At 45.4% G+C, this 57,671-nt stretch carries 49 protein-coding genes, 5 tRNA genes, 3 rRNA genes and 1 riboswitch (2 of these 58 running past the window's edge); of the genes, 13 read left to right on the forward strand and 44 right to left on the reverse strand.

Features of this window, described 5'->3' with window-relative positions; translation table 11 throughout:
- Together J4N42_RS13965 and ubiK are read left to right on the forward strand one after the other, a co-directional pair.
- A protein-coding gene (locus J4N42_RS13965; RefSeq protein ID WP_252028807.1) for a multidrug efflux RND transporter permease subunit crosses the window boundary here: on the forward strand, nt 1–269 show its end. It extends 2,854 nt beyond the left edge of the window; only the last 269 of its 3,123 coding nucleotides appear in the window; its start codon lies off the left edge, out of view; the stop codon is at nt 267–269.
- A 193-nt stretch (nt 270–462) separates the two neighbouring features.
- On the forward strand, nt 463–714 hold the full coding sequence (gene ubiK / locus J4N42_RS13970; protein WP_112417885.1) for a ubiquinone biosynthesis accessory factor UbiK: 252 nt from the start codon (nt 463–465) through the stop codon (nt 712–714).
- A gap of 307 nt (nt 715–1,021) precedes the next feature.
- Here ubiK and ilvC read toward each other — a convergent pair whose 3' ends face one another.
- Nucleotides 1,022–2,506, reverse strand: coding sequence for a ketol-acid reductoisomerase (gene ilvC, locus J4N42_RS13975; RefSeq protein ID WP_252028808.1), 1,485 nt, complete (start codon nt 2,504–2,506; stop codon nt 1,022–1,024).
- 142 nt (nt 2,507–2,648) lie between these two features.
- Here ilvC and ilvY point away from each other — a divergent pair, with 142 nt between their 5' ends.
- Nucleotides 2,649–3,539 (forward strand): HTH-type transcriptional activator IlvY, encoded by an 891-nt coding sequence (gene ilvY, locus J4N42_RS13980; protein WP_252028809.1) that lies wholly within the window; start codon nt 2,649–2,651, stop codon nt 3,537–3,539.
- A 217-nt stretch (nt 3,540–3,756) separates the two neighbouring features.
- Here ilvY and hemN read toward each other — a convergent pair whose 3' ends face one another.
- The 5 genes from hemN to J4N42_RS14005 all read right to left on the reverse strand — a co-directional run bounded on the left by hemN (nt 3,757) and on the right by J4N42_RS14005 (nt 8,482).
- Nucleotides 3,757–5,145, reverse strand: a complete 1,389-nt coding sequence (gene hemN, locus J4N42_RS13985; RefSeq protein ID WP_252028810.1) for an oxygen-independent coproporphyrinogen III oxidase — start codon at nt 5,143–5,145, stop codon at nt 3,757–3,759.
- 228 nt (nt 5,146–5,373) lie between these two features.
- Entirely contained in the window at nt 5,374–5,862 is a 489-nt protein-coding gene (locus J4N42_RS13990; protein WP_252028811.1) for a DUF2489 domain-containing protein, read from the reverse strand.
- Nucleotides 5,863–5,871: 9 nt separating this feature from the next.
- Nucleotides 5,872–6,438 carry a Der GTPase-activating protein YihI gene (gene yihI / locus J4N42_RS13995; RefSeq protein WP_252028812.1) on the reverse strand — a complete coding sequence of 189 codons (567 nt, stop codon included), beginning with the start codon at nt 6,436–6,438 and terminating at the stop codon, nt 5,872–5,874.
- Nucleotides 6,438–7,076 (reverse strand): class I SAM-dependent methyltransferase, encoded by a 639-nt coding sequence (locus J4N42_RS14000; protein ID WP_252028813.1) that lies wholly within the window; start codon nt 7,074–7,076, stop codon nt 6,438–6,440. Before J4N42_RS14000 ends, yihI begins: the two co-directional genes overlap by 1 nt.
- A gap of 788 nt (nt 7,077–7,864) precedes the next feature.
- On the reverse strand, nt 7,865–8,482 hold the full coding sequence (locus J4N42_RS14005) for a c-type cytochrome (protein ID WP_252028814.1): 618 nt from the start codon (nt 8,480–8,482) through the stop codon (nt 7,865–7,867).
- A 148-nt stretch (nt 8,483–8,630) separates the two neighbouring features.
- Between J4N42_RS14005 and yihA the strand changes: the two genes are divergently transcribed.
- A complete protein-coding gene (yihA, locus tag J4N42_RS14010; RefSeq protein WP_252028815.1) occupies nt 8,631–9,311 on the forward strand; it encodes a ribosome biogenesis GTP-binding protein YihA/YsxC in 681 nt (226 codons plus the stop codon).
- 442 nt (nt 9,312–9,753) lie between these two features.
- On the opposite strand, the gene spfP is transcribed toward yihA, so the two are convergent.
- From spfP to hemB, 4 genes are all read right to left on the reverse strand, one after another.
- Nucleotides 9,754–9,801, reverse strand: a complete 48-nt coding sequence (spfP, locus tag J4N42_RS22675) for a small protein SpfP (RefSeq protein ID WP_438356636.1) — start codon at nt 9,799–9,801, stop codon at nt 9,754–9,756.
- 193 nt (nt 9,802–9,994) lie between these two features.
- On the reverse strand, nt 9,995–12,790 hold the full coding sequence (polA, locus tag J4N42_RS14015) for a DNA polymerase I (protein WP_252028817.1): 2,796 nt from the start codon (nt 12,788–12,790) through the stop codon (nt 9,995–9,997).
- A gap of 615 nt (nt 12,791–13,405) precedes the next feature.
- Nucleotides 13,406–13,846 carry a GNAT family N-acetyltransferase gene (locus J4N42_RS14020; protein ID WP_252028818.1) on the reverse strand — a complete coding sequence of 147 codons (441 nt, stop codon included), beginning with the start codon at nt 13,844–13,846 and terminating at the stop codon, nt 13,406–13,408.
- Nucleotides 13,847–13,909: 63 nt separating this feature from the next.
- A complete protein-coding gene (gene hemB, locus J4N42_RS14025; protein ID WP_252028819.1) occupies nt 13,910–14,953 on the reverse strand; it encodes a porphobilinogen synthase in 1,044 nt (347 codons plus the stop codon).
- 155 nt (nt 14,954–15,108) lie between these two features.
- Here hemB and J4N42_RS14030 point away from each other — a divergent pair, with 155 nt between their 5' ends.
- Nucleotides 15,109–15,870, forward strand: coding sequence for a TatD family hydrolase (locus J4N42_RS14030; RefSeq protein ID WP_252028821.1), 762 nt, complete (start codon nt 15,109–15,111; stop codon nt 15,868–15,870).
- 125 nt (nt 15,871–15,995) lie between these two features.
- On the opposite strand, the gene tatC is transcribed toward J4N42_RS14030, so the two are convergent.
- The 7 genes from tatC to rmuC form a co-directional block, all read right to left on the reverse strand.
- Nucleotides 15,996–16,751 carry a Sec-independent protein translocase subunit TatC gene (tatC, locus tag J4N42_RS14035; RefSeq protein ID WP_252028822.1) on the reverse strand — a complete coding sequence of 252 codons (756 nt, stop codon included), beginning with the start codon at nt 16,749–16,751 and terminating at the stop codon, nt 15,996–15,998.
- Nucleotides 16,752–16,827: 76 nt separating this feature from the next.
- Nucleotides 16,828–17,271, reverse strand: a complete 444-nt coding sequence (tatB, locus tag J4N42_RS14040; protein WP_252028823.1) for a Sec-independent protein translocase protein TatB — start codon at nt 17,269–17,271, stop codon at nt 16,828–16,830.
- A gap of 3 nt (nt 17,272–17,274) precedes the next feature.
- The gene (tatA, locus tag J4N42_RS14045) at nt 17,275–17,535 is read right to left on the reverse strand and encodes a Sec-independent protein translocase subunit TatA (protein WP_252028825.1); all 261 of its coding nucleotides are present in this window, start codon (nt 17,533–17,535) and stop codon (nt 17,275–17,277) included.
- Between the two features lie 51 nt (nt 17,536–17,586).
- Nucleotides 17,587–19,221 carry a ubiquinone biosynthesis regulatory protein kinase UbiB gene (ubiB, locus tag J4N42_RS14050; protein ID WP_252028827.1) on the reverse strand — a complete coding sequence of 545 codons (1,635 nt, stop codon included), beginning with the start codon at nt 19,219–19,221 and terminating at the stop codon, nt 17,587–17,589.
- The gene (locus tag J4N42_RS14055) at nt 19,218–19,823 is read right to left on the reverse strand and encodes a ubiquinone biosynthesis accessory factor UbiJ (RefSeq protein ID WP_252028829.1); all 606 of its coding nucleotides are present in this window, start codon (nt 19,821–19,823) and stop codon (nt 19,218–19,220) included. Before J4N42_RS14055 ends, ubiB begins: the two co-directional genes overlap by 4 nt.
- An 8-nt stretch (nt 19,824–19,831) precedes the next feature.
- Nucleotides 19,832–20,614 carry a bifunctional demethylmenaquinone methyltransferase/2-methoxy-6-polyprenyl-1,4-benzoquinol methylase UbiE gene (gene ubiE / locus J4N42_RS14060; RefSeq protein ID WP_252028831.1) on the reverse strand — a complete coding sequence of 261 codons (783 nt, stop codon included), beginning with the start codon at nt 20,612–20,614 and terminating at the stop codon, nt 19,832–19,834.
- Nucleotides 20,615–20,728: 114 nt separating this feature from the next.
- A complete protein-coding gene (gene rmuC, locus J4N42_RS14065; protein WP_252028832.1) occupies nt 20,729–22,276 on the reverse strand; it encodes a DNA recombination protein RmuC in 1,548 nt (515 codons plus the stop codon).
- 136 nt (nt 22,277–22,412) lie between these two features.
- Between rmuC and J4N42_RS14070 the strand changes: the two genes are divergently transcribed.
- Entirely contained in the window at nt 22,413–23,321 is a 909-nt protein-coding gene (locus tag J4N42_RS14070) for a DMT family transporter (protein WP_252028833.1), read from the forward strand.
- Nucleotides 23,322–23,325: 4 nt separating this feature from the next.
- On the opposite strand, the gene J4N42_RS14075 is transcribed toward J4N42_RS14070, so the two are convergent.
- The gene (locus J4N42_RS14075; RefSeq protein ID WP_252028835.1) at nt 23,326–24,150 is read right to left on the reverse strand and encodes an HDOD domain-containing protein; all 825 of its coding nucleotides are present in this window, start codon (nt 24,148–24,150) and stop codon (nt 23,326–23,328) included.
- A 230-nt stretch (nt 24,151–24,380) separates the two neighbouring features.
- On the opposite strand from J4N42_RS14075, the gene J4N42_RS14080 reads away from it, so the two are divergent.
- Nucleotides 24,381–26,807 (forward strand): putative bifunctional diguanylate cyclase/phosphodiesterase, encoded by a 2,427-nt coding sequence (locus J4N42_RS14080; protein WP_457525035.1) that lies wholly within the window; start codon nt 24,381–24,383, stop codon nt 26,805–26,807.
- A gap of 295 nt (nt 26,808–27,102) precedes the next feature.
- The gene (locus tag J4N42_RS14085; RefSeq protein ID WP_252028838.1) at nt 27,103–27,735 is read left to right on the forward strand and encodes an alternative oxidase; all 633 of its coding nucleotides are present in this window, start codon (nt 27,103–27,105) and stop codon (nt 27,733–27,735) included.
- A gap of 63 nt (nt 27,736–27,798) precedes the next feature.
- Here the strand turns inward: J4N42_RS14085 and J4N42_RS14090 are convergent, their stop codons facing one another.
- The 3 genes from J4N42_RS14090 to ftnA all read right to left on the reverse strand — a co-directional run bounded on the left by J4N42_RS14090 (nt 27,799) and on the right by ftnA (nt 30,019).
- Nucleotides 27,799–28,986, reverse strand: coding sequence for a BaiN/RdsA family NAD(P)/FAD-dependent oxidoreductase (locus J4N42_RS14090; protein ID WP_252028840.1), 1,188 nt, complete (start codon nt 28,984–28,986; stop codon nt 27,799–27,801).
- A 109-nt stretch (nt 28,987–29,095) separates the two neighbouring features.
- Nucleotides 29,096–29,419 carry a universal stress protein UspB gene (gene uspB / locus J4N42_RS14095; RefSeq protein WP_252028841.1) on the reverse strand — a complete coding sequence of 108 codons (324 nt, stop codon included), beginning with the start codon at nt 29,417–29,419 and terminating at the stop codon, nt 29,096–29,098.
- 72 nt (nt 29,420–29,491) lie between these two features.
- Nucleotides 29,492–30,019 (reverse strand): non-heme ferritin, encoded by a 528-nt coding sequence (gene ftnA, locus J4N42_RS14100; protein ID WP_252028843.1) that lies wholly within the window; start codon nt 30,017–30,019, stop codon nt 29,492–29,494.
- A gap of 156 nt (nt 30,020–30,175) precedes the next feature.
- Between ftnA and uspA the strand changes: the two genes are divergently transcribed.
- Both uspA and J4N42_RS14110 read left to right on the forward strand, forming a co-directional pair.
- Entirely contained in the window at nt 30,176–30,601 is a 426-nt protein-coding gene (gene uspA, locus J4N42_RS14105; protein WP_252028844.1) for a universal stress protein UspA, read from the forward strand.
- Nucleotides 30,602–30,656: 55 nt separating this feature from the next.
- On the forward strand, nt 30,657–31,535 hold the full coding sequence (locus J4N42_RS14110; RefSeq protein WP_252028845.1) for a carboxylate/amino acid/amine transporter: 879 nt from the start codon (nt 30,657–30,659) through the stop codon (nt 31,533–31,535).
- Between the two features lie 73 nt (nt 31,536–31,608).
- On the opposite strand, the gene J4N42_RS14115 is transcribed toward J4N42_RS14110, so the two are convergent.
- From J4N42_RS14115 to J4N42_RS14125, 3 genes are all read right to left on the reverse strand, one after another.
- Nucleotides 31,609–32,127, reverse strand: a complete 519-nt coding sequence (locus tag J4N42_RS14115; RefSeq protein ID WP_252028847.1) for a hypothetical protein — start codon at nt 32,125–32,127, stop codon at nt 31,609–31,611.
- 100 nt (nt 32,128–32,227) lie between these two features.
- Nucleotides 32,228–33,007, reverse strand: coding sequence for a class I SAM-dependent methyltransferase (locus J4N42_RS14120; RefSeq protein WP_252028849.1), 780 nt, complete (start codon nt 33,005–33,007; stop codon nt 32,228–32,230).
- A 139-nt stretch (nt 33,008–33,146) separates the two neighbouring features.
- A complete protein-coding gene (locus J4N42_RS14125; protein ID WP_252028850.1) occupies nt 33,147–36,293 on the reverse strand; it encodes an EAL domain-containing protein in 3,147 nt (1,048 codons plus the stop codon).
- A gap of 105 nt (nt 36,294–36,398) precedes the next feature.
- Between J4N42_RS14125 and asnC the strand changes: the two genes are divergently transcribed.
- Entirely contained in the window at nt 36,399–36,863 is a 465-nt protein-coding gene (gene asnC / locus J4N42_RS14130; protein ID WP_252028852.1) for a transcriptional regulator AsnC, read from the forward strand.
- Nucleotides 36,864–36,922: 59 nt separating this feature from the next.
- On the opposite strand, the gene tsrA is transcribed toward asnC, so the two are convergent.
- Nucleotides 36,923–37,204 (reverse strand): H-NS-like global regulator TsrA, encoded by a 282-nt coding sequence (tsrA, locus tag J4N42_RS14135; RefSeq protein WP_252028854.1) that lies wholly within the window; start codon nt 37,202–37,204, stop codon nt 36,923–36,925.
- 87 nt (nt 37,205–37,291) lie between these two features.
- Nucleotides 37,292–38,470, reverse strand: a complete 1,179-nt coding sequence (locus J4N42_RS14140; protein WP_252030850.1) for a multidrug effflux MFS transporter — start codon at nt 38,468–38,470, stop codon at nt 37,292–37,294.
- A gap of 125 nt (nt 38,471–38,595) precedes the next feature.
- Between J4N42_RS14140 and J4N42_RS14145 the strand changes: the two genes are divergently transcribed.
- Together J4N42_RS14145 and J4N42_RS14150 are read left to right on the forward strand one after the other, a co-directional pair.
- Entirely contained in the window at nt 38,596–39,537 is a 942-nt protein-coding gene (locus tag J4N42_RS14145) for a LysR family transcriptional regulator (protein ID WP_252028855.1), read from the forward strand.
- A gap of 98 nt (nt 39,538–39,635) precedes the next feature.
- Nucleotides 39,636–41,429 carry an aminopeptidase P family protein gene (locus J4N42_RS14150; protein ID WP_252028857.1) on the forward strand — a complete coding sequence of 598 codons (1,794 nt, stop codon included), beginning with the start codon at nt 39,636–39,638 and terminating at the stop codon, nt 41,427–41,429.
- Nucleotides 41,430–41,514: 85 nt separating this feature from the next.
- On the opposite strand, the gene thiH is transcribed toward J4N42_RS14150, so the two are convergent.
- From thiH to J4N42_RS14240, 18 genes are all read right to left on the reverse strand, one after another.
- The gene (gene thiH / locus J4N42_RS14155) at nt 41,515–42,627 is read right to left on the reverse strand and encodes a 2-iminoacetate synthase ThiH (protein ID WP_252028858.1); all 1,113 of its coding nucleotides are present in this window, start codon (nt 42,625–42,627) and stop codon (nt 41,515–41,517) included.
- Nucleotides 42,628–42,639: 12 nt separating this feature from the next.
- Nucleotides 42,640–43,401: a thiazole synthase gene (locus tag J4N42_RS14160; protein ID WP_252028859.1), complete on the reverse strand. Its 762-nt coding sequence runs from the start codon at nt 43,399–43,401 to the stop codon at nt 42,640–42,642.
- A gap of 2 nt (nt 43,402–43,403) precedes the next feature.
- Nucleotides 43,404–43,613, reverse strand: coding sequence for a sulfur carrier protein ThiS (gene thiS, locus J4N42_RS14165; RefSeq protein ID WP_252028861.1), 210 nt, complete (start codon nt 43,611–43,613; stop codon nt 43,404–43,406).
- 19 nt (nt 43,614–43,632) lie between these two features.
- The gene (locus J4N42_RS14170) at nt 43,633–44,397 is read right to left on the reverse strand and encodes a HesA/MoeB/ThiF family protein (protein WP_252028863.1); all 765 of its coding nucleotides are present in this window, start codon (nt 44,395–44,397) and stop codon (nt 43,633–43,635) included.
- On the reverse strand, nt 44,384–45,682 hold the full coding sequence (locus J4N42_RS14175; RefSeq protein ID WP_252028864.1) for a thiamine phosphate synthase: 1,299 nt from the start codon (nt 45,680–45,682) through the stop codon (nt 44,384–44,386). Before J4N42_RS14175 ends, J4N42_RS14170 begins: the two co-directional genes overlap by 14 nt.
- Entirely contained in the window at nt 45,679–47,634 is a 1,956-nt protein-coding gene (gene thiC, locus J4N42_RS14180) for a phosphomethylpyrimidine synthase ThiC (RefSeq protein ID WP_252028865.1), read from the reverse strand. Before thiC ends, J4N42_RS14175 begins: the two co-directional genes overlap by 4 nt.
- A gap of 119 nt (nt 47,635–47,753) precedes the next feature.
- Nucleotides 47,754–47,852: riboswitch (TPP riboswitch) on the reverse strand.
- 64 nt (nt 47,853–47,916) lie between these two features.
- On the reverse strand, nt 47,917–48,300 hold the full coding sequence (crcB, locus tag J4N42_RS14185) for a fluoride efflux transporter CrcB (RefSeq protein ID WP_252028866.1): 384 nt from the start codon (nt 48,298–48,300) through the stop codon (nt 47,917–47,919).
- 120 nt (nt 48,301–48,420) lie between these two features.
- On the reverse strand, nt 48,421–49,803 hold the full coding sequence (locus J4N42_RS14190) for a multicopper oxidase family protein (RefSeq protein WP_252028867.1): 1,383 nt from the start codon (nt 49,801–49,803) through the stop codon (nt 48,421–48,423).
- Nucleotides 49,804–50,200: 397 nt separating this feature from the next.
- A tRNA-Asp gene (locus J4N42_RS14195) sits at nt 50,201–50,277 on the reverse strand.
- A gap of 41 nt (nt 50,278–50,318) precedes the next feature.
- Nucleotides 50,319–50,434 (reverse strand): 5S ribosomal RNA (gene rrf, locus J4N42_RS14200).
- A gap of 89 nt (nt 50,435–50,523) precedes the next feature.
- Nucleotides 50,524–53,412 (reverse strand): 23S ribosomal RNA (locus tag J4N42_RS14205).
- A gap of 305 nt (nt 53,413–53,717) precedes the next feature.
- Nucleotides 53,718–53,793: transfer RNA gene (locus tag J4N42_RS14210), tRNA-Val, on the reverse strand.
- Between the two features lie 38 nt (nt 53,794–53,831).
- Nucleotides 53,832–53,907 (reverse strand) — tRNA-Ala (locus J4N42_RS14215).
- Between the two features lie 29 nt (nt 53,908–53,936).
- A tRNA-Lys gene (locus J4N42_RS14220) sits at nt 53,937–54,012 on the reverse strand.
- Between the two features lie 2 nt (nt 54,013–54,014).
- Nucleotides 54,015–54,090: transfer RNA gene (locus J4N42_RS14225), tRNA-Glu, on the reverse strand.
- 92 nt (nt 54,091–54,182) lie between these two features.
- A 16S ribosomal RNA gene (locus J4N42_RS14230) occupies nt 54,183–55,735 on the reverse strand.
- The 16S, 23S and 5S rRNA genes sit together here with 5 tRNA genes alongside, the layout of an rRNA operon.
- A gap of 478 nt (nt 55,736–56,213) precedes the next feature.
- Nucleotides 56,214–56,738, reverse strand: coding sequence for a menaquinone-dependent protoporphyrinogen IX dehydrogenase (gene hemG, locus J4N42_RS14235; RefSeq protein ID WP_252028868.1), 525 nt, complete (start codon nt 56,736–56,738; stop codon nt 56,214–56,216).
- Between the two features lie 12 nt (nt 56,739–56,750).
- On the reverse strand, nt 56,751–57,671 hold the 3' portion of the coding sequence (locus tag J4N42_RS14240) for a TrkH family potassium uptake protein (RefSeq protein ID WP_252028869.1). The gene runs 537 nt beyond the window's last position; only the last 921 of its 1,458 coding nucleotides appear in the window; its start codon lies off the right edge, out of view; the stop codon is at nt 56,751–56,753.

Here is a 57,671-nt window from a genome sequence, read left to right on the forward strand (position 1 = left end):
TGACGACTGCAGCAATGATTGCAGGTCTTATCCCGCTTATGTACGCAACAGGTGCAGGTGCCGCACAGCGCTTTAGTATCGGTATTGTAATCGTTGCTGGTCTAGCAATTGGTACTATCTTTACCTTGTTCGTACTGCCAGTGATTTACAGCTACTTAGCTGAGAAACACAAACCACTGCCAGTCTTTGTTGAAGATAAAGACTTAGAGAAACTAGCACGCGTTGATGAAGCGAAAGCGGCACATCGTGAAATGGCTGATAATAATTAGTTGATATAGACTCATCGATAGCAACGAACGTATCGTGTGTTAATCGGTCAACACTTTAAGTAAAAGGTCACTTCGGTGGCCTTTTTTATTGCTTGCTGAACCCTTAATAAGGTCGAATTTTTGCCATCCAAGTAGCGACTTTCTATCGGCAATTACTTAGAATGAGCACAAATTGAAAGGAGTTTTCATCCCCATGTTTGATCCAAAGAAACTAGAGCAAATCGCTAAACAAATTCATGACTCTATGCCAGCTCCTGTAAAAGAGCTTGGTGCAGACGTAGACCAGAAAGTTCGCCAAGTTATCCAAGGCCAACTAAACAAGCTAGACGTAGTAAGCCGTGAAGAATTTGACGTACAAACTCAAGTGCTACTTCGTACGCGCCAAAAGCTGACTGAAATGGAACAAAAGCTCGCTGACCTAGAAGCGAAGCTTGCTGACAAGTAAGCAGTAATCAAAGATACAAAGGGCTGACGTAATACGTCAGCCCTTTTTGTTTTGGCCACGCTCTAAATGAGCCGCCCAAATCCACAGCCCAGATAAACAAAAAAGGCTTGGTCAACGGCGACCAAGCCTTTTTATTAGATGTTGTGTTTTTTTGTATTTTTAACCCCATCTGTCTGGAGTTCTTACTAACCTACTATCTAAGTTCTTCAATTACTTAGGATTAAGGTTTCATGTCTAGGAGAAGGCGCAGAGTTTGCGATAGCAAATGAGCACCTTCGACACCGAAATGGAACCTTAAGGCAAGTAATTAGCCGCCTACTGCGATGTTCTTCATATCCGTCATGTAACCACGTAGCTCTTCACCGATGTACTCAACTGGGTGGTTGCGGATAGTATCGTTTACTGCGATTAGCGTAGCGTTGTCTACTTGGTTAGACGTTTCGCCTAGACCTTTACCGATTACATCAGTACCTACTGAAGGCATGAACTTCTCACGTAGTAGCGGAGTTGCTACGTTAGCAAATAGGTAGTTACCGTATTCCGCTGTATCTGAAATTACAACGTTCATTTCGTATAGACGCTTACGTGCTACTGTGTTTGCGATTAGTGGTAGCTCGTGTAGTGACTCGTAGTACGCTGACTCATCAATGATGCCTGATGCAGTCATTGCTTCGAATGCTAGTTCAACACCTGCACGAACCATTGCTACTAGTAGGATGCCGTTGTCGAAGTACTCTTGCTCAGAGATTTCGATATCGCCTGCTGGGTAGTTTTCAAACGCTGTTTCGCCTGTTTCTTCACGCCAGCCTAGTAGGTTTGCGTCATCGTTCGCCCAGTCAGCCATCATAGTGCTTGAGAACTCACCAGTGATGATGTCATCCATGTGCTTGTTGTATAGCGGACGCATTAGCTCTTTTAGCTCTTCAGAAAGCTCAAATGCTTTGATTTTCGCTGGGTTAGATAGACGGTCCATCATGTGAGTGATGCCACCGAACTTCAGTGCTTCAGTAATGGTTTCCCAACCGTATTGTAGAAGTTTACCTGCGTAGCTTGGGTCGATGCCGTCAGCAACCATCTTCTCGTAAGAAACGATAGAACCCGCTTGTAGCATGCCACATAGGATAGTTTGCTCACCCATTAGGTCAGATTTAACTTCTGCAACGAATGAAGACTCTAGACAACCTGCACGGTGACCACCAGTACCTGCAGCCCATGCTTTTGCGATATCCCAACCTTCACCTTTTGGATCGTTCTCTGGGTGAACCGCGATTAGCGTTGGTACACCGAAGCCACGCTTGTACTCTTCACGTACTTCTGTACCAGGACACTTAGGTGCAACCATTACAACGGTTAGGTCTTTACGGATTTGCATACCTTCTTCAACTACGTTGAAGCCGTGTGAATAACCTAGTGCAGCGCCTTCTTTCATTAGCGGCATCACCGTCTCAACAACGTTAGTGTGCTGCTTGTCTGGAGTAAGGTTGATTACTAGGTCTGCTTCTGGGATTAGCGTTTCGTAGCTCGCTACTTCAAAACCGTTCTCTTTCGCGTTTTTGTACGATTGACGCTGCTCGTCGATCGCTGCTTGGCGTAGTGCGTATGCTACGTTCAGGCCAGAATCACGCATGTTTAGGCCTTGGTTCAGACCTTGAGCGCCACAACCTACGATTACGACTTTCTTACCTTTTAGGTAATCAGCTTCTGTTGCGAATTCTTCGCGGTCCATAAAGCGACAACGACCTAGTTGGTCTAATTGCTCACGTAGGTTTAGGGTATTGAAATAGTTAGCCATATTGGGCGCTCCTTTGAAATTATCCATAATGGTCGGTCGTTCTCTTACCGAATGAGGTCATACTAAAACAGACACGAAGTTGCTTAAAGTGATATATTCACAATTAGTTATTGCAATTTATGCAACGTAAGATGACCTATTTATGAATATTAAACACCTGCAGATGTTCATTCATTTGTGTGATAGTAAAAACTTCAGCAAGACAGCTTCGGCAATGCACATCAGCCCTTCTGCACTCAGTCGTCAGATACAAAAACTGGAAGAAGAAACTGGGCAAAGTTTGTTTCTGCGCGATAACCGGAGTGTTGAACTTACGCCGGCAGGAAAAAAGTTGCTACCGGTGGCAATGAAAATATTGTCAGAATGGCAGCAATATAACGCTCAGCTAGAAGGGCATGAGCAAGAGCTAACAGGCGAGATTCGATTGTTCTGTTCCGTAACCGCCAGCTACAGCCATTTGCCAGAACTTCTATCTGATTTTCGCCTGCAACACCCTCTGATCGAATTTAAGCTTTCGACAGGCGACCCAGCCCAAGCAATAGAGAAAGTACTGGCCGACGATGTCGACATTGCAATCTCCGCCAAACCAGAGCAACTTCCGGCTCGGATTGAGTTCGAAACCATCAGTGAGATTCCTCTTTCGGTCATTGCCCCTATTGGTGTAAGCAACTTTGCTGATGAGTTGCAGAAAGACAAGCCTGATTGGTCTTCCATTCCTTTTATCGTGCCAGAGTCAGGTACTGCGCGAGACCGCGCCAATGCTTGGTTCAAAGCGATGAAAATCAAGCCAACCATCTATGCTCAGGTATCAGGGCATGAAGCGATTGTCAGTATGGTGGCGTTAGGTTGTGGTGTCGGTATTGCACCCGATGTGGTGATCAACAACAGTCCGGTGAAAGAGAAGATCCAACGTTTAAAAGTCGCTTCAATCAAACCTTTCAAACTGGGTGTGTGTTGCAAGCGCTCACAACTAGACAACCCACTGGTAAAAGCCCTATGGGAAATGGCACACGATACCTATATCGCCCCATAACTTTTCAAGCTCTAGAAACAACAAAGCCACCGCTTTTTCAGATCGAAAGAAAAACAGTGGCTTTTACATTTAAATCAGTTTTCTAAATAGTTGGAGTCACAGCTAGGCGTCAAACAACCTTATTCCCATGAGCATAGTCCGCTATGTGATTGGGGCGGCCGGCGCTCCGGGGAGGTTGTGAAGACAACGACGCTGTGGCTTCAAATATGACGAAAACTTAGATGACACGAGAAAACTGCTGCTGCCTAGCCTTAGCTCTTAAATACTTGTCAAAACACATACAGATGTTGCGAATCAGCAAACGCCCACGCAAAGTAACGCGGATTTCGTTGTCATCGACTTCAACCAATTCATCATTAATGAAAGTCTGAAGAAGCTGCAGATCTTCTTTGAAGTATTGGTTAAATGGCACATTGAATTCAGCTTCAATCTGGGTTTTATCCAACTTGAAGTTACAGATAAGCTGCTTAATCACTTCACGGCGAAGTAAGTCATCACTATCTAAAGCAACCCCTTTCCATAAAGCATGGCGCTCATCGTTTACTTGCGCATAGTATTTCTTCAGTTCTTTTTGGTTTTGCGCGTACGCATCACCAATCATGGAAATGGCTGAGACACCAAAACCTACTAAATCACATTCACCTTGAGTGGTATAACCTTGGAAGTTACGGTGCAGTACACCTTCACGCTGCGCAACAGCCAACTCGTCATCAGGTTGGGCAAAGTGATCCATACCAATGAATTGGTAGCCCGCACCAGTTAGTGTCGTAATGGTATCTTGCAAGATCGCCATTTTTTCTTCGGCTTTCGGTAAGTCTTCATCTTTGATTTTACGCTGCGCGGCAAACAGTTGCGGCATGTGCGCGTAGTTAAAGATAGACAGGCGGCCAGGCTGCATCTCTAGTACTTGCGCTAGCGTATCAGCAAAGCGCTGTTGGGTTTGCTTTGGTAAGCCGTAGATTAAGTCTAGATTGGTTGATCGGAAGCCTAGCTTTTTCGCTCTTGCTACCATCGCAATAATGAAGTCTTCATCTTGCTCGCGGTTAACCAGTTTTTGTACTTCTTTATTGAAGTCCTGCACACCAATACTTAAACGGTTAAACCCTTCACTGCGCAGGTGATCGAGCATATCGAGTTCAATCTCACGCGGATCGACTTCGATGCTGATTTCTGCAGTGTCTTCAAATTGGAATTCGCCACGTAGAATCGCCATCAAACGGCTAATTTGCTGCTCAGTTAAGAAGGTTGGCGTGCCGCCACCAAAGTGTAGCTGCGTTACTTTGCGTCCTTGAAGCAAACTCGCGCGTTGGCGGATTTCATGCTCGAGTACATCAAGGTATTCGTCGGCTTTGTGCGAGTGGCGAGTAATAACCTTGTTACAGCCACAGTAGTAGCAAAGCTTGTGACAAAACGGGATATGAATATACAGAGACAGTGGACGCTCAGGATACTGAGTACATGCCATATCGTAATCGGCAATCGTAAACGCTTCGTGAAACTCTAACGCCGTTGGGTATGAGGTATAGCGAGGCCCAGAATAGTTATACTTATCTAGAATGGCTTGATCCCATACGATTTGCTGGCTGGCGACAACTGACTGCGACATGATGGTACTTTCCGTTTGTAACGAGGTTTCAATTCACTGTGGCCGCAATAGCGATTAAAGTTCGCTGTTGCGATAACGGGCTATTTTGCCACACGACTATGACGAACGTCGGTAGGCAAAACAAGTTTTGGTTAATATTGTTCAGAACTGCTAGCCCGATCACTTACTTAAAAGTATAGCGACTAGGCCAGCAATAAGATGCGGTTACCCAGTAATAGGTAGCCTTAATTAAATCATCTGAATGTTGATTTGATTGTTGAGAGGCTTAACGGTTTGTTGCAGCTGCTTCAATTCTTCGACTATCGCATCGTTCAAACGTGATTCCGCTTTCTGACGAGCTAGGTTCTGCTGCATACGCTCTTTTTTCGCGAGCTGCTGTCTGTCTTCTCCACGCGCCATGTCTTTCACTATATGGTACAGCTCAGACGTAGCTGGGTAAGTCTCATCAAAGTCGACTCTCGCCTCACCTTGTACGTAGTCCATGATGTTATACACACGGATGCTAATTTCAGACAAGTCACACTGCCCTTGGATTCCCGCTAGACAGAGGGTATGTACATTCTCGAAGATATTGGCGTTACGTTTTTCGATAGCCAACTCTTGATGACGCAGTTGCAATTCCTTTTGCTTCTTAACTTGGAGCAGAAGGTAACCTGCATAGGATGCTAAGCCGAGAATAATGATTCCACCCGCAATGGCTAACAAGGTTACATTCATATTAGTGCTCTACTCTTTAAAGTCGTTAAGGTCTAAACCTTCAAACTGAGAAAGAAGGTCATCGTCAGAAGCTGGCTTCTTGCTCGCTTTTTTCGCTTTCGGCGCTGGCGCTTCGACTTCTTCTATCTCGTCTTCTTCATCTTGATACAAACCAAGCTGCTTCATAAGTACTTCGATGCGATCTAGCTTCTCATCAACGTAGCTTTGTAAGCCTGCACCTAGGTTGTCGCCGTTATCTAAACGATCAAGCAACACATTCAATTGCGCATCATTTTCCAACATTTCTAGCTCTTTTTCAGCTGAGATGCGGCGCTCTTGTTTGGTGAGTTTCTTCGGCGCTTCAACGACCAAAGGAATCTTCTTTTTACTGCCTAAGCGAGGATCGCGTTTTTGCTGCTCTTGGCGTTGCTTCTGCTTTGACGCTTCAGAGTTACGGTTACCGGTTTTTAGGCCTTTACGCTTTTTCAGTCTTTTACGAAGGCGACCTTCAACATCAGACTCTGTGCGATTACGAGTAACGACAACTTCATCTTGTCTTAACGCACTCGGTTTTCTTGATTTCTTACTACGACTCATTACTGGAGTTTCCTCAGCAAAATTACATCATTGCCAATAAATTCTAGTTCGAGCTTATCCCGCTCTGCCAAGTATTGAAAGGTTCGACGACTAAAGAAGATAACGTGGGTTACGTCGTTCTTATAGTGCCATGTTGCAAACGCTTCTTTATCAATGACCATTTTGGTCATAAGACCAATCCAGCCACCCGGCTTAACTAAATTTAACCATTGCTGCCACACCTTATCGGGCTCATAGAGATGCTCGATAACTTCTGTCGCAGTCATAAAGTCATACGCTTTCTCTAACACCACTTGATTCGGGTGATAATAGATATCGTACAGCTCAATATCGTGGCCACGCTCTTGCAACATTAATGATAATGTTGGGCCTGGGCCACAACCAAAATCTAACCCATGTGAGTTAGGTTGAATTCTCTCTGTTATCGGGTCAGCAATACGCGACAAGAACTTACGATAGCCCATATCGCTAGGATCATTTTCATGCAGATCATAGTGGGCTTTTTCTTCATTCGCCTCCAAGCGCTGGCTTGGATCCACAAACACCAATTCACAAATATCGCACTGTAAATAGTCACGTCGTTTATCCGAGTGGTAGTGCGTGACGGTGGGATTGTGGCATAACGGGCAGCTGTGCATATTTCCATCCTCAAACAGGGATGCGAAACATACCAGAAACTCGATTCAGAGTGGAGTAAAATTGAGCAATTAATCACCAAATCCAGAAAAAAAACCGTTACTGGCGACGAAACATAAAAAAAGCGATGATCTAAGACCATCGCTTTCTAAATACCACCCTAGGTGGTGAAACTGTGTTGCACTCAAATTGGTGCACAATCTTCCATTTGTTTTTAGCGCTTTCCCTGCTAAAAGGTGTTGTTCTTCATCATCCTGATGAATTTTGGCTTTCCGTTTAACTTCCTGTACGAGTTAGCTTCCCGTATCTGGGCTAGTCCTTAGCCTGATCCTTGCGCTGTCTAAATCCTTAGACAAGTTGACCATCCGTATCAGGTTGGCTTCATGCCGACCTTAGTCCTTTTTGACCACCACGCTTCCTTAGCATGCATCCTTGGAGACCATCGTGGTCTGAATTCCTGTTTCAGCTCCCTGCTGATGTGATTACTTTACTCCAGCTCGATTTTGAAACAACGACCAATAAGAAAAAAAAGGTCTTTTTTTACTGCGGCGGATTAAGATCTTTATTTTTCATACACTTACAAAGAAGACATAGTGATCGTTGCGTTAACGTATGGCAGATCTCTTACAAAGGGTTAAGCAAACTTGGTAGCACGATAAAAAAGGCACCGTGCTGCATGTCTCAAAGTTGGCGCGCAACCAGACCGTGAAAGATGAATGCTCTACAAAAGAAAACGCCCCAGCATGCAGCTGAGGCGTTTTCATTTAACTTTGCTCGAACGATTTAGGGCTTAGTGTAGGCCACCAACATATTTAGACAGTACAACAATTTCTTCATCTGTTAGTTTCTTCGCAACGTCGCGCATCATTTCATTCATGTCATTTGCACGAGTGTCGTCACGGAATTTTTCTAGCTGAAGCTTGATGTAATCAGCATGTTGACCAGAGATTTTCGGGAACCCTGATAGCTCAGTACCATTACCACGTGGGCCATGACACGCAATACACGCCGTTAAGCCACGCTCTGCATCACCTGCTGTGTACAGAGTTTTACCCTGTTCAACTACATTTTCTGGCGTAGTGTTTGGTGAAATAGGCAATGAAGCATAGTAAGCCGCTAGATCAGCCATATCTTGCTCAGACAGTGGCATCGCCATACCGCCCATCACAGGGTCGACACGACCTTGCTTACCGCCACTAGTCATACCTAGCTTTAGGTCTTTCAACTGCTTCTCAAGATACTTAGCATGTTGACCCGCTAGCTTAGGGTACATCGTTAATTGACTGTTACCATCTGCCCCGTGGCAGGCAACACATGTTTGGGATTTTGCTTTACCAGCTTCAATACTACCTTGGGCCCATACTGAGCAGCTGGCTAAAAGACTCAAGATTAGCGCTAATTTCTTCATGACATTCCATTATAATTATCAAGCTTCCGGTACCACTCTGCGTTGCCACTCATGGTACAATAGGCGACCTTATGCCGAGCACGGTTATTTTACACAATTTCACAAAAAAGTAATCAATCGACTACACAAAGTCGAGATGGAGTTAACAGTGAGCGTAAAAATTCATTACCAAAACACGCATTTCATTACCAGTGCGCCTGATATTCGTCATTTACCAGAAGACGAAGGAATCGAAATTGCGTTCGCAGGACGCTCCAATGCGGGAAAATCCAGTTCATTGAACCGCTTAACGAATCAACGTGCACTGGCCAAAACCAGTAAAACCCCTGGCCGTACACAGTTGATAAACCTATTTAAAGTCGATGAAGGTTGCCACATTGTCGACTTACCAGGGTATGGTTTTGCCCAAGTTCCGCTAGAAATGAAGAAAAAGTGGCAAAAGTCACTGGGTGAATACCTACAAAAACGCAAATGCTTGAAAGGCTTGGTTGTGTTGATGGATATTCGTCATCCAATGAAAGACCTAGACCAACAACTTATTTTCTGGGCGGTCGATTGTGGCATTCCAGTACAAGTTTTGTTAACAAAAGCAGACAAACTAAAGAGTGGCGCACGTAAAGCTCAGGTATTGAAGATCAAGAAAGATGCAGTTGGTTTTGGTGGTGATGTGAGTGTTGCTGCTTTCTCTTCATTAAAGGGAATCGGTGTTGATACGCTACGTAATAAGCTAGATGAGTGGTACGCACCAGCTTTTGCCCACCTAGATGCTGATATAGAAGACGCAGAGAGCGAAGACAGCGACACACAAAATGAGAGTTCAGAAGATTAAGCACTTCTGACTGCGTAATACCTCTAAGAAGCCCTGCCGACTGTGTGGGGCTTTTTTGTCGCTAGCGTTATTACAGGCATAAAAATCCCCACCATCCTGGTGGGGCAACGGGAGAGAAATAGAAGTAATTATTATTATGCCGCTAGCATCACTGATACTCGGATAATTTTCAACCATTAGATTCCCGGCTCTGGGAACAGTTCAAATATCTATTAACTCATTAATAAGAAACAGATTATTGACAAATCCCCCACTCCAAACTCACTTGGTTAGTTACAGAAAATAACAAAACTGTGAAGGAAGCAAAATTACTAAAGCAGCGTTAAGAAAGCGCTTATAGAAGTGAAAGTTTAGAACGGAAAGGTGATGGATTACACCAGCGAGAAATTTTCTTTCGCCCAATAAAAAACGCCCCAGTCAAAAACTGACTGGGGCGGCTGAATCAGCCTAATCCAATAACGTGAAACAAAAGGTCTGAAAGATAGAACATCTTACCTCTGTACCCTACGCCGATTAATGTACAACAATTGGTCAGAAATAGAAACTGTTTTTGTAGTTTTTTTTCATTAAACTTTTCTTAAAGTACAAATAGCGATTTTTATCAGGCTCTTTTTTAGCGACAAAAAAAAGCCAGCGTTTGTGCGCTGGCTCATGATTATTCACTCAAATTGACTAATATTTGTCTAGTGGGCCTGATCCCAGTTGTCACCATGGCCCGCTTCAGCCACTAGAGGCACATCTAACTCCGCAGCCGATTCCATCAATTGTTGTACTTTACTTTCAATTTCGGTCAAAGCTGACTCTTCCACTTCAAACACCAATTCATCGTGTACTTGCATAAGTAGTTTCACTCGGCCCGCGCCTTCAGCTTGAATCCACTCATCCACCAACAACATCGCCTTTTTAATAATATCTGCTGCTGTACCCTGCATTGGTGCGTTGATAGCGGCACGCTCAGCGGCTTTACGACGCATACCATTACGCGATTTGATTTCAGGTAAGTGCAAACGACGGCCAAAGATGGTTTCAACAAAGCCCTGCTCAGCCGCTGCACTACGAGTGTCTTCCATGTATTGCATCACACCAGGGTAACGCTCGAAGTACGTATCCATATACTGCTGTGCTTCACCACGTGGAATACCCAGTTGCTTAGCCAAACCAAACGCACTCATGCCATAGATAAGACCAAAGTTAACGGCTTTTGCACGGCGACGCTGTTCGCTACTGACTTGGTCGATATCAACACCAATGATCTCTGCCGCCGTCGCAGCGTGGATATCTTTACCTTGCTGGAAAGCATCCAATAAGGCTTTATCACCCGATAGGTGCGCCATGATACGCAGTTCGATTTGAGAATAGTCGACAGCAAGAATCTTATGCCCATGAGGTGCAACGAAAGCTTGGCGGATTCGACGGCCTTCTTCATTACGAATTGGAATGTTCTGTAAGTTAGGATCGGTTGAAGACAAACGCCCTGTCGCCGTGACAGCTTGATGGTATGAGGTGTGAACTCGCCCGGTTTCTGGGTTAATCATCTTAGGAAGCTTATCGGTGTAGGTCGACTTCAGCTTCGCCAAGCCGCGATACTCGAGAATCAACTTCGGTAGCGGGTAATCCAGTGCCAATTCTTGTAACACTTCTTCGTTGGTCGAAGGTGTACCCGATGGCGTTTTCTTGATGACAGGTAAACCCATCTTCTCAAATAAAATCGCCTGTAACTGCTTAGGAGAATTCATATTGAATTCTTGCTCCGCAATTTCATACGCCTTTTGTTCTAGCTCATCGAGACGAGCAGCGATCTCTTGAGATTGCGCCCCCAGTAACATGTCATCGATAAACACACCGGTTCTTTCGATACGAGATAAAACAGGCACCAATGGCACTTCAATATCTTGGTAGATGGCTTTGAGCTTTTCATCTTGTTCAATGTTTCTGTAAATACGGTTGTGCAATCGCAATGTCACATCTGCATCTTCAGCCGCATATGGGGCGGCTTGCTCAAGGTCGATTTGATTGAAAGTAAGTTGGTTCTTGCCTTTACCTGCAATTTGTTCAAATGAGATACAGCTATGCTGCAAGAAGCGTAACGCTAGGCTGTCCATATCGTGTTTGCCACCAACGCTATTGAAAACGTAAGAAGCAAGCATGGTGTCATGCTTAATGCCCTTCATCTCAATACCGTAGCGAGCCAATACGCTCGCATCGTATTTCAGGTTTTGGCCAACCTTGGCTTGAGTGTCATCTTCTAAGATAGGTTTCAGCTGCTCAAGGACCCAATCGCGATCCAGTTGCTGCGGTGCGTCAAGGTAGTCGTGCGCAACAGGTACATAGGCTGCGACCCCTTCCTCTGTAGCAAATGATAAGCCGACAAGGTTAGCAACCATGTAGTCTAAGCTGTCGGTTTCAGTATCAAACGCAAATACGTCGCTGTCTTTTAGCTTCTCGAGCCATTGGTTGAAGCTCGCTTCATCCAAAATGGTTTCGTACTGGCTGCGGTCAATCGTCACGGCTGATGTATCCATCTCTACAGTGCTGGTTGCCGCAGCGCCACTGCGAACGGCTCCAGACTTTTCGTCAGCTTCCACAACGCCAGTGCCGCCTTCCAACAACTCATTCAGCCATGATTTAAATACTAACTGACCGTAGAGTTTGATCAGCTCATCTTTGTTTGGCTCGGCTTTTAGCAAAGATTCTGGTGTTTCTTCTAACTCAACATCCAATTTAATGGTAGCCAGTTCATAAGAAAGCTCGGCATTTTCTTTGTTGTCGACCAGCTTTTTAGCCATCGTTTTTGAACCGCGGAAACCAAGCGGTGCTATGTCGTCTAGATTTTCGTAAAGCTTGTCTAAGCCACCAATGCCTTGCAGTAAGGCAGTCGCGGTTTTATCACCGACACCCGGTACGCCCGGAATGTTATCCACTTTATCGCCCATCAGAGCGAGGTAATCGATGATGAGCTCTGGTGGGATGCCGAATTTCTCTATCACGCCTTCTCTGTCCATCACGACATTAGTCATAGTGTTGATCAAGGTAACATTGTCATCGACTAGCTGAGCCATATCCTTATCACCGGTACTGATCAATACCGGCATACCCGCTTTGGAGGCTTGCGCCGCGAGCGTACCAATTACGTCATCGGCTTCTACACCAGGGATAGAAATAAGAGGCAACCCCATTGCACGAATAACATTATGCAAAGGTTCGATCTGGCAACGAAGATCGTCCGGCATAGGTGGTCGGTTCGCTTTGTACTCTGGATACATATCATCACGGAACGTCTTACCTTTCGCATCGAAGATCACTGCAATACGATCAGAAGAAAACTGGCGCATCATACTGCGTAGCATATTCACTACACCGTAGACTGCGTTAGTTGGAATATCACCGTTGCTCATGGTGCCAGGGTAAGCATGAAAAGCGCGGTAAAGGTAAGAAGAACCGTCGATTAAAATCAACGGATTATCAGGTATGCGAGCCATAGTCTTTTGTATCCAAAGAGAATGCAGAATAAGATCTGCCTAGAATGCCATGACTGCCATTTTGATTCCATTTTAAGTCGATAAACCTTACTCACACATTTGAAGATTTATTCACCTTGAGCCGACACCATCTGTGGATAACTCTGTTTATATAATTTTCATGCTCGCGTTGCGCAACTCAAACAATATGAATTTGATAGGTATAATGCATTGATTTAAATGAATATTGATCAAGATCGTTCATTCCCACCATGATCCCTAAGCGATCTTGCATTGTGGAAAAGACTGCTGGTGTCCTTTTATTCGCACACCAAGATCCAAATTTTAGGCAGAAAAAAAGCGACACCCGAAGATGTCGCCTAGCATAAGGGGTCAAAGCTGATTCAAGGTGAATGAACAACTTTGCCATAAAGCTATAAATTACACTGGAAGCAATGTGAGCAATGTCGTGTCAAAAAGAACTAGTGCAAGTTCGTTTAAGTTCAGTGTCATCACCGTCTCCAATCTGAATCTGGTAATTCAACGTCCTTGTGAACTTTTCCTCATTCCCTAAGACAGGCTTAATAATAATGATTCTCATTTAACAGTCAACACCTAAATGAGATTTTTTCTCATTTATTTTTTAAGCGACTTAACAAACTCGATCCTAGATTCAATAATAGGATCTCTTTTTTCATAATTTTCAATTAGATATGAGTTTCTAATCAGAAGCCTTAACATCGCAGGAAATTGATTGCGCGATTTTACTTTCAGCTGTGTATAGCCATGCTCCACCACCCACTGTTCTTGGACGTCCAATAATTTTTGTGCCACCCCTTTATTTCTCGCTAAAGGAGACACACCACCAAACCAACTATAGAACGTCTCATTATCGATCTCGTAACCAATCTTAAATCCAAGTAACTGCCCCCGCTCTTCTGCCACTAGGACTAATGACGTTTTCCCATCCAATCGTTTCAGCAGAGATTGTACGGTTTCTTTTTGGGCAAATTCTTGAATTGCTGAGACAACTTGAACCACTTCTTCCAAGCTACCTTGTCGAACTACTACACTCATACCCTCTCCCAAAATTAAAAAAGGCCAGCATGATGCCAGCCTTATTCTCTAACTTAACAGACCCTAGTCTTGATTCAGATGCTGAGCCGCTTGAGCATTATCTTCCGCTAGCCACTCGGCCACGTCTTTTGCAAAATACGTCAGGATGCCATCAGCACCAGCTCGCTTAAAGCACAACAAAGATTCCATCACGGTATCACGCTCACTTAGCCAGCCATTTTGAATCGCCGCTTTATGCATCGCGTACTCACCAGAAACTTGGTAAGCAAAAGTTGGCACTTGCAGCTCAGTTTTCACACGACGAACAATGTCTAGATAAGGCATGCCAGGCTTAACCATTACCATATCAGCGCCTTCATTGATATCTAGCGCCACTTCTTGGATCGCTTCATCGCTGTTGGCCGGATCCATTTGGTAGTTCTTCTTGTTACCACCTTTCAGGTTGGATGCCGAGCCGACTGCATCACGGAATGGACCATAGTAGCAAGACGCATACTTAGCCGAGTAAGCCATAATTTGGGTATGAATGTGCCCCGCTTCTTCTAGCGCTTCACGAATCTTACCGATACGGCCATCCATCATATCTGACGGAGCAACCACATCTGCACCGGCTTCAGCATGAGACAGAGCCTGTTTAATCAACACTTCAGTGGTCTCATCGTTTTGCACATAACCATCTTCATCAATGATGCCGTCTTGACCATGGGTAGTGAATGGGTCCAGTGCCACATCAGTGATCACACCAATTTGTGGGATGTGTTCTTTCAGTGAACGGACAGCACGTTGAACAAGGCCTTCTGGGTTATACGCTTCTGCAGCACATAAGCTTTTCGCATCTTGGTTAACCACTGGGAATAGAGCGATCGCAGGTACACCCAAATTCGCTAAGTACTGCGCTTCTTCCAGCATTAGGTCGATCGACAAACGCTCAACACCTGGCATGGACTCCACAGGCTCACGACGGTCTTTACCCATTAAAATGAACATTGGGTAAATAAGATCGCTCACTGATAGCTGATTCTCCGCCATTAAACGACGGCTAAACTCGTGCTTACGCATACGGCGCATACGACGCCCTGGAAATTGCCCTTGGATAGATACAGACACTCTATTCTCCTTGTCTGGTTAAAGTGCGTAGCAAAATCATATCACTCTCGCTTGCTGACGCTAGCAGCAAAATTGAAAAATTAGAAAAATGACCAAAGGTTCACACTACCGTATACTTTGCCCAGATAGTCTGATAGCCCACAACGAGAGTGACCATGATCGATACACATGCCCATATTTACGCCACCGAATTTGATCAAGACCGCGACCAAGTGGTTCAGCGAGCGTTAGAGCAAGGCATTGAAAACATCCTACTACCAAATATCGACTTAGATTCCATTCAACCGATGTTAGCCACAGAAGCCGCATACCCAGAAGTATGTCGTTCTATGATGGGCTTGCACCCTTGTTATGTAGACGCCAACGTTAAAGATACTCTAGCAACCATTCACTCTTGGTTTGATAAACACAATTTCATTGCTGTCGGTGAAATCGGTATCGACCTGTATTGGGATAAAACCTATAAAGCAGAACAAGAGATGGCGTTTGTTACTCAGCTTAACTGGGCCAAAGAAATGAACTTGCCCGTAGTAATTCATACCCGAGACTCCATCGAAGAGACACTCACTTTACTTAAAAGCGAGCAAGATGGGTCACTCAGTGGAGTATTCCACTGTTTCGGCGGCAGCCTTGAAGAAGCTAAAGCCATTAATGATCTCGGTTTTCACCTTGGTTTGGGCGGTGTATCGACGTTCAAAAACGGGGGAATGGATAAAGTCATTCCACACCTGAACTTAGATTACGTCATTCTAGAAACAGACTGCCCTTACTTAGCGCCAGTGCCACATCGCGGCAAACGTAATGAGCCAGCCTACACGTCATTGGTTGCACAGCGTGTAGCCGACCTACGTGAGCTTAGCCTAGAGCAAGTAGACCAGTTCACCACCGCTAATGCTCGCGATCTATTTAAGCTGTAAAGGTAAACCTAGCGTTGTCTAAAATGCTCGCCTCGAATAATTGATGAGCAGGCCCTTGCAACGAAAAAGCAGCAATAAAAAAGGCTTGCCAATTGGCAAGCCTTCTCTTTATCTGCTTCAGCAAACTAGTCTGCTTGTTGCTCTTCTTCTTCGTCTCTGTCTTTTCGTACATAGAAGCGGGCGAAGAACAATCCAACTTCAAACAGTAGACACATTGGAATAGCAAGTAAGGTTTGCGAAATCATATCTGGTGGTGTCAGCATCATGCCGATGACAAATGCACCAACTACTATATAGGGGCGCTTCTCGCTCAGACTTTTCGGATCCGTTGCACCAGTCCAACATAGCAAAATGATCGCTACAGGCACTTCAAAAGCGATACCAAACGCCAAAAACAGTGCTAAGACAAAATCTAAGTAACTCGAGATGTCAGTGGCAAACTCCACACCACCTAATGAAATTGCGGTAAAGAAGCCAAACACCAGTGGAAACACCACAAAGTAGGCGAACGCAACACCACAGTAAAACAGTAGCGAGCTCGAGAACATCAACGGCATAATCAGCTTACGTTCATGCTTATACAAACCCGGAGCAACGAATGCCCAGACTTGATAGAGAATAAACGGCACCGCAACGAAAATAGATGCGATCAACGTTAGCTTTAACGGGGTAAAAAATGGCGATGCAACATCGGTTGCAATCATGGTTGCCCCTTCTGGTAGGCGGTCTACCAAAGGTGCAGAAACAAATTCGTAGATATCGTTAGCAAAATAAATCAGCCCGAGGAACACCACCAATACGGCCAGAATAGCGCGTAATAAGCGGTTACGAAGTTCCAACAAGTGGCTGATTAAAGGTTGTGTCTGCTCAACCGAAGACATATCAAACCTCAACTATATAAGATCGAAAAGGAGCTACAAACTCATTACCTTAAGCTGTAGCTCCTATAATGCGAGACTATTCGGCTTTTTTATCTGCCGTTGTACTTGGTTGCGTAGCGTCGTGATTCACCACTTTGCTTTCAACTGTACCTGCGTCATCGGCGCTTGGAATGGACTCAATGCTCTCATTCACAGCCTCTGCCTGTTTCGGTGCAGAGTCGCTTTTGCTCGCATACGGACGTTGGACATCTTGCGCAGCCTGCTTGAGCTCTTCAACAGAAGATTTCAGCTCAGGAGACAGGTCTTCCATCCCCATCTTTTCTGCTTTACGCAAGTTTTCTTGCAGCTCTTGAACTTTAAGCTCGTGTGACAATTCATCTTTCACACTGTTTGCCATGTTTTTCGCTGCGCCCACAAATTTGGAAACACTGCGAATCGCATGAGGCAAACGCTCTGGCCCAAGTACCACCAGCCCCACTACAGATATTAATACCAGTTCCCAAAAACCGATATCAAACACTTGTTACGCCTGCTCTTTGTCTTTCTTAGTTTCTGTATCAGCGGCTTCTTTTTTCTGCTGCTCTACGCTCTTTTGCTGATCAACAGCTTTTGGTTCGAAGTCAGCGTCTTTCTTGTCTGCTGATTCGTCTTCGCTCATCGCCTTCTTGAAGCCTTTTACTGCGCCACCCAAATCACCACCGATACCGCGTAGTTTCTTTGTTCCGAACAGCAATACAACAATTACGGCAATGATAAGAAGTTGCCAAATACTAATACCACCCATTCTTTTTACCTCGGGTCTTTATTACACACAATTTTTTCAAGAGTTTAACGTCTAACGACGGTAAGCTCGCCAACTAAGCAACCAAAATGTGACACCTGCGACGCCACTTACCACTGATAGCTGCTCATAAGCGTTGTTCACCAATATTGCCGAGCATACGACTAAAGTGGCTCCAACACCAAATAAAAACTTTCCTGTCGCCTGCTGGCGCTTGCTTTCTCGATAGCCTTGATAAAGCTGATCCATTCTCTGGTTCATCGCTTTACCTTGTCGCAAGCTATCGTATAGCAGCTCCGGCAGTTCCGGTAACTTCTCTGCCCAAAACGGCGCGCGATCTTTCACCGCATTGATCACCGCTTGTGGGCCCACTTGATTCATCATCCACTCTTCTAAGAATGGCTTTGCGGTTTCCCATAAATCAAGTTGTGGGTAGAGCTGACGCCCTAATCCTTCTACATACAGCAATGTTTTTTGCAACAACACCAACTGCGGTTGTACTTCCATATTAAAACGGCGAGCCGTATTAAATAGGTTAAGTAGTACATGGCCAAACGAAATTTCACACAAAGGTTTGGCAAAAATCGGCTCACATACAATACGAATCGCAAACTCAAATTCATCAATGTTGGTTTCACGTGGAACCCAACCAGAATCGACGTGCAATTCCGCCACTCGGCGATAGTCTCGGTTGAAGAAAGCTAGGAAGTTTTCCGCTAGGTAGCGCTTATCTTCACTGTTCAATGTCCCGACGATGCCACAATCCAAACCAATCCACTGTGGGTTTTCTGGATGCTCAGGCTGAACAAATACGTTACCTGGGTGCATGTCCGCGTGGAAAAAACTGTCGCGAAATACCTGAGTGAAGAACACACTCACACCACGCTCAGCTAGCAGCTTCATGTTGGTGCCGTTCGCTTTCAAACCTTCAATATCAGAGACTTGAATACCATAGATACGTTCAGAAACCATGACAGTTTCATTACTGTGCTCGGTAATCACTTCTGGTACGTAGAGTTCTTCACTGCCTTCGAAGTTACGACGCAGTTGAATCGCATTCGCGGCTTCACGGCGCAGGTCAAGTTCGTCGAGTAAGGTCTTTTCGTACTCACGTACCACTTCAACCGGTTTTAAACGACGTGCTTCAGGTTGCGCCTTTGCAACAATTTTTGCCATGCGATGCATCAATTTTAAGTCAGCATCTATGACAGGTTTAATGTCTGGGCGAATGACTTTCAACACGACTTCACGACCAGACTCTTTTAGTTTAGCAGTATGGACCTGAGCAATTGAGGCCGATGCCAGTGGTGTAATATCGAAATCCGTAAACCACTGCTCGAGTTCACCACCTAATGCCAGCTCCATTTGCTGTTTCGCTAACTGACCATCAAAAGGCGCGACCTTGTCTTGTAACATCGCAAGTGGATCGGCGATATGCGGAGGGAAAAGATCTCGTCTAGTCGACATCATTTGACCAAACTTAATCCACACCGGACCTAGCTCTTGCAAGGCAAGGCGCAGTCGATCACCCAGAGGTTTATCGGCGTGTTTGTTTTTAATCCAAAACAGAGATTTACGTGCCAGAAGTGGCGCTTTGGTCAACTCATGAGTAGGCAAGAGCTCATCCAAGCCATACTCAAGCTGCACTTTAATAATATGGTAGAGGCGTTTTACTTCGGTTGGCGTCATGCGTTATCCACCAAGCGGTTTAAGCGCTCTTCAATACGAGCAGCTTGGCTTTTCACTTCATCGACCTGATCGCAGAAATACGCGACTTCCAATGGCCCAGGCGCGACTCTCCATTCCTCAGTTAATACTTGTGCGAGATGGTCTTGATGCTTAGCCACTCGTTTTTGAACAAAGGCACCAACATCTTTCGCACCTTGTACGAGAGTGTGTGCAACCACATCACCCGTTGCACGAGATAACCATTCTTCGACGTTAGGCTTGCAGTCCGTCATCAATTGAGCAAACTTTTGAGCCAGCTGGATATCGCCTTCTAACACCAGTTTATCTTGCTTGATCAGCTTAGTGATATTGGCTTGCTCACGCAGCTCCGGCAATACTGATAGGTTCAGTGACAAGTAACAGTCGGGTTGACCTTCATAGTTACCCAATACATCTATCTGTTGGCTGAAGATAAAAGTTAGGGTTTTGTTTAACTCTTTAAGGTGAACCTGAATGACTTGACCTTTTAGTCGAGCCAAACGACGAACCAACTCTGGCTCGTCGTTGACTAAAGTATTCAGTGACGTTTCAATCGCGGCGGTAACTAACGGTTCAAATGGCATATTGGCCCCTAAAACTTGTAACCGCGGTGCAGTGCAACAATACCGCCAGTAAGGTTGTAGAAGTTAGCATTTTCAAAGCCAGCTTGTTCCATCATACCTTTTAATGTTTCTTGGTCTGGGTGCATACGAATAGATTCCGCTAAGTAGCGGTAGCTGTCTGCATCGTTAGCAATGATTTCACCCATTTTAGGCAGCAAGTGGAATGAGTATGCGTCATACACTTTTGATAACGGCTCAAGAATCGGCTTCGAGAATTCTAATACTAGTAAACGACCACCAGGCTTAAGAACGCGGTACATTGAACGAAGTGCTTTGTCTTTATCAGTGACATTACGTAGGCAGAAGCTGATGGTAATCGCATCAAAATAGTTATCAGGGAATGGCAGCTCTTCCGCATTCGCTTGAACGTAATGTACGTTGCCAACAATCCCACTATCGCGCAGTTTGTCACGGCCTACGTTTAACATCGAATTGTTGATATCAGCCAGAATGACATGGCCTTTCTCACCAACAATACGAGAGAACTTAGCGGTTAGGTCACCGGTACCACCACCTAGATCTAGAATACGTTGCCCAGGACGAGCACCGCTGCAATCAATAGTGAAACGCTTCCATAGGCGATGAATACCACCAGACATCAAGTCGTTCATGATGTCGTATTTCGCTGCCACAGAGTGGAATACTTCTGCTACTTTGGCGACTTTCTCTTCTTTCGCCACGGTTTCGAAACCAAAGTGAGTGGTTTCATTCGTTTCTAACGCTGTTTTTGATTGCACGTTTGTATCCGTCATGATGATTCCTCTTGTGCAGCACTTAACCAACATGAGCAAAGAATCGCCCTTGTACTGCGGGCGATTAGTTTACTTTATCCTCAGCTTGATGTCTTTCTTTGATGCTCAAAATACCTATTCAGATTTAGCTAATGCGTAGTCCGTGCTATCTGATTGATTTGATAAGTGAACCTCAAGGCTTTCTTCCTCATCATGACCGGCTAATTCCACCAAGCTGTGAGAGATAGGCCGCTTCACCTCCACCCCTAGCTGTTTAAAGGATTCAGCCTGACGGATAACATTGCCACGCCCTGTCGCCAGTTTATTCATCGCCCCTTGGTAGTTTTGGTTGGCTTTGTCTAGCGCACCGCCCAAACTCTCCATGTCATCGACAAACAAACGTAGCTTGTCATACAGCTTGCTGGCTTTATCGGCGATGTGTTGAGCATTTTGATTCTGGCGTTCGTTACGCCACAGGTTATCTATGGTTCGCAGTGCCACCAACAAGGTAGTCGGGCTCACCAAGATAATGTTTTGTTCCATGGCATCTTTGACCAAACTAGGGTCAGCTTGAATGGCCACTTGAAAGGCAGGTTCAACCGGAATAAACATCAAGACATAATCGAGGCTTTGAATGCCTTTTAACTGATGGTAATCCTTCTGACTTAAACCTTTGATATGAGCGCGCAATGCCACTAAGTGATCGGCCAAAGCACGTTCTTTCGCTTGATCTGTTTCTGCGTTGAAGTAACGCTCAAAAGCAACCAACGCCATCTTGGAATCCACCACAACTTGCTTATCGTGAGGCAGATGGACAATCACATCCGGTTGATAGCGTTTGCCTGCTTCATTTTGTAAGCTGACTTGAGTTTGGTACTCATGCCCTTCACGCAGGCCCGATTCTGCCAATACTCGCGCTAAGACCACTTCACCCCAGTTACCTTGCTGCTTGTTGTCCCCTTTGAGGGCCTGAGTCAGGTTGACAGCTTCTTTGGTCATTTGCTCATTAAGGCGCTGAAGGTTTTTTAGCTCATGGACTAAGGTATGACGTTCTTTCGCCTCTTGGCTAAAACTGTCGTTGACCTGTTTCTTAAAGCCTTCCAATTGCTCTTTTAAAGGTGAGAGCAACCCTTCCAAACTTTGCTTGTTCTGCTGATCGACTTTAGCGGTCTTGGTTTCAAATAGCTGATTAGCAAGGTGTTCAAACTGTTGTTTTAAGCGCTCTTCTGCTTGCTCTAACAGCTGCAGCTTTTCTAGATTGGCTTTGTTTTCTTGCTCATGCCGTGCTTCTTGCTCACGCAGTTGAGCTTCAAGCTGAGACTTATGCTCACGAATCTGGTTAAGGTCATCGGCATACTGCTGGCGTTCTTGCTTAACAGCTTCAAAATAACGCAGCTTTTCCATGACAGCCATTAGCTTGCCGTGTGACTGTTTAAGCTCATAGGCCGATTTATCACGCTCACTGTCGAGCTCGTCGAGCTCCGATTGGACCTCATGTAGCTCTTTTTTTGTCTGCTCCAATTGAGCGGTATAAAGCTGCTGATTGGACTCAATTTGCTGCTCCAATAAACGAGTATGGAACTGCATTTTTTGCTTCACCCACCAACCAGCAGCGCCACCAGCGATGATTGCACCGCCAAAGGTACTGATCAAAATCTCTTGATGCTCAATAATCCATTGCATTGTAAAGGCGTAACCTACCGTAAAGACAATTAGTTAAATGGTATTTCGATACTGGATAAATGTCCAGTTTGTCGCATTTCTAATCAACAGATAGACTAGGCGCTTCTCACCTCAAACTACCGTTAGAAAGGACACTATGAACGAGCGTCGCGCAATAGGATTTGGGCTTTCAGCCGTATTACTTTGGTCTACCGTAGCGACAGCGTTTAAGCTGACTCTGGCGGAGTTTACTCCGATACAAATGCTAACGATGGCGAGTGTGGTTTCAGCCATCGCGTTGATCATCATTTGTGCGCTGCAAGGTAAGCTCAATCAGCTGTCTACCACCTTTTTATCCAATCCAGGTTATTACCTGCTGCTTGGCCTAATCAACCCATTGGCCTACTACCTGATCTTATTTAAAGCCTACGACTTGTTGCCCGCTTCCCAAGCTCAAGCTATCAACTACAGCTGGGCGATCACTCTGACGTTAATGGCCGCTGTTTTTTTGGGGCAGGCAATACGTAAAAAAGATTGGATAGCGTGCGCGTTCAGCTACTTAGGTGTTGTGGTCATTGCCACTAAAGGTGATTTACTCGGATTACAGTTTGATAGCCCACTTGGGGTTGGTTTAGCGCTACTTTCAACACTGCTTTGGGCTGGCTATTGGATTTTAAACACCAAGAACAAAGCTGATCCGGTTGTCGGTGTGCTACTTGGCTTTTTGATTGCCATTCCGTTTGCCATTGGCCTAAGCATTTATGAAGGTGCACCATGGAGCCAAATCACCACAAAAGGTTGGGCTGCGGTCACTTATGTGGGCCTATTTGAAATGGGAGTTACCTTTGTACTGTGGCTAAGTGCATTAAAGTCGACTCAAAACACAGCACGAATCAGCAATTTGATTTTTGCCTCACCGTTTATCTCTCTGATGCTATTGGCAACCATCATTGGTGAAGAAATCCACCCTGCAACACTGGTTGGCCTAGTACTTATCATCACAGGCCTTGTGATCCAGCAGATCAAATGGGGCAAAAAAGATCGCCCCGCAGAAAATCAGATCTAACCAGTTAAAAAAGCTGATAGGCCATTTCACTGCCTTGCCCGCGAATCCCGTCAATATCGCTGGCAAGGTCGGCTGATAGCGCTAATGCCTTGGCAGCTGGGTGATTGGCTAAGTAATGCTGCTTCTCGTCTTCCTCTAGCATCGAATCCCACCGACGATGAATATCTCGCGCTAAGTACAATACACAGGCCAAGCGCTTCGATTCATTAGCCTTGCTCGGCTGATTAACGTTCGCGATCGCATCTACCATTGCGGCTGGGAATTTCCACGTTTCCGCTAACACGGCCCCCAGTTGCTGGGCATCTGTTTTGAGTACGTCTCGCTGTACTTGCAATGGGTCTTCACCCGCTTCAACTCGCGCGGTAATTTCTTGCGCTTTATCTGGCACTAACGAATGAATCATCAGTTCGCCGATGTTGTGCAATACCCCTGTGGTGAACACTTCATTTGGATCCAACTTAGCACTTTTCGCTAGCGTGCTGGCAATCATGGAGATTTCAAACGTATTGGCCCAATAGTCTTTAATGTTGAGCGTCTCTAACTTGGGAAAAGTGGTCGAGAGGATGGAGGAAGAAATAAGCGTACGGATTGCTCCAGCCCCTACCCGGACTATGGCATCGTTAATAGTCGACACCCCTTTTACACCACCGAAGTGAGCCGAATTGGCCATGCGAAGCACACGCGCACTGAGTACCTGATCCATTGACATTTTTTTCGATAGCTCACCAAAATCTATGGTTTCTCTGTTCACCATATCGAGCAATTCTTGCAACACACTTTCAATACGAGGCAGTTCGTTGATTCGAGAAATAAGCGCTTCTTGACTCATTCGTCTACTCCTTCCGCTTAATCAATAGCACTCCATTAATATAGGTCAGGATCGGTGAGTTCGGACGTCAAAATGCACGCATATCATCACGCACTTTGCAGTTCGGCGTATGCTTCATAGCGTATCTATTGAGCAAAGTGTTACAATCTAGGCAGCCTTGAGCTGACTCTTTGCGCAATACAAGACAATAAATAGCGCAGATGTTGAACACTTTATTGATATTGCTTGCTATGCCAGATTACTCATTACCCTCTAGTCAGGTGGAAAGTTGGCGTCAACTTTTCCATCAATATGGTTCAGATTCTCTGAACTGTTATCAGCTGTACTGCCTACAAGATGGTGTAACTTGGCAGCCCATATTCGCGCCATGTGACGAGCAATCTGACTCAGAAGGTTTACTTGAAGAGCTCACTCAGCTGCATGCTCAGATAAACCCAATGACTATCCAGTGTCATCACATCAACACTACAGAATCCCAACACCTCACTTGCCCAATTTGGCGCGAAAATGGTGTGTTGTTTGGCTTTCTGGTGGCTAAAACTCAACCTTCAGTCCAAACAAATGCTAAAGATAGTATCGAAATACTTTGCGCAAAAGTGAGTTACGATCTCAGCCAATTGTTTGTTCCAACGCCAGGTTCACTGCCAACATTGCAGGAGTTTATCGACAGCTTAGAAGACCACACCTGGATAAAAAGCGCGGATGGTCAGTACTTGATGTGCAATCACAGCGTCGAGCAAGCATGGGGGCTCAGTACCGACAAGATTGTCGGCAAGTATGATAACGAGCTTTTTGACCAAGAACTGGCGAACAAGTTTGCAGACACCGATAATGTCGTGATTGAAAGTGGCAAGCAGTTCATCGTTGAGGAGTGCCCTTCCGAGGGAAAAGACAACGAGAGTGTTTGGCTAGAAACTATCAAGTCTCCTGTTAATAACCGTAAAGGTGAACCGTTAGGCGTACTGGGCATGACGCGAAACGTCACCCGCAGGAAGATGGTTGAAAATCAGCTTGAGCTAGCATCAAAGATATTTAACAACTCCCAAGAAGGCATGCTGATAACAGACAGCCGCGCCAACATTATTGACGTCAACGCAGCCTTCACGACAATCACTGGCTACGATGCTAAAGATGTTATTGGTCGAAATCCCAAAATTCTGCAATCTGGCCATCATGATGATGAATTCTATAAGCAGCTGTGGGAACAGTTAAACAATAAAGGCCAATGGAAGGGCGAATTTATTAACCGTCGCAAAGACAACAGCGTTTACCCTCAAATTGCCACTATCAGTGCTGTTCAAGACGACCACCAGCAACTGATTAACTACATTTGTGTGTTCGAGGACATTACCACTCAGCGGGCTCACGAAGAAAAACTAGAAAAGATGGCGTTCTACGACCCATTAACTGAGCTGCCCAACCGAAGTCATATCATTAGCCTGCTGGGTCAACAAATTAAACACGACCAGGCGTTTGCCACGCTGTTTATGGACATTGACCACTTTAAGCATATTAACGATAGTTTAGGTCACTATAGCGGCGACCAAATCTTGATCGAGCTGGCCGATAGACTCAAGCATACACTCAGGCATCACGATCATATTGCTCGAATTGGTGGTGACGAATTCGTTATTGTTCTCACCGAGTACGACGATACTGAAAATCTGAAGGTCGTAATCCACAAGATTTTGTCTCTGTTTAACCAGCCTTTTTCGCCGCTTGATACTCAGTCTCTTAGACTTTCGACCAGTATTGGTGTAGCGCTGTACCCTCAAGATGGTAATGACACCGAGACTTTACTAAAAAACGCCGATACAGCGATGTATAAAGCCAAGAAGAATGGCCGCAACGGTTACGCATTTTATACCCCCGACCTCACCACTCGCTCTGTCTCACACGTCCGTTTGCAAAGCGCACTACATGAAGCCATTGAACTAAACCAACTGAGTTTACGCTACCAGCCACAATACAACTTACGCACGATGCAGTTGCTCGGCTTTGAAGCATTACTACGTTGGTACCACCCTCAATTTGGTTTTGTCTCACCTGAACAATTTATCCCGGTGGCAGAGAAAGCGGGTTTGATCAATCAAATTGGAGAGTGGGTACTAACAGAAGCGTGTAAACAAGGTAGAGCTTGGTTAGATAGGGGCTATTATTTTGAGCGGCTGGCCGTCAATGTATCAGCCATTCAATTGCAGCACAGTGGCTTCACCAATCGCTTAAAGCAAATTCTTCAGCAAACCGCCTTTCCCGCGGAACACTTGGAAATCGAAATAACCGAAGGGTTCTTTATGCAAGACCCGACTCAAGCAGCGAACTATCTAAATGATCTACGCTCACTGGGTGTCGTTGTCTCATTAGATGATTTCGGAACGGGCTACTCTTCGCTTTCCTATCTAAAAGGTCTACCACTCGACAAATTGAAAATTGACCGTTCATTTATCAGTGATGTGCCGAACAACCCTGATAGCAACGCCATCGTCAATGCTATCTTGGCTATGGGAAAAAGCTTATCTTTAACCGTTATTGCAGAGGGTATCGAGACCCAAGCGCAACATGAATATCTATTGGATCATGGCTGCTCTTGTGGGCAAGGCTTTCACCTAGGAAAACCAGATAAGCCCGAAGCGCAAACTCGCTTGTTAGAACCTTAAGAAGCTCCATCAACAATAAGTATTAACACCAATGAGGAAGCTTTCGTTTCCTCATATGGTGGTAGAAAATTAACGACTATCTTATCTTGGGCCATCTAATAAATTGACCCAAGCTATAACTCTACACAACTCACAGTCCACCCAGGTCAAATCGACACTAAAGACAAGATAAGACTCAAAAATAAACAAGGTCAATTAGACCTAAATCAAAATAAAAACCAATAAATACAATCACATAAAAACTGGCACACTTTCTGATATATCGACTCTAGTTGTATAAGTCAGGAAATTTAATATGTCGTTCAAAAATAAACACTATCAACCAGAGAGCTTGTCAGAAAAAGCTGCTCTACTGGTCACTCGACTTCTTAAAAAAACACTCAACCTTTTCTACGGTAAACACCTTGCCAAAAGAGCCATGTTGCTGGAAACCATTGCAGCTGTCCCTGGGATGGTGGCTGGGGTCAGTAACCACCTCAAGGCTCTGCGCAGGATGAAAGATGATGGCGGCTGGATAAAGGAGCTGTTAGACGAAGCAGACAACGAGCGAATGCACCTAATGATTTTCCTCGATGTCACTCATCCTTCTATATTTGAGCGCATCATGGTGATGTCGCTGCAATTCATCTTCCTGATCATATACGGTTTTATTTACTTAGTTTCTTCTAAGACCGCGCATCGTATTGTTGGTTATTTTGAGGAAGAAGCGTGTAACAGTTATTCCGAATACATATCGAAGATTCAAGATGGAACCCTCCCCAACCAGCCTGCACCACAGATTGCGATTAACTACTACCAACTACCAAGCGATGCCAGTTTCTTAGATGTACTTGAAAGAATCAGAGACGATGAAGCTGAACACCGCGATAAAAACCACGAATTTGCTGATTCCTATAAAAACAAACAACTTCCCGCTCACCAAAGCTAGCGACCAAAATAACAAGAGCCAGCATTGCGCTGGCTCTTTTGAACAAATATGAAGGCTGATTAGCTACACTCGCTGCCCAGCTGCGAAGCCTGAACTCCAGCACCACTGGAAGTTGTAGCCCCCTAGCCAGCCTGTTACATCCATCACCTCACCAATGAAGTACAAGCCCGCTACCGATTTGCATTCCATCGTCTTCGACGAAATCGTGTCAGTATCAACACCGCCCAAGGTTACCTCTGCCGTTCGGTAGCCTTCAGTGCCATTAGGTACTATCTGCCACTGTTCTAACGTGCTGACAATAGCGCTCAGTTCTTTGGGATTATATTGTTTAAGAGGCTTGTCTGAGATCTCTTTACGCTCAATCAGAACTTCGACCAGTCGCTTAGGTAACACTTTGGCTAGCGTGTTCTTCATGCTTTGGTTAGGGTGCTTCTCACGCGAGGCTTCTAGTAGCTGCTTAACGTCCGCTTCTGGGACTAAGTTAATCGTTACCTTCTGACCTGCTTTCCAGAATGATGAGATCTGCAGCACAGACGGCCCTGAAAGGCCACGATGCGTAAACAGCAAAGCTTCTTTAAATACCGTTCCATCTTCCGCTGTGATTTCCGCCGGTATCGCAATGCCAGATAACTCAGCAAAATCTTCTTTGTCTTGCTTGTGCAATGTAAACGGCACTAAGCCAGCCGTCGTAGGCACAACAGGTAGCCCGAATTGCTCTGCAATTTTATAACCAAATGGCGTCGCACCAAGCTTAGGCATGGATAACCCCCCCGTTGCCACCACCAACGACTCGCATTCAATCACGTCTGTATCAAGGTGCAGTGAGAAGCCGGATTCTGTTTTCTCTATATGGTGTACATCGGTTTTATAACGCTGTGAGATGTTGGGCATTTCACACTCTTTCAGCAACATCGACACGATGTCTTTTGCCGAATCGAGGCAGAACAACTGGCCATGGTCACGCTCTTCAAACTCGATGCCATATTTGCTGACCATAGAAATGAAATCCCAGTTGGTATACTGAGACAACGCCGATTTAACAAAGTGAGGGTTACGACATAAGTAATTATTCGCCGACACGTCATAATTGGTGAAATTACAACGACCACCGCCTGAGATAAGGATTTTTCGTCCTGGTTTCTTTGCGTTATCAACCACCAGCACTCGGCGCCCTCGCATACCAGCTTGGGCAGCGCACATTAAACCTGCAGCGCCTGCACCAATAATAACGACATCAAACTTGTTACTCATGACAGTGTCTACTCGAACTATTGCAATAAAAAAGGATGTGCGAAAGCGCACATCCTTACTAACTTTGGCCGCTATTCTAACGGCAATTCAGCACAATGCCAATCTAGGGTTACACCATGAAGGCGGCAAGTAACGTAACAGCAAGTAGCCCAGAAGAGAGAATGAAGAGCTCACGGACTCTATCGCATTTACCAGTAAACACTGGGTCGTGGTGGTGATGGTACTCTTTACTCTTAAGATAGTGGAACAGCCGCACTTGTTTAGTGACATTACCATGAGTAGTAAAGAATCCGCCGCCATCCACTTGCTGATAAAGCAAAGGATGCGCTTCACGCATGATGTAAATAAGTGAGCGTAGCGCCGTTAGATAGCGCGCCATGTTGACACAGGTAACCAGCATCAACGCTAGTAGAATGGTATCTCCACTGATCATCTTCTCCTCCCTACACCTTCTAACTGTGCCCGAGAGAAAAAGACGATCAATTAAGAGGTCTTTTCGCTGAAATTACTCAGCTGGGGCATCCATGATAGAAGATGAACCTTCTTTTGCCAGTGCTGCTAGGTCTTTGTCGATAAAGAACAGCGCTTTGCCGTCTTCGCCTACTAAGTCTAGCTTGTCTAAAATCCCTTTAAACAACTTCTCTTCTTCGTGCTGTTCAGCAACGTACCACTGCAGGAAGTTGAATGTAGAGTAATCTTGGGTAGTGAAAGCAACGTGAGCCAGCTTGTTGATTTTTTGCGTAATCATCTGCTCATGCTCGTAAGTTAAACGGAATACTTCACCAAGGCTGCCAAATTCATGCTGCGGGGCTTCAATTGCACCTAGAATTGGCATCGCACCTGTTTCACTTACGTAAGTGAAAAGACGCTGCATGTGCTCCATTTCTTCCACTGCATGAGTACGAAGAAACTCGGCTGCGCCTTCAAAACCTTTGTCTTCACACCAAGCACTCATTTGTAAGTATAGATTGGATGAGAAAAATTCGAGATTAATTTGCTCATTCAATTGATCAACCATAGCTTGAGGCAACATTTTCGACTCCTAATGACTCTATCTAGTTGTATTTACTATATCAGTTTTCATAACCATAACATCTTGCGCAGTGAATGTGGATCTGAGATCGCTGCTGCAAATTTATTCTCCTCCCGATGCTAAATTGTAGATAGACCCTTACAAGGAGATAGCATCATGAGTTATCAACATATTTTGGTTGCCGTCGATCTTTCTGAAGACAGCAAAGTGTTAGTGGATAAAGCCGTGGCGCTCGCTAAACCATTGAACGCCGAAATATCCTTTATTCATATCGATGTGAACTACGCAGAGCTCTACACTGGCTTAATTGACATCAACCTTGCAGAAACCCAGCACCAAGCGATGGAAGCGTCGCAGAAGCAGTTACAAGCCTTTGCCGACCATGCTCAATACCCAGTGAAACACACCCTAGTGGGAAGCGGCGATCTTGGCAGTGAGCTGTGCGACACCATTAAAGAGTTCAATATCGACTTGGTTGTATGTGGGCATCATCAAGACTTTTGGAGCAAGCTTCTGTCTTCGACCAGGCAACTGATCAATTGCTCTCCAGTAGATATGCTGGTGGTACCACTCAAAGACTGACTCTAGCGTCAAACTCGGTTAGACTGCAGGCACTTATTGATAATGAATATTAGTCATGTTTTATCTATCTGCAGTCACCCTACTTTGGGCATTCTCATTTAGCTTGATCGGCGTTTACCTCGCCGGTCAGGTCGATTCATGGTTTTCGGTTTGGATCCGTGTCGCTTTAGCCAGCGTAGTGTTTCTACCGTTCCTTAAATTCCGTGGTGTTGAAAAGTCATTGATCGCCAAGTTAATGGTCATTGGTGGTTTTCAACTGGGCTTAATGTACTGTTTCTACTATCAGTCTTTCCTTCTTCTATCAGTACCAGAAGTCCTACTATTTACGGTATTTACTCCTATATACGTCACTCTAATCTATGACTTACTCAAAGGACGTTTTTCTCCTTGGTATCTCGTTACCGCAGCCATTGCAGTTGCTGGTGCAGCGTTCATCAAGTTTGATGGTATCAATGAGAATTTCATCTTAGGCTTTTTGGTCGTGCAGGGTGCCAACCTATGTTTTGCCATTGGTCAGGTTGGTTACAAGTACGTTATGGAGCAATCGCCAGTCGAACTACCACAACACACGGTCTTCGGTTACTTCTACTTGGGAGCTTTGTGTGTTGCGACAGTGGCATTTGCGTTGATGGGTAATATCGACAAACTGCCTACTACCCAGCTGCAATGGGGCATTTTGATCTACCTAGGCTTGATCGCCTCAGGATTGGGGTACTTTGCTTGGAATAAAGGCGCATGCCTTGTCAACGCTGGCGCACTCGCGGTGATGAACAATGTGCTGGTACCTGCCGGTTTGCTGGTCAACATTGTTATCTGGAATAGAGATGTCGATTTAGTACGCCTGTCGATTGGTGGCGCCATTATTGCGCTATCTCTGTGGGTGAATGAAACTTGGGTTAAGCGCCGCGTCGCGCAGCAATACCAACAAGCCTAATCCATTTCAAATAGCAAAGCGCCCGCAATACTGCGGGCGTTTTTATATTCGTTTTATTCTGACTTAATGGGTTCTAATGAACTTGTGAGTGTGTACTCACTTCCACTGGTGTGCTACTTAGCGTTGCTAATTGGCCATTCACTTGAGCGAACTTACCTTCTAGCTTTTGATGCTTCTTAAGTAGTTTCTGTTGCTTCTTAAGCACCTTGCTGAGCTTCTTGTGATATTTCTTCTGCTTCTTGAGTGCTTTGCTGGCTTTCTTCAATGCTTTCTTCGATGTTTTCTCACTGGGTGCAGTATCCACCACTTCAACCTCTACGCTAGGCAAGACAGCAGATGCAACCTGTTCTAGTTTAGTTTCTTGGTTGTCCGATAAAGCCTCAGCGAGCAAGCCACATTGGCGTTGTTGCTCAATCGGTTTATCTTGGCAAGATTTTGGTGGGATGGCAGCAGGTTTACACAACGAGCTTTTACTCGCAGAAGAACGAGCGCATGAACGACAAACATATTTCGGCTCCGTCACCAGTTGGTGTATCTCGCCTAAATTACTCGCAATGTCATGTCGATTAAGCTTACAAAATCGTTTAGCCATACTACTCACCAAGCTAAGAATAAAAATGATTCTTAGTTAGATATACCTTTAGCTCAGCAAGTAAGCAAGCAGAAAATGGTGTACTTTTGTCAGTTAAACGTTAAGTCATTGATGCGATTACATACACATCAAAGCGATTTTTTTTAGTTTCTATCGCCATCGTCGGCTTTTGCTGATCCAACCATTGAGCGTAGTCTGGACGCTTCACCACTACCCGTTTGGTCGCTAACGCCATTGCGGGTTGCAGTAGTGCGTCGGCATCGTTGTCGGCCCCAACCAAGGATTGGAAAACACGCATCTCCTTTTTCACCAAGGCAGACTTTTTCTTGTTTTCTGGATGAGGATACATAGGGTCAAGGTAGACTACATCAGGCTTGGCGAAGGTTCCATCCTCTGCAAGTTTATCTAACGCATCATGGCTGGACGCATGGATAAGTGAAAGCCTTTCCGTAACCCATACACCGATTTCAGGGTCTTGCTTGGCACGTTGTAAGCCATCATCCAGTAAGGCTGCTACCACTGGGTGCCTTTCAACCATTTGCACACGACACCCCAAAGACGCCAGTACAAAGGCATCTCGCCCTAACCCAGCCGTACCATCTAAAATGGTTGGCGTCGCACCTTTATTTAGCCCAGCAGCTTTAGCAATCGCCTGGCCTTTACCACCACCAAATTTACGCCTGTGACCAACTGCGCCGCCGATAAGGTCTACATAGATCGCCCCCTGCTTGGGCTCGTCGAGCTTACGTAACTCTAGCCGTTGGTCAGTCAGTACCAATGCAAATAAGCTGTCAGTGTCGTGAACTAACCCCCATCGCTCCGCTATCTCGTCTAGCTGTTGGGTTTGACTTGGGTTTTCACAAATCAGTTGTAGATGCAACGTAGGCTCCAGATAAGGTGTATCGGTCGTAAGTGAGCAGCAGTTTACCTAACTTTAGCTTCGACGACTATTGGATTGAAAACACGGAGTTATCGCTATGATTCGTATCGCGCAACTCATTAGATTGACTTACAGCGAACTAAGCCCTGCTAGCTTCCCCCTCCAACTCGGCCACCAGCTCCGCCAACGGTTTGGGCTTACCGATGATATAACCTTGAGCATAGTTCACCCCAAGCTCTTGCAACTTATCAATGATCTGGGTGTTCTCTACAAACTCAGCGACGGTTTTCTTACCCATTTGCTGAGCTAAGTCGTTAATTGCTCGCACCATGATGTAGTCCATTTCATTGACATCAATATCGCGAACGAAAATTCCGTCGATTTTCACCACATCAACTGGCAGCTTTTTCAAGTAACCGAAAGAAGATAAGCCTGAACCAAAATCATCCAACGCAATCACACACCCCAACTGCTTGAGTTGAGTAAACAACTCAATAGCTTGGTTCATGTTACTCATTGCTGCTGTTTCAGTGATTTCTAAACATATCTTCTCACACGGCACCGGGCTGGTTTCTAGGGTATGCAGCAGGAAGCGGATAAACTCCCGGTTGCCCATCGAATGCCCAGATAAATTAATTGAACATCGGCTTAGCTGCTCTAGTGAGTTAGGGTTCGCCTCAAGCCAATGAAGAGTCTTAGTTACGACTTGTTTATCGATCAGATGAGCAATGTTGTATCGCTCTGATGCTGGCATAAATATCCCGGGAGAAATGTATTCACCTTTAGGGTTACGAATACGTACGAGTATCTCAAAGTGCATATTGGCTTGCTGCTCAGACAGGTCGAGGATGCGCTGAGCAAACAGTTCAATGCGGTCATGAGCTAATGCATCGTGGACAAGGTTAACGCTTTCCATTTCACGCTCTCGGCGCTGCAAATCCGCATCATCGGGGCAATATAAGTTGAAACGGTTACGCCCCTCTTCTTTGGCAGCATGACAAGCGGTGTCAGCTTGAGCATGAACCATTTGCGGTGAAGAAGCGGTATGGTCTATCAACCGAATACCAATTGAACAAGTTAGGTTTAGGCGAATATCATCCCACAGGAACGCTTGCTCACTGAGTGTAGTAATGATCTGTTTCGCCAACCTTACCGCGTCGTTCTCGGTGCAGTCTTTCAACAATATCGAGAACTCATCGCCCCCCATTCGAGCCAGCAAAGCCTTATACGGCAGTATCTCTTCCAGCATACTGGCACAGAACTGAATCGCCGCATCGCCCGCTTCATGGCCAGCAGTATCATTAAGAACCTTGAGTTGATCCATATCGAGATACAGCATGGCATGAGTGCGCATATGGCTCTGCGTTTCTTTCAGTGCTTTGTCTAGCTCCAACTCAAAGTAGTTACGGTTGTAGGTATCGGTGAGCAAGTCGTAACGTGCTTGATATTCCAGTTGTGCTTCAAGCTTTCTGTTTTGCGATACATCTTCGCCAACAATTAAGATGCTTCCCGATTCAACCATAGGACGGATGTTTTCCCTCACCCACACAGCATGCCCATCATGATGGCGATACTCTATTTCACGACGCCATACACCTTTCATCACCTGTTTTGGCTGCAGCAGAACCTGCCTAGGTTCGATAGATTCTTTATGGGTATAAAACTCTTTAAGTTTTCGTCCTAACAGATCACCAGAGCGATGACCCAGTAGTTGCTCGGCGAACCGGTTAACTTGCTGGATACGATTGTACTCATCGAGTGTAATCATCATTACTGGCTGCTGATCGTAGTAGTGACTAAGCTTAGCTTCACGCTGAAACAGTTTATCTTCAGTAATTTTTCTAGAGGTGATGTCCCGCGCTTCAAACAGGTACTGATGCTCTCGATCGCTCTTTATCTGCATTTGCTTGAGTGTAATCTCAAGCACCATAGAACCCTGTTCTCGATGCCAGAACTCACCTTCAAACTGGCTGACACTGGCACTATCATTGTTGTCTGGATTGAAGAATGCTTCGATCTGCTCTGAAGAGTCGCGATGCCAATGTTTATGCTGCCAAATAGGTTTATTCAATTGATAATGCTTGTCGTAAAGCAGTTCCTGCAGTTTGCTGTTGTTCGACTGAATACGTCCAAACTGATCTAGGATGCCAATATACTGATAGGTCTGGTCGAATACCGACTCCAGTAATACCTGGCTGTTAATCGCCGCTTGCTGGCTGACTTTAAGTTTTCGTAAGTAATAGACAAGGAAGAAAATAATCGCGCTGAAAATTGAGATGATTGCCGCAAGCCATTTGAGCTCTTGTTGGTAACGTTCAGCGAAAGTCTTAGGCTTATTGAACAACACTGCATCGGCAACATTATCGACACCGAGTCCCCAGTGCTCCAAAGCTTGATAGTCCAACTTAATTTCAGGGGTACCGACTTTCACTTTCGGTAGCGGTTTATCGGGGTTATTCAACGCTTTTATCAGAACTTGCGCGGTTTCTCGTCCTTGCTGCTTACCACTTTGAATCACCCCACCGACAGCGCCGTTGCCCAACCCTAGGTCATGAACCATATAAACGGGTGCTGATGCGTACTCATTGAACGACTGCCATACTTTATCGTTCACTACCCATCCGTTCTCATCTCGGTAATAAACCCAGAATAAAACACTTTCCTCACTATCAATCTGACCTACCCACGTTTTCAGCTGTTGGTAGGTAGTGGGCGTGTAGTTTTCAATCAGCGATTGGTAACTAGGATGAGAATTAAGAAACTTGGTTACTTGTTGGCGCACTGCTTTGCCAGTCACCGAATGGTCGCTTACTACGTAGACTTTCTTAACATTCGGCTGCAGTTTTTTAATTAGGGTGATGTTACTCAGGATATCTGTGTCTTCATTGACACCGGTCGCTTTAAGCCCAGCATGTAAAGCTGGTTGGTAGTCGTTGATACCACCAAATACCACCAGCGTATCGCCTAATTGTGGAGCCAGCCGCTTCATCAAATCTAAGGCGTTATTGTCACTCACAACCACAGCGCGATATTGCTCTTGCTCAAATTTGGTTTTGTACAGCTGGTACAGTTGTTCTAAGTACTCAGGGCTCTGTAGCCTTTTGGTATCTAAGTAGACAACTCGAGTAGAAACATCTTGCTCTGATAGCACATTTTCAAGTCCTTTCTGAAACGCATCAGTCCAGAAAAAGCCTTGGTGATAGGAGTGAACAACGAGCACATCCTTTTCTTGAGCGAAACCACTGAAGCTAATCAAGCTAGCGAATAATATAAAAATAAAGCGCAAAGGATGTTTCTCGTTGTTGAGTATGGGTAATAGAATCGATAGTGATGATAAATTATACTCGCTCCATCCCCAAATTTCTGATTCGAAATTGTCTAAGGACACACAATGCAAAGCGCCACGACAAAACTAGACACGCTAGATAAAGCCATTCTCAAGACGCTCATGGAAGATGCCCGTAAACCCTACGCAGAAATGGCCAAACAGTTTGAGGTAAGCCCTGCCACCATTCACGTTCGAATCGAAAAGATGAAAGCGGCTGAGATAATTCAAGGAACCGAGGTCATCGTTGATACCAAAAAGCTTGGCTATGACGTGTGTTGCTTCATTGGCATTAATTTGAACGCAGCGCGCGATTACCATTCTGCACTAGAAAAACTCAATGCTTTAGAGGAAGTGGTTGAAGCCTACTACACCACTGGTGCGTACAATATCTTCGTGAAACTGATGTGCCGTTCGATTGAAGAGCTGCAGTATGTACTGATTGATAAGTTGCAAGCCATCGATGAGGTACAGTCGACCGAGACTCTTATCTCGCTACAAAACCCGATCAACCGTAACGTGAATCCATAAAAAAGGCTCATTATAGCAATGAGCCCTTTTCAAAATTGTTTTAAGACGAAACGGTTCGACTAACGTTCTAAGTACGCTTTCAGTTCTTCAGCTGAAATCCCCTGCTCGGCTAGCTGCTTAGCCATCAACTCAACTTGTTCGTCTTTTCTGGCTTCAATCACCTGCTGAAATTGAAATACGATATCACGAAGCATATGAATAGGTACTTGCTTGGCTGCGCTACGAATACGCTCACCACTTTGGTTCCCTAACTCGTTCAGTAGCTTGCCGAACATTACCTTCTCAGGTGAGTCTTCAAGCTGCTCCAAAACGCGAGCCATTTCATAAGTCGTTATTGCCATTACAGGTGTGATTCCAATTAGTTAACTTGTTAGTGAACGGTAAATATACACCTGTTTTAACAGTAGGAAAACACTCTTTACCTTGATTTACGCCATCGCCTGCTGATGCCAACGCTTACCTGCTTTAGAAAACAGGATAATCAAAGCCGGTGCCACTAACCACATTTGCAGAGTAATCATCAACTGCGGTTCTAAACCAGTACGTTGCATGATTCCCACTACTAGGCCCGAACCACTCATTTGAAACAAACCAAGCAGTGCAGCGGCTGTTCCCGCTTTGTCTCCAAAAGGAGCTAACGCCTTGCCCGCGGCAGAGCCAAGTATCCAAGCAAAACCGACCGACGAAATGAAAATTGGCAGCATGAACGCAAATGCGGTTGGAGTATTGGCTAATAGCAACATGATAACACCCGCCAGCAGTAGCATGACTACACCAACAATCAGAGACAGACGTGTTCCAAACTTATCCATGAACTTCGGAGCGCTCATACATGCGGCAATGTTGATCACCGCGTTAACTCCGAACCAGAAGGTAAACTCATTCATAGTTAGCCCTAGGTTTTCCATCAACACAACTGGTGCGGAAGTTACATAAGCTAGGATGACCGCCATCGCCAACATACACATCGACGCATGGAATAAGAATGAAGGTGTCTTCAATACCGACCAGTAGCGTTCAAACTTAAACACCGCTTGCTTTTCGGTTGCGGGATTAGTTTCTTTCATAGAAGTCAGCATCAACAGGCCAATCACTAGCGCGAAGATTGCCATAAAGCTGAAGTTGCTTCGCCAGCCAAATTGCTGAGTTAGCCAGCTACCTAATATCGGAGCCAATGCTGGGATAAAACAAATCGCACCATTCAAGTAACTGATCATCTTGCCACTTTTCTGTGGACCGAAAATGTCGCGAACTGTTGCAAAAGCTGCTACTGATGTCGCGCACGCACCTAAGCCTTGTAGCAGCCTAGCCATTAACATCCACTCAATGCTTTGAGCTGCCCACGCCAAGCAAGCACTCAAGCCATAGATGCCAATTCCCGCCAATGCAACAGTTCGACGTCCGAGTTTATCTGCCAGTGGGCCAGCAAACAGTTGGCCTACACCCATGGCAAATAGGAACCATGTAATAGTGTCTTGTGCTAGAGCGTGTTCCACGTGAAACGCCTGAGAAATTTGGGGTAACGCAGGCAAGTAAATATCAATAGCTAATGGGCTAAACAGTACCAACAAAGTCAGTAACATCATTTGCAACTTGCTGTTTGGCATTACGCTCGTATTCGACACAAGAAACTCCTATAAACTTTACTTCAATGGCGCTCATCTTAGAGAAACTATGATATGAATGAAAATGGCGTATACTCATTACCATTATTCCATTTTGGAAAATCACAATGAATATCGAAAAGCTGGCCCGTATAGACCTCAACCTATTGGTGTGCCTCAATGTTTTGATTGAAGAACTCAGCGTTACTCGTACCGCGCACCGTTTATGCTTAAGTCAATCTGCCGTGAGTAAATCATTGGCAAAGCTGCGTGAGCAGTTTGATGATCCATTGTTTATTCGCACCTCTCACGGTTTAAAAGCCACACCTAAATCTCTGTTTTTAAAACCAAAGCTTGAAGTGTTGGTTAATCAGCTTGAGCTAATTACTCAACCTGAAGAGTTCTCCCCGAGCTCTAGTGAATATCGCTTTCACATCGCAGCAGTAGAAAGTGTGTACCCACTAATACTGCCTCACTTTTTGCCAGCTATTTTTCAACATGGCCCAAATCTAAACATCTCAACACACCCGTGGACTGACCAAACCTTTAAAAGGCTTCAATTGGGAGAATTAGATTTAGGTATCACCGGGCGAGATATCGATATAAATGACGCGAAGCTAACTATGCTCCCTCCCGATGATATTTGTGAGCAGGAGATCTATCGAGATACTCAAATGTGTGTAGTCAGAAAAGACCACCCAGTTCTAAGCGGCAATTGGACGCTCGATACCTACCTTTCGATGCGTCATGTTCAAGTACGCTGCGACGGTAATGACCGTTGGCTACTCGATTATCGTTTGGCCGATATTGGCGTTGAACGAGACATCGCTATTACAGTGCCGGATTTCAATAGCGCGGCGAGCCTATGCACCTACACCGACTTTGTGTTCACTGCACCTAGCCACTTTACCCACTTAGTCGCGAAACAGATGGACTTAGTCGTGCTCCCTCTACCAATGGAATTTCCGCCAATGGCCTACACCCTTTTCTGGCATCTAGACAGAGAGAATGACCCAGCACTGACCTGGCTAAGAAATATTATTAAGCAAAAAACTCTTCACCTCAGATAATTTGCAGGCTGACGGTAAAAGGAGTAGCTTATTCGTCTACCGTTCTTAACTTTCAATGAGATTCTCGCGATAGGACATCAAAACAAGGATAATTTCAGATGCTACATTCAACTAATGAGCGTGTTTCCGCTTTGCGTGCTTGGCTCAATGACAACAACTTCGACGCTATCATCATTCCTCACGAAGATGAGTATCTTGGCGAATACGTCCCAGCCCATAACGAGCGACTACACTGGCTGACAGGGTTTACTGGTTCAGCGGGCGCGGCCGTCATCACCCAAGATAAAGCAGCGATATTTGTCGATGGTCGATATACCGTTCAAGTACGTAAAGAAGTACCAGGTGAATTGTTTGAATACCGCCACCTAATCGAAGAACCCGCTCTCGATTGGATTGTTGATAATGTAGCTAAAGACAGCAAAGTCGCCTTCGACCCACGTATGCATAACGCAGCGTGGCTAAATCACGCGCAAGCAACCTTAAGTGCCACTCATCACTTATCCACTCTTGAAATCAATCCAATAGACCTACTTTGGGCAGATCGTCCAGAACCAGTGATCTCTGAAGTAATGTTGATGACAACTGAGCAAGTTGGACAATCTAGCTTCGAGAAGCGCACTCAAATAGCAGAACTCATCAAAAAATCGGGCGCAGACAGCGCGGTCATCACCGCATTAGATTCAATCTGTTGGCTACTTAATGTTCGCGGGCTCGATGTCTCTCGACTACCCGTGTTGCTTTCACATGCTATCTTGCACAGCGACTCAAGCATTGAGTTTTTCCTAGACCCAAGTCGTTTACCACAAGAGTTCAACCAACACTCAGGGCCTAACGTTGAAGTCCATCACCCGGATACCCTTCAAGTTCGCCTGGAAGCACTAGAAGGAAAGCGAGTCCTTGTTGACCCAACCACAAGTAATGCTTGGTTTAAGTTAGTACTTCAAAATAGTGGTGCCAAAGTGGTTAGCGCAGCTGATCCTTGTTTGCTACCAAAAGCGACTAAAAACCCAGTAGAGATCGAAGGCATGAAACAGTGCCACCTGCGTGATGGTGCTGCGATGGTTGAATTCCTTTATTGGTTAGATACCGAAGTCGCTGCAGGACGCCTACATAACGAAGCGAAGCTATCTGACCAACTTGAAAGCATCCGTCGTAAAGATCCAACCTTAAAAGACCTTAGCTTTGATACCATTTCAGCAGCTGGCGGCAACGCAGCCATGTGTCACTATAATCACGAGAATCAGCCTCAACCAGGTGAACTCACCATGGATTCTTTGTACTTAGTCGACTCAGGTGGTCAGTACCTTGATGGCACAACGGACATAACACGTACGATCGCCATCGGCCAACCAAGTACAGAGATGATTAATCAGTTCACTCTGGCACTTAAAGGCCATATTGGCATTGCAAGAGCGCGCTTCCCACAAGGCACTAAGGGCTATCAAATTGACGCACTTGCTCGTCAGCATCTATGGGCAGAGGGTTATGATTATGACCATGGAACTGGTCACGGTGTTGGTCACTTCCTAAGTGTTCATGAAGGACCACAAAGCATTTCGAAGAAACAAATCGATGTATCACTATTGAAAGGTATGGTTCTATCCAATGAGCCTGGCTACTACCGTGCTGATAAGTTTGGCATTCGTATAGAGAACCTCGAATTGGTCGTTGAGTTAGAAACTGAAGGTGATTTCCCAGTCCTTGCATTTGAGTCTCTTACTCGTTGCCCGATTGACTACCGAAACATTAACGTTAATAAGCTGACCAAGTTTGAGCTTAATTGGCTTAATAGCTATCACGAAAAGGTATGGCAGGAAATTAGCCCATTAGTGAGTGACGAAGCTAGATCATGGTTACGCAATGCTACTCAACCTCTTGCCTACAAGAACTAAAAATCTAACGTAAACAAAATGGCTACTCACTCTTGAGTAGCCTTTTTGTTTCACGTGAAACACTCAAACGGTAGGTTGTGCTGAACTACCCTGAATAAGCGTTATGCCAATCTTTCCATACAGGATCAAAACCGCGCTGCTTAATCATGGTTTCAACACTTTGCGCTGAACGTTCATCACTAATTTCAAATTGCTCTAGCTCTACATCTTCTAAAGCGTAACCACCAGGTTGAGTTTTTGACGCCGCAGACATACTCGTAATTCCCAATGGCAACACATTATCTCTGAAGTGCGCGGACTCCCTTGTAGACAGGGAAAGTTCAACTTCTGGATTAAGTAAACGGTAAGCACAAATTAACTGCACCAACTGCTTATCCGACATAACAGATTTAGGCAGCAGCCCACCTTCACATGGTCGTAAACGAGGGAATGAAATCGAATAACGCGTTTGCCAATATGTCCGCTCTAAGTAGTCCAAATGCGATGCAACGTAGAAGCAATCTGTCCGCCAATCTTCCAACCCGATAAGGGCGCCAATACCTATCTTGTCGATACCAGCCTTAGCCAAGCGATCTGGTGTTTCTAAACGGTATTCGAAGTTTGTCTTGTTGCCTCTTAGGTGATGCTCAGCATAAGTCGAAGGATGATATGTTTCTTGGTAAACCATTACAGCGTCAAGACCCAACGTTTTCAGCTCGGCGTACTCATCTTGATCGAGAGGCTGAACTTCCATCGCAAGGTAACTGAATTCTTGCTTAATTTGTGGCAGGGCTTGGCGGAAATACTTCATTCCAACTTTAGTTTCGTGTTCACCAGTCACGAGCAGAACACTGTCAAACTTCATTTTCTTAATGGCTTTTATTTCAGCGTCAATTTCTTCGCTGTTTAGAGTTCGACGCTTGATGCGGTTCTCCATTGAGAATCCGCAATACGTACATGCATTAGCACACAGATTTGAAAGATATAATGGAATGTATAACGCCATCGTATTGCCGAAACGTTGGCGCGTTAGTGCCAAAGAACGTTGTGCCATCTGCTCTAAGTAAGGTTCTGCGGCTGGAGAGATAAGCGCCTTAAAGTCTTCCAAATCGCACTTGGGCTTAGAGAGTGCCCTTTCTACATCAGCTGCAGTTTTTGCACGGATAGACAAAGAAATGTCATCCCAATTCATTTGATTAAATTGCGTAAGAAAGCTCATTAAAAAGCCCCGTTAATCTAAGAAGGCTGTGAGCGGACTGGAAGCAACTGCGTGATCAGCCACTGCAGCCATACCAGATTCGTAAGCAATTCGACCTGACTCCACCGCCATACGAAACGCTCTTGCCATCGCTACAGGGTCTTTCGCTGCAGCAATTGCAGTATTCACAAGTACCGCATCAGCTCCAAGTTCCATGGCATAAGCAGCATGTGAAGGCGCTCCAATACCAGCGTCGACAACAACCGGTACGTTCGCTTGATCGATGATGATTTTAAGGAACTCTTCGGAGACTAAGCCTTTGTTTGAACCTATAGGCGCTCCTAGCGGCATTACTGCTGCACACCCAACTTCTTCTAGCCTCTTACATAACACAGGATCGGCATGGCAATAAGGCAGCACATTAAAACCATCTTTGACCAATTGCTCAGCGGCCTTCAGTGTTTCGACTGGATCTGGCATTAAATACTTAGGGTCAGGGTGAATCTCCAGCTTTAGCCAATTGGTTTGAAGTGCTTCTCTAGCAAGGTGCGCTGCGAATACAGCATCTTCAGCATTCTTAGCCCCAGAAGTATTGGGTAATAGATTTACTCCGGCCTTTACGATTGGACTCAGAATATCATCGTCTTGGTTGCCGATTTCAACTCTCTTAAGTGCCATAGTCGCAAGCTCAGAACGAGACTCGATAATGGCATCAATCATGAGCTGATTGTTGGCAAACTTTCCTGTACCCGTGAATAGACGAGATTGAAACGTTTTATCTGCTATTTTTAACACAGTTAACCTCCTGCGAATGCTTGAAACAGTGAAATGGCGTCGCCTTGATTAACTTGGGTTGTATTCCAATTGCTACGAGGGATTACGACATTGTTGATTGAGAAAACGCAGCCTAGTTCAGGTAAACCAAACTGCTGGATAATATCGCTAAGCGAAGCACCTGATAAGATTGACTCTGCTTCACCGTTAATTTGTATTTCTATACAAGACATTGCTTTACTCTATTTGCTATTAGCCGCTTGCTTGCTTTGAGCAAGTGGTGCACTGCGAATCTTTTGTAATTGATAATTGCTGCCAATCCATCGATTTGCCATCAAACATCTTTATCGTGTTGGTAGACAGTAAGAACTCACCTATCGAGATTTTCTGAATCGCGGCTAGCGCTTGGAGATTGCCCATCGTGCCGACCACAGGGCCGACAATACCGCCGGCCGTGCAATTCATTTCTTGAGGTAGCTCATCAAACGGGTAAGCACAACGATAACAAGGTACATCATCTCCGGTGAAATCAAATACAGATAGTTGCCCCTGCCAACCTATCGCCGCTGCAGTCACCAGAGGTGTTTGAGAGTTAAAACAAGCTTTATTAATTGACTGCCTTGTCGGCATATTGTCACAACAATCTAGTACCAAGTCAGCCAGCATGACTTCGAGCGAAAGTTGACTATCATCCATTCGCTTTCCGACTGTTCGTACTTGGCAATCAGGGTTAATGTTGGCTACTTGTTTTTGTACCGATAGGACTTTCGACTGCTCTAAATCACTTTGGCGATAAATCACTTGGCGCTGTAGGTTACTGCTGTCAACAGCATCGTCATCAACAATAACGAGTTTCCCTACTCCCGCAGAAGCAAGGTACATAATCGCCGCACTACCTAACCCCCCACATCCAATCACTAACACATGGCTGTTAAGTAATCTCTGTTGGCCTACTTCACCAATGTCTGACAAACAAACTTGTCTTTGATAGCGAAGAAACTGGCTATCCGACAACATGTTGTTTTTCCTTGTCTATACAAGATTGTGGTTTATTGATGAGCGAGTTAAACCAATCAACGACCTGTTGAGGTTGATCTGCCAAAGTAATTGCGCGAACGACAGCAAGACTGGTCACTCCACACTCCCAAACTTGTGGTGCAGTATTGCTATCAATTCCACCGATTGCCACTGTCGGAAACCCAAGATCGTTGTGATAAGGAATAGTATCGATTAACTGTTGATAAAGTTTAAGGCGCACTAAACCTTGAGGCTTTGAAGGCATTTCCTTAGTTGTGGTTGGGAAAATATGCCCCAGTGCAATGTAGCTCGGTGAAATTTGGCAAATACGCATCAACTCATAATACCCATGAGTAGATAAACCAAGTTTGATGCCAGCTTGAGATAGAGAAACTAAATTTGATTCTTCGATATCTTCCTGACCTAAGTGGACGCCGTATGCTCCATGCTTGATAGCCAGTTGCCAATAGTCATTAATAAAGACTTGCGCATTGTATTCTCGTCCTAGGCGAATTGACTTACTTACTTGATGTTCTAAGTCTGGAAGCTCGCTGTTTTTGATTCGTAGTTGAACCGTTTTAACACCCATTTTTAGAAGAGCTTCGATCCAATCAGCACTGTCAACAACCGGGTATAAACCTAGCTTTTCCTTAGCCATTTGTGGGAATTGAATACTATGCTCACCTACTCCCCAACCAACATGAATGCCTAGCTGATCGAGTTCCAATATTGGTGTCGGATAATCTTCAAACTGGGTCGGCCATGTTTCACGTGAAACATTCATTGCCGCTCTTGCAACCATTAAAGCATCTTCTATCGGGAAATCTAATGCCAATAAAGCCACAACCCAACTGGAATGTCGCTCAACTTCATTTTCACTGATTGTGGATGCTGATTGAATCGCACGTTGAGATGTAGGCCCGCGCCAGATATCTAAATACCGAGTGGTAATTTCTGCCGACTCACCAAGAGCCAAGTCCAAATTGAACTCGACATTAATATATATGTGGTGAGGCTCAACAACATTTCGCTGCAGTAGTGTATCGAAGCGTTCGATGGAGTAATCCAGAAGCACATCTTGGTGACTATCTGAAGTATGACACTGATGAGAACGCTTTATACCTATAGTCTGAAGTTGGCCTTCAAGGCCAACTTCAAGATACGGAGTTGAGCTTACACCCAACTCGATATCCTCAATAGCGAAGCCATAGGACTTCGCTACCAATAAGCATTGCTGTATCTCACCCGTTAAGTTTATATTTTGGGTTGGTATAAGGATTTTCACTTTTCGCCTTCAAGTTCGAGTGATTTGCTATCAACCACTGGATGGTAAAGCTCAGAGCCAGTTTCAAGGAACTCTTTGGACTTCTGACGCATACCTTCTAATGGGTCGTCTAGCATTTTGATTTCTATTGCCTGATCTGCCGCAACTTGCTCCGTGTCTTTTGCGTATTCGCGAACCTCTTGAGAAATCTTCATTGAACAGAACTTAGGCCCACACATGGAACAGAAGTGCGCCACTTTTCCAGATTCCTGAGGAAGGGTCTCATCATGGAAAGCGCGAGCTGTTTCAGGGTCTAATGACAAATTAAATTGGTCTTCCCAACGGAATTCAAAGCGCGCTTTTGACAGAGCGTTATCGCGGATTTGTGCACCAGGGTGACCTTTTGCCAGATCAGCGGCATGAGCAGCTAATTTGTAGGTAATTAAGCCTGTTTTTACGTCTTCCTTACTGGGTAGGCCTAAGTGCTCTTTTGGCGTCACATAGCAAAGCATTGCACAGCCATACCAGCCAATCATCGCAGCGCCGATTCCTGAGGTTATATGATCATAGCCAGGTGCTACATCTGTGGTTAATGGGCCAAGAGTATAGAAAGGTGCCTCGTGGCAATGCTCCAACTGCTCTTCCATGTTCTCTTTGATCATGTGCATTGGAACATGCCCAGGGCCTTCAATGATGACTTGTACATCGTACTCCCAGGCTACTTTGGTTAACTCGCCAAGGGTACGTAGTTCCGCAAACTGAGCTTCGTCGTTCGCATCTGCAATCGAGCCTGGACGTAAGCCATCACCAAGGGACAGCGCGACATCGTACTTAGCACAAATTTCACAGATCTCTCTAAAGTGAGTGTATAGGAAGCTTTCTTGGTGGTGAGCTAGACACCATTTCGCAATGATAGAACCACCACGAGACACAATGCCAGTCACACGCTTAGCTGTCATTGGGACATAACGCAGCAGCAAACCAGCATGGATAGTGAAGTAGTCAACCCCCTGCTCGGCTTGCTCTATCAAAGTATCACGCATTACTTCCCAGTTAAGGTTCTCTGCAACACCATTCACTTTTTCCAGAGCTTGGTACATTGGTACAGTACCTATTGGCACAGGGCTGTTACGTAAAATCCATTCACGAGTTTCGTGAATGTTTCGCCCAGTCGAGAGATCCATTACTGTATCCCCACCCCAACGCGTCGCCCAAACAAGCTTTTCTACTTCTTCTTCAATAGAAGAGCTAACCGAAGAGTTGCCAATGTTTGCATTTACTTTAACTAAGAAGTTGCGGCCAATGATCATCGGCTCAGCTTCAGGGTGGTTGATATTGGATGGAATGATTGCACGACCTTCAGCGACTTCTTTCCTAACAAACTCAGGAGTGATCTCTTTAGGTAGATTAGCACCAAAGTTCTGCCCAGGATGTTGATGGTTAAGTTGCTCATCGGCATACTTGCGACGCCCCATATTTTCGCGAATAGCGATATACTCCATTTCGGGTGTAACAATCCCCTTACGAGCGTAATGAAGTTGGGTGACGCAAGCGCCTTCTTTCGCTTGGCGGATGCGCGGTAAATTGCCATAGCGCAGCTCATCTAGAGTTTCGTCTTCCAAACGAGATTTAGTATAAACAGAGCTCACATCATCAAGTAATTGAGTATCTTCACGCTCTTCAATCCAGTGTTCACGGAGCTTTGGCAACCCTTGGTATAGGTCAATGGTATGAGTAGGGTCGGTATAAACACCAGAGGTATCATAGACGTGAATTGGCTCATTAGGCTCAAAAACAGGTTCTTCTTTGGTACCACCAATCAAGCTATCTGCTAGCTTAATTTCTCTCATTGGTACTTGGATATCGCTACGTGTTCCTTCTACGTAGACTTTAGATGAGTTTGGATATGGCTCTACCGACAATGAATCGATGAACTGTTTAGCTTCCAGTCTTGCTTGTTTACGACTCGACATAGCATTTTTCCTTGCGTGTAATTATTTACTTTGGATAAAAATGCTTGGCGGATTGATGCTACAAGAGCGATCACTCGGACGAGTAATCAGATGATAGAATAACCAGATGGATCTCTAGTTTAGTATCTTCTCTTGTTCCCTTCGCAGGTATTAGCCTGATCAGGTTCAACGGATCCCGAGTTAACGGTCTCAGCCTTATGGCACTCCGACAAGTGAATTTTATTATATGGAATCGAGTAGGATTTACAAACCCGATTTGTATACTTTTTGCTTAGTTTTTGTTCACGATTTGATCAACAACTGAAATCCTACCCAAGCGGCAGAAATACTGAGCACAACGTTGAGTAAGACATTCAATCCCATTTTGAAAAATGCGCCCTGCTGCATAAGCAACACGTTATCCATTGAGAAAGTTGAGAAAGTAGTCAGTGCACCTAGAAAACCTAAGCCTATAATTTGCCTCCAAGGTTCAGTCGCTAATAGTTCATTCTCAAACGCCGCGATTAGTAGACCCATAGCAAACGAACCAATTACGTTGACTGTGAGCGTTCCATATGGGAACCCTCTACCAAACAGTGCAACACATAGTTCGGAGACTAGATAACGTGAGCACGCACCAAATGCCCCACCTAATGCAATGAAGCCGAGTATTGATAGTTGTCCCATAATATTCCCCAAATTTTTGTATGGCTATTTTAGCGTTTGATACAAAATATGCGAGAAATCAAACTAACATACGTAGAATAATAACTTGATTACTAATCTACTTTTAAAAAGTTACAGGTGTCACTTAACTTCAATATAACCCATCAGCCCAGTCTTCATATGTTCAATGACATGACAGTGGTACATCCAACGTCCAGGGTTATCTGCGACAAATGCGGCCTTCGCCGATCCGTTTTTACCGAGCAACACCGTGTCGGTATGGAATGGTTCTGATAGTTGTTTTCCATCAAGTTCCAATACGGTAAATGTATGGCCATGAAGATGGATCGGATGGTGATACTGAGTGACATTTCTAAGATTGAAGATATAAGTCTTGCCTAGCTCCAACGATGCTAATGGTGCGGGTATATTACCTTTACTCATACCTTCCCATGCACGCCGATTCGTCAGCCAAAATGTCGGCTTCGATTTACCATCTTTGCCCGTTGGAGATATAGCACCTTCCCATTCAAAAACAAAGTCAACCTGCTGAGCGTTTTTAATATCAAGCTCAGGTACGGGGTTTAGTGGCAAAGCAGGGAGTTCCTTACCTTTTGGTAGACTGGAATCGATAATCTCAAATTCACATAGCGGGAAAGGAAATCGCCCTTTCATTTGTCGGACGTATACGCGCTTCCCAGGCTCTGGCGCGATTAAGCCGACATCAACCCTCATCCCTGGCCCTATTTTATGCTCAGATAGCTTATAGGGGCTTCTAATGGGGTTCCCATCGATTGCAATCACCCACGCTTCTGTACCTTCAATTGCTATAGGGTAGGTAATTGTATTATCGACGTTAGCAATGCGCAGCCTCACTGTCGCATTGGATTTAAGAGTATAAACGGGCTCATGTACACCATTCACTGTTCCCCACTCGCCCGGAGTCCCCATTCGAGCGCTAAGGCGAGGAATCATTAAATCTTTCCACTGACCTTGTTTATCTAAATGCCAGTGTTTGAGCATCAAGTCATATTCTTCATCAAACTCAACAGGAATTGCTTCTTCAATCACAATCAACCCAACGAGCCCCATTCCCAGCTGCTTAACGCTGTTCATATGCGGGTGGTACCAAAATGTACCGGCATCTGGTGGAGTAAATTCATAATCAAAGGTTTCACCTGGCATGATAGGAGGTTGACTTAAAAAAGGCACACCATCCATTTCAATAGGGATTCTTAAACCATGCCAGTGAATTGTCGTTGGCTCAGAGAGTCCATTAGTAAAACGGATCACTACCTTTTCACCTTGCCTACAACGAATTGTAGGTGCAGGGATGGTACCGTTAAAGGCAAGTACACTGGTCTTATTGTCACCAACCAAGCGTGCAGTAGAAGGCTCTGCAGTAAGATAAAAAATTTTGTTGGAACCCTCGTTTTGTATCTTGGTTAATGAGCAAGCAGGCAATGCAAATAGAGCGGCTACAGCTGAAGAACAGCGCAGAAAATTCCGGCGAGTTGTATCCATCAAAACAATCCATTCTAGTGAAATATCACAATTTTATATCACTAATGAAAATCATTCTTAATAAGGCGTTATAAATGTGGGTGGTGTCTTAACAGACTTAAGGGTAACGACAAATACCATAAAGATTTATAGCTACTAATTAGATATAAGAATAAAGAGAGCCGAATACTAGTAATATTTTTATATTAGCGTAAACGAAAAAGCCCAGTCTTTTGACTGGGCTTTTTAATAAATAGCGAGTAGTTGAGACTCAAATTTTCCGATTCTGCATGACAGACCGCATTCCTTTTAACATCACCTAACTGACTGAACGACTACTCTGTTTTGGTAAACCGCTACTTCTATTTGTTCCAAATGCAAAAAGACCTCAGCATTTCTGCTGAGGTCTCGAAATAAATGGCGGAGTGGACGGGACTCGAACCCGCGACCCCCGGCGTGACAGGCCGGTATTCTAACCAACTGAACTACCACTCCGCAGTGGTATCACTCGCCTGAGCAAGTGTCCAAAATTTAAAGCCTGGCGATGTCCTACTCTCACATGGGGAAGCCCCACACTACCATCGGCGCTATTGCGTTTCACTTCTGAGTTCGGCATGGGATCAGGTGGGTCCACAACGCTATGGTCGCCAAGCAAATTCTTAATTCGGAAAACTGATTTTAAGTTCTAGTTATACACATTCAATGTTCTATTTGAGTCCATCAAAACCCCTTGGGTGTTGTATGGTTAAGCCTCACGGGCAATTAGTACAGGTTAGCTCAACGCCTCACAACGCTTACACACCCTGCCTATCAACGTTCTAGTCTCGAACAACCCTTTAGGACGCTTAAAGCGCCAGGGAAGACTCATCTCAGGGCTCGCTTCCCGCTTAGATGCTTTCAGCGGTTATCGATTCCGAACTTAGCTACCGGGCAATGCGTCTGGCGACACAACCCGAACACCAGAGGTTCGTCCACTCCGGTCCTCTCGTACTAGGAGCAGCCCCCTTCAATCTTCCAACGCCCACGGCAGATAGGGACCGAACTGTCTCACGACGTTCTAAACCCAGCTCGCGTACCACTTTAAATGGCGAACAGCCATACCCTTGGGACCGACTTCAGCCCCAGGATGTGATGAGCCGACATCGAGGTGCCAAACACCGCCGTCGATATGAACTCTTGGGCGGTATCAGCCTGTTATCCCCGGAGTACCTTTTATCCGTTGAGCGATGGCCCTTCCATACAGAACCACCGGATCACTATGACCTGCTTTCGCACCTGCTCGAATTGTCATTCTCGCAGTCAAGCGGGCTTATGCCATTGCACTAACCTCACGATGTCCAACCGTGATTAGCCCACCTTCGTGCTCCTCCGTTACTCTTTGGGAGGAGACCGCCCCAGTCAAACTACCCACCAGGCACTGTCCTCAACCCAGATAATGGGTCTAAGTTAGAACATCAAACATACAAGGGTGGTATTTCAAGGATGGCTCCAACGATACTGGCGTACCGTCTTCAAAGCCTCCCACCTATCCTACACATGTAGGCTCAATGTTCAGTGCCAAGCTGTAGTAAAGGTTCACGGGGTCTTTCCGTCTAGCCGCGGGTACACTGCATCTTCACAGCGATTTCAATTTCACTGAGTCTCGGGTGGAGACAGCGTGGCCATCATTACGCCATTCGTGCAGGTCGGAACTTACCCGACAAGGAATTTCGCTACCTTAGGACCGTTATAGTTACGGCCGCCGTTTACCGGGGCTTCGATCAAGAGCTTCGACCGAAGTCTAACCCCATCAATTAACCTTCCGGCACCGGGCAGGCGTCACACCGTATACGTCATCTTACGATTTTGCACAGTGCTGTGTTTTTAATAAACAGTTGCAGCCACCTGGTATCTGCGACTCTCAATAGCTCCATCCGCAAGGGACTTCACCGTCAAGAGCGTACCTTCTCCCGAAGTTACGGTACCATTTTGCCTAGTTCCTTCACCCGAGTTCTCTCAAGCGCCTTGGTATTCTCTACCCGACCACCTGTGTCGGTTTGGGGTACGATTCCTTACAATCTGAAGCTTAGAGGCTTTTCCTGGAAGCATGGCATCAATGACTTCACTACCGTAGTAGCTCGACATCGTGTCTCAGCCTTAAAAAGAGCCGGATTTACCTAACTCTTAAGCCTACGCACTTGAACCTGGACAACCGTCGCCAGGCCCACCTAGCCTTCTCCGTCCCCCCATCGCAATTGTAAGAAGTACGGGAATATTAACCCGTTTCCCATCGACTACGCCTTTCGGCCTCGCCTTAGGGGTCGACTTACCCTGCCCCGATTAACGTTGGACAGGAACCCTTGGTCTTCCGGCGAGGAGGTTTTTCACCCCCTTTATCGTTACTCATGTCAGCATTCGCACTTCTGATACCTCCAGCAGGCTTTACAACCCACCTTCAACGGCTTACAGAACGCTCCCCTACCCAATGCGATAAATCGCATTGCCGCAGCTTCGGTGTATAGCTTAGCCCCGTTACATCTTCCGCGCAGGCCGACTCGACTAGTGAGCTATTACGCTTTCTTTAAATGATGGCTGCTTCTAAGCCAACATCCTAGCTGTCTAAGCCTTCCCACATCGTTTCCCACTTAGCTATACTTTGGGACCTTAGCTGGCGGTCTGGGTTGTTTCCCTCTCCACGACGGACGTTAGCACCCGCCGTGTGTCTCCCGGATAGTACTTACTGGTATTCGGAGTTTGCAAAGGGTTGGTAAGTCGGGATGACCCCCTAGCCTTAACAGTGCTCTACCCCCAGTAGTATTCGTCCGAGGCTCTACCTAAATAGATTTCGGGGAGAACCAGCTATCTCCAGGTTTGATTGGCCTTTCACCCCTAGCCACAAGTCATCCGCTAATTTTTCAACATTAGTCGGTTCGGTCCTCCAGTTGATGTTACTCAACCTTCAACCTGCCCATGGCTAGATCACCTGGTTTCGGGTCTATATCCAGAAACTCGACGCCCAGTTAAGACTCGATTTCTCTACGGCTCCCCTAATCGGTTAACCTTGCTACTGAATATAAGTCGCTGACCCATTATACAAAAGGTACGCAGTCACACCACGAAGGTGCTCCTACTGCTTGTACGTACACGGTTTCAGGTTCTATTTCACTCCCCTCACAGGGGTTCTTTTCGCCTTTCCCTCACGGTACTGGTTCACTATCGGTCAGTCAGTAGTATTTAGCCTTGGAGGATGGTCCCCCCATATTCAGACAGGATATCACGTGTCCCGCCCTACTCGATTTCACTGATTATGATGTGTCGGTTACGGGGCTATCACCCTGTATCGCGAGACTTTCCAGACTCTTCACCTGCATCATTAAAAGCTTAAGGGCTAATCCAATTTCGCTCGCCGCTACTTTCGGAATCTCGGTTGATTTCTACTCCTCCGGGTACTTAGATGTTTCAGTTCCCCGGGTTCGCCCTGTTAACCTATGTATTCAGTTAACAGTAACTGCTTATGCAGTTGGGTTTCCCCATTCGGAAATCCCAGACTCAATGGTTTTTACTACCTAATCTGGGCTTATCGCAAGTTAATACGTCCTTCATCGCCTCTGACTGCCAAGGCATCCACCGTGTACGCTTAGTCACTTAACCATACAACCCGAAGGGGTCTTTACGTATGGCAAACAACCAAGGTGTGTCTCTCATTATTTGAATGAGCGAGAGACATTCGATTTTGCCGGACTCAAATATGAATAACTCGAAAGTTATTCCCAAGAACACTTGAATGTGTGTTGGTACCTACATCTCTAAGAGACATAGGATTTGAGAACTTTTATTTGAATAACATCAATCAAATGTTATTCGTCAGCTTTCCAAATTGTTAAAGAGCTAGATTCTACTTTCTACTTAAAGAAAGAAACCATTTTTAAGAACACTTACGCAAATGTGCTTAAAGATGGTGGGCGATACCGGGCTCGAACCAGTGACCCCCTGCTTGTAAGGCAGGTGCTCTCCCAACTGAGCTAATCGCCCACATTAGTTTTAATTCCTCGTGGAGAAGAATTTCAAGATGGTGGAGCTAAGCAGGATCGAACTGCTGACCTCCTGCGTGCAAGGCAGGCGCTCTCCCAGCTGAGCTATAGCCCCATTCTTGAGAGTCATTCTTTAAATAAGAATGGTGGGTCGTGCAGGATTCGAACCTGCGACCAATTGATTAAAAGTCAACTGCTCTACCAACTGAGCTAACGACCCAATGGTATCCCGTAGGGGAGTCGAACCCCTGTTACCGCCGTGAAAGGGCGGTGTCCTAGGCCTCTAGACGAACGGGACACTAGTGCGAAATGTCTTGGGGGACATCTCTATCTCTTAAACTTCTTAAACCATATCAATCTGTGTGAACACTCATCGCAATAATCATCGTATAAGGAGGTGATCCAGCCCCAGGTTCCCCTAGGGCTACCTTGTTACGACTTCACCCCAGTCATGAACCACAAAGTGGTGAGCGTCCTCCCGAAGGTTAAACTACCCACTTCTTTTGCAGCCCACTCCCATGGTGTGACGGGCGGTGTGTACAAGGCCCGGGAACGTATTCACCGTAGCATTCTGATCTACGATTACTAGCGATTCCGACTTCATGGAGTCGAGTTGCAGACTCCAATCCGGACTACGACGCACTTTTTGGGATTCGCTGACCATCGCTGGCTCGCCGCCCTCTGTATGCGCCATTGTAGCACGTGTGTAGCCCTACTCGTAAGGGCCATGATGACTTGACGTCGTCCCCACCTTCCTCCGGTTTATCACCGGCAGTCTCCCTGGAGTTCCCGACATTACTCGCTGGCAAACAAGGATAAGGGTTGCGCTCGTTGCGGGACTTAACCCAACATTTCACAACACGAGCTGACGACAGCCATGCAGCACCTGTCTCAGAGTTCCCGAAGGCACCAATCCATCTCTGGAAAGTTCTCTGGATGTCAAGAGTAGGTAAGGTTCTTCGCGTTGCATCGAATTAAACCACATGCTCCACCGCTTGTGCGGGCCCCCGTCAATTCATTTGAGTTTTAATCTTGCGACCGTACTCCCCAGGCGGTCTACTTAACGCGTTAGCTCCGAAAGCCACGGCTCAAGGCCACAACCTCCAAGTAGACATCGTTTACGGCGTGGACTACCAGGGTATCTAATCCTGTTTGCTCCCCACGCTTTCGCATCTGAGTGTCAGTATCTGTCCAGGGGGCCGCCTTCGCCACCGGTATTCCTTCAGATCTCTACGCATTTCACCGCTACACCTGAAATTCTACCCCCCTCTACAGTACTCTAGTGAACCAGTTTCAAATGCAGTTCCGAGGTTGAGCCCCGGGCTTTCACATCTGACTTAATCCACCACCTGCATGCGCTTTACGCCCAGTAATTCCGATTAACGCTCGCACCCTCCGTATTACCGCGGCTGCTGGCACGGAGTTAGCCGGTGCTTCTTCTGCAGCTAACGTCAAACACCAAGAGTATTAATCTTAATGCCTTCCTCACTGCTGAAAGTGCTTTACAACCCGAAGGCCTTCTTCACACACGCGGCATGGCTGCATCAGGCTTTCGCCCATTGTGCAATATTCCCCACTGCTGCCTCCCGTAGGAGTCTGGACCGTGTCTCAGTTCCAGTGTGGCTGATCATCCTCTCAGACCAGCTAGGGATCGTCGCCTTGGTGAGCCATTACCTCACCAACTAGCTAATCCCACCTAGGCGTATCCAATAGCGCAAGGCCCGAAGGTCCCCTGCTTTGCTCCGAAGAGGTTATGCGGTATTAGCCATCGTTTCCAATGGTTATCCCCCTCTACTGGGCAACTTCCTAGGCATTACTCACCCGTCCGCCGCTCGACGCCGTTAACGTTCCCCGAAGGTTCAGTTAACTCGTTTCCGCTCGACTTGCATGTGTTAGGCCTGCCGCCAGCGTTCAATCTGAGCCATGATCAAACTCTTCAATTAAAGTTTTGTTGAAGCTATAAGCTTCGGCTCAATGAATACTGATTACATTTTCTTTGCTTATAAAAAGCAGAGTAATGTGAATTGACTGTGCCAAGCTGTCCTTTCAAATAAAAAGACGACTCGTTTGGTCACTCAGTTCATTGATAAATCTTTTGGATTATCATCAACGAGTGCCCACACAGATTGATAGGTTTAAATTGTTAAAGAGCTTTCCGAACTGAGCTGCGCTCAAAACGGACGGCCATTTTAGCGAGTTAAGTTTTAGTGTCAACCACTTTTTTCAAAACTTTTTTAAGCACTTGGCTTAGCTATTTGACCTTGCTGATTGGGCTCTCGTTCCTTGTGGAGCGTTGCCGTGTCAGCGAGGGGGCATTATAGAGATCGCCATCACATTGGCAAGCCCTTTTTCGAGTTTTTTTTGATTTTTTTATTGTTCGAGTAAAAAACGTGCAAAAGGGACTAAAACTGGTGTTTTAAGCTACATATTTACAAACTTTTTCGCGAATAAAGACACTTTTTTCCAGTTGGTATATTCAACTTCTTTACTGGTATCCGTTTCACCACCTGTCATCGTCATAATGAAACGAATCATTACTCGATCGAACCATTTATAGCGTGGGTAGTATAAAGCACCAGCAAACACACCTATTAACTCGGGCTGCCAAGCTGACTTAGTCAAAAAGGTCTTAATATATGCGCTGCCTTCGGGCGTATCTTTCCCTTGGTCTTCTTTTCTTGCTGTCAGGTTTACACAAAAGAACGCCACTTTGTTTTGCTTAAGCTGCTCAATATTGTTTTCAATAAATTGGTATAGCTTCTTATTGAGGTGGCCATAGCGAATCGAAGCGCCAATAAGAACTCTGTCATACTGCGTAAAATCGACTCTATCTACAGAGTGAAGATCGACAACTTCACATTCAAATTCGGATAACTCTTCCTCTATATAGTGGAGAATCTTCTTAGTTTGTCCTTCACGACTCGAGTAAAGAAATAAAGCTTTCATGACTTTTTGTCCTTAGCTACGCCAAAATGTTGGAGTAAGTAAAATAAGTAAGGTAAAGATTTCGAGACGACCGAATAACATTGAAACAATCAGAACCCATTTAGCTTTGTCGTTAATCTCACCAAAATGCAGGGCAACTTCACCTAAGCCAGGGCCAAGGTTATTCAAAGTAGCGGCAACGGCAGAAAACGCACTAAGCTCATCAATCCCTGTTGCGATTAAGGCCAACATACAAACCACAAATACCAACGCATATGCAGAGAAGAATCCCCATACAGCATCAACGACACGCTGGCTCAATGCAGTTCCTCCGACTTTGATGGTGTAGACCGCTCTTGGGTGGATTAGACGCTTCATCTCACGCGCACCTTGCAAAGTAAGCAGCAAGATACGTATCACCTTCATGCCACCACCAGTCGAACCAGCACAACCACCAATAAAGGATGAGAACAGCAACAGTACCGGCAGAAACAATGGCCATTCCGAGAAGCCTGTTGTCGTAAAGCCTGCCGTAGTTGAAATAGAAACCGTTTGGAACAACGCCTGATCGAAAGCATCGTAAGTGGAGTCGTAAGAGTGGTGGTTTAGCAATACAAGAAAACACACTACGAACAGCACGGCCTGGATAAATAAGAAAGCCCGAAATTCTGGATCTTTCCAATAATATTTTGGATGAACGCCACCAGACGCAAAGGCTGCGAAGTGAAGTGAGTAGTTACACGCTGAAATGAGTAGAAAGACTACGGTAATCATATTGATTGCGTAGCTATCAAAGTAGCCCATGCTCGCATCATGGGTAGAGAAACCACCAATGGCAATCGTTGAGAAGCTGTGACTAATGGCATCGAATGGGGACATGCCCGCTAACCAAAATGCCAATGCACATGCGATAGTTAAGCTCAGATAGATATACCACAGCGCTTTTGCTGTCTC

This window comes from Vibrio sp. SCSIO 43135 (assembly GCF_023716665.1).
GTDB lineage: Bacteria > Pseudomonadota > Gammaproteobacteria > Enterobacterales > Vibrionaceae > Vibrio > Vibrio paucivorans.

What these genes read in the sequence shown, in the direction of transcription:
- ubiK (WP_112417885.1), top strand. Translation starts at nt 463, where the DNA reads ATGTTTGATCCAAAGAAACTAGAGCAAATCGCTAAACAAATTCATGAC.
- ilvC (WP_252028808.1), bottom strand. Translation starts at nt 2,506, where the DNA reads ATGGCTAACTATTTCAATACCCTAAACCTACGTGAGCAATTAGACCAA.
- ilvY (WP_252028809.1), top strand. Translation starts at nt 2,649, where the DNA reads ATGAATATTAAACACCTGCAGATGTTCATTCATTTGTGTGATAGTAAA.
- hemN (WP_252028810.1), bottom strand. Translation starts at nt 5,145, where the DNA reads ATGTCGCAGTCAGTTGTCGCCAGCCAGCAAATCGTATGGGATCAAGCC.
- J4N42_RS13990 (WP_252028811.1), bottom strand. Translation starts at nt 5,862, where the DNA reads ATGAATGTAACCTTGTTAGCCATTGCGGGTGGAATCATTATTCTCGGC.
- yihI (WP_252028812.1), bottom strand. Translation starts at nt 6,438, where the DNA reads ATGAGTCGTAGTAAGAAATCAAGAAAACCGAGTGCGTTAAGACAAGAT.
- J4N42_RS14000 (WP_252028813.1), bottom strand. Translation starts at nt 7,076, where the DNA reads ATGCACAGCTGCCCGTTATGCCACAATCCCACCGTCACGCACTACCAC.
- J4N42_RS14005 (WP_252028814.1), bottom strand. Translation starts at nt 8,482, where the DNA reads ATGAAGAAATTAGCGCTAATCTTGAGTCTTTTAGCCAGCTGCTCAGTA.
- polA (WP_252028817.1), bottom strand. Translation starts at nt 12,790, where the DNA reads ATGGCTCGCATACCTGATAATCCGTTGATTTTAATCGACGGTTCTTCT.
- J4N42_RS14020 (WP_252028818.1), bottom strand. Translation starts at nt 13,846, where the DNA reads ATGAGTGTAGTAGTTCGACAAGGTAGCTTGGAAGAAGTGGTTCAAGTT.
- J4N42_RS14030 (WP_252028821.1), top strand. Translation starts at nt 15,109, where the DNA reads ATGATCGATACACATGCCCATATTTACGCCACCGAATTTGATCAAGAC.
- tatC (WP_252028822.1), bottom strand. Translation starts at nt 16,751, where the DNA reads ATGTCTTCGGTTGAGCAGACACAACCTTTAATCAGCCACTTGTTGGAA.
- tatA (WP_252028825.1), bottom strand. Translation starts at nt 17,535, where the DNA reads ATGGGTGGTATTAGTATTTGGCAACTTCTTATCATTGCCGTAATTGTT.
- ubiB (WP_252028827.1), bottom strand. Translation starts at nt 19,221, where the DNA reads ATGACGCCAACCGAAGTAAAACGCCTCTACCATATTATTAAAGTGCAG.
- J4N42_RS14055 (WP_252028829.1), bottom strand. Translation starts at nt 19,823, where the DNA reads ATGCCATTTGAACCGTTAGTTACCGCCGCGATTGAAACGTCACTGAAT.
- ubiE (WP_252028831.1), bottom strand. Translation starts at nt 20,614, where the DNA reads ATGACGGATACAAACGTGCAATCAAAAACAGCGTTAGAAACGAATGAA.
- rmuC (WP_252028832.1), bottom strand. Translation starts at nt 22,276, where the DNA reads ATGCAATGGATTATTGAGCATCAAGAGATTTTGATCAGTACCTTTGGC.
- J4N42_RS14070 (WP_252028833.1), top strand. Translation starts at nt 22,413, where the DNA reads ATGAACGAGCGTCGCGCAATAGGATTTGGGCTTTCAGCCGTATTACTT.
- J4N42_RS14075 (WP_252028835.1), bottom strand. Translation starts at nt 24,150, where the DNA reads ATGAGTCAAGAAGCGCTTATTTCTCGAATCAACGAACTGCCTCGTATT.
- J4N42_RS14080 (WP_457525035.1), top strand. Translation starts at nt 24,381, where the DNA reads ATGCCAGATTACTCATTACCCTCTAGTCAGGTGGAAAGTTGGCGTCAA.
- J4N42_RS14085 (WP_252028838.1), top strand. Translation starts at nt 27,103, where the DNA reads ATGTCGTTCAAAAATAAACACTATCAACCAGAGAGCTTGTCAGAAAAA.
- J4N42_RS14090 (WP_252028840.1), bottom strand. Translation starts at nt 28,986, where the DNA reads ATGAGTAACAAGTTTGATGTCGTTATTATTGGTGCAGGCGCTGCAGGT.
- uspB (WP_252028841.1), bottom strand. Translation starts at nt 29,419, where the DNA reads ATGATCAGTGGAGATACCATTCTACTAGCGTTGATGCTGGTTACCTGT.
- ftnA (WP_252028843.1), bottom strand. Translation starts at nt 30,019, where the DNA reads ATGTTGCCTCAAGCTATGGTTGATCAATTGAATGAGCAAATTAATCTC.
- uspA (WP_252028844.1), top strand. Translation starts at nt 30,176, where the DNA reads ATGAGTTATCAACATATTTTGGTTGCCGTCGATCTTTCTGAAGACAGC.
- J4N42_RS14110 (WP_252028845.1), top strand. Translation starts at nt 30,657, where the DNA reads ATGTTTTATCTATCTGCAGTCACCCTACTTTGGGCATTCTCATTTAGC.
- J4N42_RS14115 (WP_252028847.1), bottom strand. Translation starts at nt 32,127, where the DNA reads ATGGCTAAACGATTTTGTAAGCTTAATCGACATGACATTGCGAGTAAT.
- asnC (WP_252028852.1), top strand. Translation starts at nt 36,399, where the DNA reads ATGCAAAGCGCCACGACAAAACTAGACACGCTAGATAAAGCCATTCTC.
- tsrA (WP_252028854.1), bottom strand. Translation starts at nt 37,204, where the DNA reads ATGGCAATAACGACTTATGAAATGGCTCGCGTTTTGGAGCAGCTTGAA.
- J4N42_RS14140 (WP_252030850.1), bottom strand. Translation starts at nt 38,470, where the DNA reads ATGCCAAACAGCAAGTTGCAAATGATGTTACTGACTTTGTTGGTACTG.
- J4N42_RS14145 (WP_252028855.1), top strand. Translation starts at nt 38,596, where the DNA reads ATGAATATCGAAAAGCTGGCCCGTATAGACCTCAACCTATTGGTGTGC.
- J4N42_RS14150 (WP_252028857.1), top strand. Translation starts at nt 39,636, where the DNA reads ATGCTACATTCAACTAATGAGCGTGTTTCCGCTTTGCGTGCTTGGCTC.
- thiH (WP_252028858.1), bottom strand. Translation starts at nt 42,627, where the DNA reads ATGAGCTTTCTTACGCAATTTAATCAAATGAATTGGGATGACATTTCT.
- thiS (WP_252028861.1), bottom strand. Translation starts at nt 43,613, where the DNA reads ATGTCTTGTATAGAAATACAAATTAACGGTGAAGCAGAGTCAATCTTA.
- J4N42_RS14170 (WP_252028863.1), bottom strand. Translation starts at nt 44,397, where the DNA reads ATGTTGTCGGATAGCCAGTTTCTTCGCTATCAAAGACAAGTTTGTTTG.
- thiC (WP_252028865.1), bottom strand. Translation starts at nt 47,634, where the DNA reads ATGTCGAGTCGTAAACAAGCAAGACTGGAAGCTAAACAGTTCATCGAT.
- crcB (WP_252028866.1), bottom strand. Translation starts at nt 48,300, where the DNA reads ATGGGACAACTATCAATACTCGGCTTCATTGCATTAGGTGGGGCATTT.
- J4N42_RS14190 (WP_252028867.1), bottom strand. Translation starts at nt 49,803, where the DNA reads ATGGATACAACTCGCCGGAATTTTCTGCGCTGTTCTTCAGCTGTAGCC.
- hemG (WP_252028868.1), bottom strand. Translation starts at nt 56,738, where the DNA reads ATGAAAGCTTTATTTCTTTACTCGAGTCGTGAAGGACAAACTAAGAAG.